General features: G+C 58.1%; 54 protein-coding genes, 3 tRNA genes, 2 rRNA genes and 4 pseudogenes (2 of these 63 cut by a window edge). 26 read left to right on the top strand and 37 right to left on the bottom strand.

Features of this window, described 5'->3' with window-relative positions; genetic code table 11:
* Together PSAKL28_RS04255 and PSAKL28_RS04250 are read left to right on the top strand one after the other, a co-directional pair.
* Positions 1-45 carry the end of a sensor domain-containing diguanylate cyclase gene (locus PSAKL28_RS04255; protein WP_038616238.1) on the top strand. Its footprint begins 1,449 nt before the window's first position, so the window shows 45 of its 1,494 coding nt (coding positions 1,450-1,494); its start codon lies beyond the left edge, outside the window; it ends in the stop codon at positions 43-45.
* An 82-nt stretch (positions 46-127) separates the two neighbouring features.
* The gene (locus PSAKL28_RS04250) at positions 128-355 is read left to right on the top strand and encodes a DUF3820 family protein (protein ID WP_038606994.1); all 228 of its coding nucleotides are present in this window, start codon (positions 128-130) and stop codon (positions 353-355) included.
* Between the two features lie 97 nt (positions 356-452).
* Here the strand turns inward: PSAKL28_RS04250 and PSAKL28_RS04245 are convergent, their stop codons facing one another.
* From PSAKL28_RS04245 to ptsP, 3 genes are read right to left on the bottom strand one after another with little or no spacing between them, the layout of a single operon-like run.
* Positions 453-2,189 (bottom strand): PTS fructose-like transporter subunit IIB, encoded by a 1,737-nt coding sequence (locus PSAKL28_RS04245; RefSeq protein WP_038606991.1) that lies wholly within the window; start codon positions 2,187-2,189, stop codon positions 453-455.
* A complete protein-coding gene (gene pfkB / locus PSAKL28_RS04240; protein WP_038606988.1) occupies positions 2,186-3,136 on the bottom strand; it encodes a 1-phosphofructokinase in 951 nt (316 codons plus the stop codon). The genes PSAKL28_RS04245 and pfkB overlap by 4 nt, the downstream gene beginning before the upstream one ends.
* Positions 3,137-5,995, bottom strand: coding sequence for a phosphoenolpyruvate--protein phosphotransferase (gene ptsP / locus PSAKL28_RS04235; protein WP_038606986.1), 2,859 nt, complete (start codon positions 5,993-5,995; stop codon positions 3,137-3,139).
* A gap of 283 nt (positions 5,996-6,278) precedes the next feature.
* Here ptsP and cra point away from each other — a divergent pair, with 283 nt between their 5' ends.
* Positions 6,279-7,274: a catabolite repressor/activator gene (gene cra / locus PSAKL28_RS04230; RefSeq protein WP_038606984.1), complete on the top strand. Its 996-nt coding sequence runs from the start codon at positions 6,279-6,281 to the stop codon at positions 7,272-7,274.
* 2 nt (positions 7,275-7,276) lie between these two features.
* Positions 7,277-8,065, top strand: a complete 789-nt coding sequence (locus PSAKL28_RS04225) for a TatD family hydrolase (RefSeq protein ID WP_038606982.1) — start codon at positions 7,277-7,279, stop codon at positions 8,063-8,065.
* A gap of 8 nt (positions 8,066-8,073) precedes the next feature.
* Here PSAKL28_RS04225 and PSAKL28_RS04220 read toward each other — a convergent pair whose 3' ends face one another.
* The 3 genes from PSAKL28_RS04220 to PSAKL28_RS04215 form a co-directional block, all read right to left on the bottom strand.
* Positions 8,074-8,430: a helix-turn-helix domain-containing protein gene (locus tag PSAKL28_RS04220; protein ID WP_038606980.1), complete on the bottom strand. Its 357-nt coding sequence runs from the start codon at positions 8,428-8,430 to the stop codon at positions 8,074-8,076.
* On the bottom strand, positions 8,427-8,591 hold the full coding sequence (locus tag PSAKL28_RS27585) for a hypothetical protein (RefSeq protein WP_157687000.1): 165 nt from the start codon (positions 8,589-8,591) through the stop codon (positions 8,427-8,429). Before PSAKL28_RS27585 ends, PSAKL28_RS04220 begins: the two co-directional genes overlap by 4 nt.
* A gap of 213 nt (positions 8,592-8,804) precedes the next feature.
* Positions 8,805-9,407: a transglycosylase SLT domain-containing protein gene (locus PSAKL28_RS04215; RefSeq protein ID WP_038606978.1), complete on the bottom strand. Its 603-nt coding sequence runs from the start codon at positions 9,405-9,407 to the stop codon at positions 8,805-8,807.
* Positions 9,408-9,874: 467 nt separating this feature from the next.
* Here PSAKL28_RS04215 and PSAKL28_RS04210 point away from each other — a divergent pair, with 467 nt between their 5' ends.
* The 3 genes from PSAKL28_RS04210 to PSAKL28_RS04200 all read left to right on the top strand — a co-directional run bounded on the left by PSAKL28_RS04210 (position 9,875) and on the right by PSAKL28_RS04200 (position 10,980).
* On the top strand, positions 9,875-10,102 hold the full coding sequence (locus tag PSAKL28_RS04210; RefSeq protein WP_038606975.1) for a hypothetical protein: 228 nt from the start codon (positions 9,875-9,877) through the stop codon (positions 10,100-10,102).
* A gap of 76 nt (positions 10,103-10,178) precedes the next feature.
* Complete coding sequence (locus PSAKL28_RS04205; protein ID WP_051939167.1) at positions 10,179-10,496, top strand: DUF3077 domain-containing protein; 318 nt, start codon at positions 10,179-10,181, stop codon at positions 10,494-10,496.
* A 265-nt stretch (positions 10,497-10,761) separates the two neighbouring features.
* A complete protein-coding gene (locus tag PSAKL28_RS04200; RefSeq protein WP_038606968.1) occupies positions 10,762-10,980 on the top strand; it encodes a hypothetical protein in 219 nt (72 codons plus the stop codon).
* 63 nt (positions 10,981-11,043) lie between these two features.
* Here the strand turns inward: PSAKL28_RS04200 and PSAKL28_RS04195 are convergent.
* Positions 11,044-11,365: pseudogene (locus PSAKL28_RS04195) on the bottom strand (IS3 family transposase); the annotation flags it as partial.
* A 150-nt stretch (positions 11,366-11,515) separates the two neighbouring features.
* Between PSAKL28_RS04195 and PSAKL28_RS04190 the strand changes: the two are divergent.
* Entirely contained in the window at positions 11,516-11,713 is a 198-nt protein-coding gene (locus tag PSAKL28_RS04190; protein ID WP_038606965.1) for a hypothetical protein, read from the top strand.
* 60 nt (positions 11,714-11,773) lie between these two features.
* Here PSAKL28_RS04190 and PSAKL28_RS28465 read toward each other — a convergent pair whose 3' ends face one another.
* The gene (locus PSAKL28_RS28465) at positions 11,774-12,538 is read right to left on the bottom strand and encodes a methyl-accepting chemotaxis protein (RefSeq protein WP_410457934.1); all 765 of its coding nucleotides are present in this window, start codon (positions 12,536-12,538) and stop codon (positions 11,774-11,776) included.
* A 93-nt stretch (positions 12,539-12,631) separates the two neighbouring features.
* A pseudogene (locus PSAKL28_RS28460) lies at positions 12,632-13,591 on the bottom strand (HAMP domain-containing protein); the annotation flags it as partial.
* A 909-nt stretch (positions 13,592-14,500) separates the two neighbouring features.
* On the opposite strand from PSAKL28_RS28460, the gene PSAKL28_RS04180 reads away from it, so the two are divergent.
* The 4 genes from PSAKL28_RS04180 to PSAKL28_RS04165 all read left to right on the top strand — a co-directional run bounded on the left by PSAKL28_RS04180 (position 14,501) and on the right by PSAKL28_RS04165 (position 18,923).
* Entirely contained in the window at positions 14,501-15,712 is a 1,212-nt protein-coding gene (locus tag PSAKL28_RS04180; protein ID WP_038606958.1) for an ABC-three component system protein, read from the top strand.
* Positions 15,709-16,281, top strand: coding sequence for an ABC-three component system middle component 4 (locus PSAKL28_RS26690; protein ID WP_038606955.1), 573 nt, complete (start codon positions 15,709-15,711; stop codon positions 16,279-16,281). Before PSAKL28_RS04180 ends, PSAKL28_RS26690 begins: the two co-directional genes overlap by 4 nt.
* 2 nt (positions 16,282-16,283) lie before the next feature.
* Positions 16,284-18,260 carry an AAA family ATPase gene (locus PSAKL28_RS04170; RefSeq protein ID WP_038606952.1) on the top strand — a complete coding sequence of 659 codons (1,977 nt, stop codon included), beginning with the start codon at positions 16,284-16,286 and terminating at the stop codon, positions 18,258-18,260.
* A 78-nt stretch (positions 18,261-18,338) separates the two neighbouring features.
* Complete coding sequence (locus PSAKL28_RS04165) at positions 18,339-18,923, top strand: hypothetical protein (protein WP_038606950.1); 585 nt, start codon at positions 18,339-18,341, stop codon at positions 18,921-18,923.
* A gap of 840 nt (positions 18,924-19,763) precedes the next feature.
* Here the strand turns inward: PSAKL28_RS04165 and PSAKL28_RS27290 are convergent.
* Positions 19,764-20,618, bottom strand: a complete 855-nt coding sequence (locus PSAKL28_RS27290) for a pentapeptide repeat-containing protein (protein ID WP_157686999.1) — start codon at positions 20,616-20,618, stop codon at positions 19,764-19,766.
* 217 nt (positions 20,619-20,835) lie between these two features.
* Between PSAKL28_RS27290 and PSAKL28_RS26685 the strand changes: the two are divergent.
* Positions 20,836-21,300, top strand: a pseudogene (locus PSAKL28_RS26685) (recombinase family protein); the annotation flags it as partial.
* Between the two features lie 194 nt (positions 21,301-21,494).
* Here PSAKL28_RS26685 and PSAKL28_RS28455 read toward each other — a convergent pair.
* From PSAKL28_RS28455 to PSAKL28_RS04135, 4 genes and pseudogenes are all read right to left on the bottom strand, one after another.
* Positions 21,495-21,848, bottom strand: a pseudogene (locus PSAKL28_RS28455) (DUF2971 domain-containing protein); the annotation flags it as partial.
* Positions 21,849-21,851: 3 nt separating this feature from the next.
* Entirely contained in the window at positions 21,852-22,118 is a 267-nt protein-coding gene (locus tag PSAKL28_RS04145; protein ID WP_038606940.1) for a hypothetical protein, read from the bottom strand.
* Positions 22,119-22,220: 102 nt separating this feature from the next.
* Positions 22,221-22,296, bottom strand: a tRNA-Thr gene (locus tag PSAKL28_RS04140).
* A gap of 63 nt (positions 22,297-22,359) precedes the next feature.
* Complete coding sequence (locus PSAKL28_RS04135) at positions 22,360-22,788, bottom strand: pilin (RefSeq protein WP_038606937.1); 429 nt, start codon at positions 22,786-22,788, stop codon at positions 22,360-22,362.
* 220 nt (positions 22,789-23,008) lie between these two features.
* Here PSAKL28_RS04135 and PSAKL28_RS04130 point away from each other — a divergent pair, with 220 nt between their 5' ends.
* From PSAKL28_RS04130 to yacG, 4 genes are read left to right on the top strand one after another with little or no spacing between them, the layout of a single operon-like run.
* Complete coding sequence (locus PSAKL28_RS04130; RefSeq protein ID WP_038606935.1) at positions 23,009-24,217, top strand: type II secretion system F family protein; 1,209 nt, start codon at positions 23,009-23,011, stop codon at positions 24,215-24,217.
* A gap of 2 nt (positions 24,218-24,219) precedes the next feature.
* On the top strand, positions 24,220-25,089 hold the full coding sequence (locus PSAKL28_RS04125; protein ID WP_038606933.1) for a prepilin peptidase: 870 nt from the start codon (positions 24,220-24,222) through the stop codon (positions 25,087-25,089).
* Complete coding sequence (gene coaE / locus PSAKL28_RS04120) at positions 25,089-25,712, top strand: dephospho-CoA kinase (RefSeq protein WP_038606931.1); 624 nt, start codon at positions 25,089-25,091, stop codon at positions 25,710-25,712. Before PSAKL28_RS04125 ends, coaE begins: the two co-directional genes overlap by 1 nt.
* A complete protein-coding gene (yacG, locus tag PSAKL28_RS04115; protein WP_038606928.1) occupies positions 25,709-25,915 on the top strand; it encodes a DNA gyrase inhibitor YacG in 207 nt (68 codons plus the stop codon). The genes coaE and yacG overlap by 4 nt, the downstream gene beginning before the upstream one ends.
* Positions 25,916-25,918: 3 nt before the next feature.
* Here the strand turns inward: yacG and PSAKL28_RS04110 are convergent, their stop codons facing one another.
* Positions 25,919-26,608, bottom strand: a complete 690-nt coding sequence (locus PSAKL28_RS04110; RefSeq protein ID WP_257011850.1) for an energy-coupling factor ABC transporter permease — start codon at positions 26,606-26,608, stop codon at positions 25,919-25,921.
* A 217-nt stretch (positions 26,609-26,825) separates the two neighbouring features.
* Here PSAKL28_RS04110 and PSAKL28_RS04105 point away from each other — a divergent pair, with 217 nt between their 5' ends.
* From PSAKL28_RS04105 to PSAKL28_RS04085, 5 genes are all read left to right on the top strand, one after another.
* On the top strand, positions 26,826-27,491 hold the full coding sequence (locus tag PSAKL28_RS04105) for a hypothetical protein (protein ID WP_038606923.1): 666 nt from the start codon (positions 26,826-26,828) through the stop codon (positions 27,489-27,491).
* Positions 27,492-27,533: 42 nt separating this feature from the next.
* On the top strand, positions 27,534-28,553 hold the full coding sequence (locus PSAKL28_RS04100) for an MBL fold metallo-hydrolase (protein ID WP_038606920.1): 1,020 nt from the start codon (positions 27,534-27,536) through the stop codon (positions 28,551-28,553).
* Positions 28,554-28,612: 59 nt separating this feature from the next.
* Positions 28,613-29,242: a DUF1780 domain-containing protein gene (locus PSAKL28_RS04095; protein ID WP_038606917.1), complete on the top strand. Its 630-nt coding sequence runs from the start codon at positions 28,613-28,615 to the stop codon at positions 29,240-29,242.
* A gap of 168 nt (positions 29,243-29,410) precedes the next feature.
* Positions 29,411-29,584 (top strand): DUF3094 family protein, encoded by a 174-nt coding sequence (locus PSAKL28_RS04090; RefSeq protein ID WP_038606914.1) that lies wholly within the window; start codon positions 29,411-29,413, stop codon positions 29,582-29,584.
* Positions 29,585-29,668: 84 nt separating this feature from the next.
* The gene (locus PSAKL28_RS04085) at positions 29,669-30,964 is read left to right on the top strand and encodes an NAD(P)/FAD-dependent oxidoreductase (protein ID WP_038606912.1); all 1,296 of its coding nucleotides are present in this window, start codon (positions 29,669-29,671) and stop codon (positions 30,962-30,964) included.
* A 142-nt stretch (positions 30,965-31,106) separates the two neighbouring features.
* On the opposite strand, the gene PSAKL28_RS04080 is transcribed toward PSAKL28_RS04085, so the two are convergent.
* The 6 genes from PSAKL28_RS04080 to rluD form a co-directional block, all read right to left on the bottom strand.
* Positions 31,107-31,628 carry a dihydrofolate reductase family protein gene (locus tag PSAKL28_RS04080; RefSeq protein WP_038606909.1) on the bottom strand — a complete coding sequence of 174 codons (522 nt, stop codon included), beginning with the start codon at positions 31,626-31,628 and terminating at the stop codon, positions 31,107-31,109.
* 104 nt (positions 31,629-31,732) lie between these two features.
* Positions 31,733-31,809: transfer RNA gene (locus PSAKL28_RS04075), tRNA-Pro, on the bottom strand.
* A 10-nt stretch (positions 31,810-31,819) separates the two neighbouring features.
* A tRNA-Asn gene (locus PSAKL28_RS04070) sits at positions 31,820-31,895 on the bottom strand.
* Positions 31,896-32,190: 295 nt separating this feature from the next.
* Entirely contained in the window at positions 32,191-34,755 is a 2,565-nt protein-coding gene (clpB, locus tag PSAKL28_RS04065) for an ATP-dependent chaperone ClpB (protein ID WP_038606906.1), read from the bottom strand.
* Positions 34,756-34,880: 125 nt separating this feature from the next.
* The gene (gene pgeF / locus PSAKL28_RS04060) at positions 34,881-35,621 is read right to left on the bottom strand and encodes a peptidoglycan editing factor PgeF (protein ID WP_038606903.1); all 741 of its coding nucleotides are present in this window, start codon (positions 35,619-35,621) and stop codon (positions 34,881-34,883) included.
* A complete protein-coding gene (gene rluD / locus PSAKL28_RS04055; protein WP_038606900.1) occupies positions 35,618-36,580 on the bottom strand; it encodes a 23S rRNA pseudouridine(1911/1915/1917) synthase RluD in 963 nt (320 codons plus the stop codon). Before rluD ends, pgeF begins: the two co-directional genes overlap by 4 nt.
* Before the next feature lie 150 nt (positions 36,581-36,730).
* On the opposite strand from rluD, the gene PSAKL28_RS04050 reads away from it, so the two are divergent.
* Positions 36,731-37,747, top strand: a complete 1,017-nt coding sequence (locus tag PSAKL28_RS04050; RefSeq protein ID WP_038606898.1) for an outer membrane protein assembly factor BamD — start codon at positions 36,731-36,733, stop codon at positions 37,745-37,747.
* Positions 37,748-37,840: 93 nt separating this feature from the next.
* On the top strand, positions 37,841-38,071 hold the full coding sequence (locus PSAKL28_RS04045; protein ID WP_038606895.1) for a PP0621 family protein: 231 nt from the start codon (positions 37,841-37,843) through the stop codon (positions 38,069-38,071).
* Positions 38,072-38,146: 75 nt separating this feature from the next.
* On the opposite strand, the gene thiO is transcribed toward PSAKL28_RS04045, so the two are convergent.
* The 5 genes from thiO to pilV are packed head-to-tail and all read right to left on the bottom strand — an operon-like array spanning position 38,147 to position 41,093.
* Positions 38,147-39,250 (bottom strand): glycine oxidase ThiO, encoded by a 1,104-nt coding sequence (gene thiO, locus PSAKL28_RS04040; protein WP_038606892.1) that lies wholly within the window; start codon positions 39,248-39,250, stop codon positions 38,147-38,149.
* Between the two features lie 37 nt (positions 39,251-39,287).
* Positions 39,288-39,695, bottom strand: a complete 408-nt coding sequence (locus tag PSAKL28_RS04035) for a type IV pilin protein (RefSeq protein WP_038606890.1) — start codon at positions 39,693-39,695, stop codon at positions 39,288-39,290.
* Positions 39,696-39,706: 11 nt separating this feature from the next.
* Positions 39,707-40,210, bottom strand: coding sequence for a hypothetical protein (locus PSAKL28_RS04030; RefSeq protein ID WP_038606888.1), 504 nt, complete (start codon positions 40,208-40,210; stop codon positions 39,707-39,709).
* Positions 40,207-40,878, bottom strand: a complete 672-nt coding sequence (locus PSAKL28_RS04025; protein ID WP_038606885.1) for a PilW family protein — start codon at positions 40,876-40,878, stop codon at positions 40,207-40,209. Before PSAKL28_RS04025 ends, PSAKL28_RS04030 begins: the two co-directional genes overlap by 4 nt.
* On the bottom strand, positions 40,875-41,093 hold the full coding sequence (gene pilV, locus PSAKL28_RS04020; RefSeq protein WP_051939163.1) for a type IV pilus modification protein PilV: 219 nt from the start codon (positions 41,091-41,093) through the stop codon (positions 40,875-40,877). Before pilV ends, PSAKL28_RS04025 begins: the two co-directional genes overlap by 4 nt.
* A 200-nt stretch (positions 41,094-41,293) precedes the next feature.
* Between pilV and PSAKL28_RS04015 the strand changes: the two genes are divergently transcribed.
* The gene (locus PSAKL28_RS04015; RefSeq protein ID WP_257011849.1) at positions 41,294-41,713 is read left to right on the top strand and encodes a GspH/FimT family protein; all 420 of its coding nucleotides are present in this window, start codon (positions 41,294-41,296) and stop codon (positions 41,711-41,713) included.
* Here the strand turns inward: PSAKL28_RS04015 and ispH are convergent.
* The 6 genes from ispH to murJ form a co-directional block, all read right to left on the bottom strand.
* Entirely contained in the window at positions 41,702-42,649 is a 948-nt protein-coding gene (gene ispH / locus PSAKL28_RS04010) for a 4-hydroxy-3-methylbut-2-enyl diphosphate reductase (protein WP_038606880.1), read from the bottom strand. The two genes, PSAKL28_RS04015 and ispH, sit on opposite strands and share 12 nt — an antisense overlap.
* Positions 42,650-42,663: 14 nt before the next feature.
* Positions 42,664-43,101, bottom strand: a complete 438-nt coding sequence (gene fkpB, locus PSAKL28_RS04005; protein WP_038606877.1) for an FKBP-type peptidyl-prolyl cis-trans isomerase — start codon at positions 43,099-43,101, stop codon at positions 42,664-42,666.
* Complete coding sequence (gene lspA, locus PSAKL28_RS04000; RefSeq protein WP_038606874.1) at positions 43,094-43,609, bottom strand: signal peptidase II; 516 nt, start codon at positions 43,607-43,609, stop codon at positions 43,094-43,096. Before lspA ends, fkpB begins: the two co-directional genes overlap by 8 nt.
* The gene (ileS, locus tag PSAKL28_RS03995) at positions 43,602-46,433 is read right to left on the bottom strand and encodes an isoleucine--tRNA ligase (RefSeq protein ID WP_038606872.1); all 2,832 of its coding nucleotides are present in this window, start codon (positions 46,431-46,433) and stop codon (positions 43,602-43,604) included. Before ileS ends, lspA begins: the two co-directional genes overlap by 8 nt.
* The gene (gene ribF, locus PSAKL28_RS03990) at positions 46,430-47,380 is read right to left on the bottom strand and encodes a bifunctional riboflavin kinase/FAD synthetase (protein WP_038606869.1); all 951 of its coding nucleotides are present in this window, start codon (positions 47,378-47,380) and stop codon (positions 46,430-46,432) included. Before ribF ends, ileS begins: the two co-directional genes overlap by 4 nt.
* Before the next feature lie 118 nt (positions 47,381-47,498).
* Complete coding sequence (gene murJ / locus PSAKL28_RS03985) at positions 47,499-49,037, bottom strand: murein biosynthesis integral membrane protein MurJ (RefSeq protein WP_038606866.1); 1,539 nt, start codon at positions 49,035-49,037, stop codon at positions 47,499-47,501.
* Between the two features lie 251 nt (positions 49,038-49,288).
* Here murJ and rpsT point away from each other — a divergent pair, with 251 nt between their 5' ends.
* Entirely contained in the window at positions 49,289-49,567 is a 279-nt protein-coding gene (gene rpsT / locus PSAKL28_RS03980; RefSeq protein ID WP_010220592.1) for a 30S ribosomal protein S20, read from the top strand.
* A 143-nt stretch (positions 49,568-49,710) separates the two neighbouring features.
* Here rpsT and PSAKL28_RS03975 read toward each other — a convergent pair whose 3' ends face one another.
* From PSAKL28_RS03975 to PSAKL28_RS03955, 5 genes are all read right to left on the bottom strand, one after another.
* Positions 49,711-52,011, bottom strand: coding sequence for a PqiB family protein (locus tag PSAKL28_RS03975; RefSeq protein WP_038606861.1), 2,301 nt, complete (start codon positions 52,009-52,011; stop codon positions 49,711-49,713).
* Positions 52,004-52,627, bottom strand: coding sequence for a paraquat-inducible protein A (locus PSAKL28_RS03970; protein WP_038606858.1), 624 nt, complete (start codon positions 52,625-52,627; stop codon positions 52,004-52,006). Before PSAKL28_RS03970 ends, PSAKL28_RS03975 begins: the two co-directional genes overlap by 8 nt.
* The gene (locus PSAKL28_RS03965; RefSeq protein ID WP_038606855.1) at positions 52,614-53,273 is read right to left on the bottom strand and encodes a paraquat-inducible protein A; all 660 of its coding nucleotides are present in this window, start codon (positions 53,271-53,273) and stop codon (positions 52,614-52,616) included. The genes PSAKL28_RS03970 and PSAKL28_RS03965 overlap by 14 nt, the downstream gene beginning before the upstream one ends.
* 148 nt (positions 53,274-53,421) lie before the next feature.
* Positions 53,422-53,537 (bottom strand): 5S ribosomal RNA (gene rrf, locus PSAKL28_RS03960).
* A 139-nt stretch (positions 53,538-53,676) separates the two neighbouring features.
* A 23S ribosomal RNA gene (locus PSAKL28_RS03955) occupies positions 53,677-56,209 on the bottom strand; it runs 357 nt beyond the window's last position.

Raw genomic sequence — 56,209 nt, 5'->3', positions numbered from 1 at the left:
AGCGCCAAGCGCAACGGGCGCAACCGGGTGGAAACCGCGATCTAGGGTGTGAACAACGCCCCGTGTTCGATTGGCCTTCATGCCGATTGCCTGTATGGTCAAAGTTTCCCGTTCAGAACCACATTGCATGAATCCCGAGACACTTGAACTGCTGGTCACCCGTGAAATGCCGTTCGGCAAATACCAGGGCCGGCTGATCGCCGACCTGCCGGGTCATTACCTGGCCTGGTTCGCCCGCCAGGGCTTTCCCAAAGGTGAGCTGGGTGGCTTGCTGGCCTTGATGCACGAGATCGACCACAACGGCCTGGGCGAGCTGCTGGTGCCCCTGCGCAAGAAGCATCCCAGGCACCGGTAGATCTCGGTGGGAGCGGGCTTGCCCCGCGACAGCGGACTGTCAGCCACATCGAATCGCGGGGCAAGCCCGCTCCCACCAGACAGCTATCCTCCCCTGATCAGGCTTTGACCGGCTGCACCGCCAGTTCCACCACTTCGCTGCGCTTGAGCACGGCATAGACCAGTGCCGTCAGCAGGCTGCCCGCAAGGATCGCCAGCAGGTACAGCAACGCGTGGTTGATGGCGTTGGGAATCAGCATGACGAACAGCCCGCCATGCGGCGCCATCAGCTTGCAGCCGAAGTACATCGACAGGGCGCCGGTCAACGCACCACCGGCGATACTCGCCGGAATCACCCGCAGCGGATCCTTGGCCGCAAACGGGATCGCCCCCTCCGAGATGAAGCACAAGCCCAGCACAAAGGCCGCCTTGCCGGCTTCGCGCTCGCTTTGGGCAAACTTGCGCCGGGCAATGAAACTGGCGATGCCCAGACCGATCGGCGGCACCATGCCGGCGGCCATGGTCGCGGCCATCGGGGCATAGCTCTGCGACGCCAGCAGGCCCACCGAGAAGGCATAGGCAGCCTTGTTGATCGGGCCACCGAGGTCCACGCACATCATCCCGCCAAGCAGCACACCGAGGAGGATCGCGTTGGTGGTGCCCATGCTGTCGAGAAAATGCGTCAGCCCTTCGAGCATTCCGGCCACCGGTTTGCCGACCACATAAATCATCACCAGGCCGGTGAACAGGCTGGCCAGCAACGGAATGATCAGGATCGGTTTGAGCGCCTCCAGGCTGCTGGGCAAACGCACCCAGCGGCTGATCGCCTTGGCGCTGTAACCGGCAAGAAAACCGGCGACGATGCCACCGATAAACCCGGCACCCAGGGTACTGGCCAGCAAGCCACCGATCATCCCCGGCGCCAGCCCGGGACGGTCGGCAATCGAGTAGGCGATGTAACCGGCGAGCAACGGCACCATCAGTTTGAACGCCGCTTCGCCACCGATCTGCATCAGCGCGGCCGGCAAGGTGCCGGGCTCCTTGAAGGCCTCAATCCCGAACACGAAGGACAAGGCGATCAGCAAACCACCCGCCACTACCATCGGCAGCATGAACGAGACTCCGGTGAGCAGGTGCTTGTACACCCCGGTTTTCTCGCTGCGGGTCGTACTGGTATTGGCGCTTTGCGCAGTTGATTCCTCGCGGCCTTCGGCCAGGGCTTTATTCAAGGTGGCCTGGGCCTGTTTCAACGCCACGCCGGTACCGCAACGATAGATGCGTTTACCGGCAAAGCGCTCGGTAGGCACCTCGATATCGGCGGCCAGCAGCACCACATCGGCCTCGGCAATCGCGGCAGGCGTCAGTGGATTGCGCGCACCGACCGAGCCCTGGGTCTCGACAGTGAGTTGATGGCCCAGTTGCTGCGCCGCCTGCTGCAACGCCTCGGCGGCCATAAAGGTATGTGCGACGCCGGTCGGACAGGCCGTGATGGCGACGATCCTGGCGCTGCGCTCGACAGGGGTCGATGGCGTTTCTGCGACCGGCTGATAAACCTCAGCCTGCTCCGCCGCCTGACAGAGAAAGTGCTGGGTATCGCTCAGGGCCTGGGCCGGCGTGCTCTGGAACAGGCGCTTACCGGCAAAACGCTGCAAGTCCAGCGGGCCGCTGCTGACCACCAGCACCCAGTCGGCGGCAGCGATCACCGCCGCCGACAATTGCCCCTGGGGTTGCCGGGGATCATGCACCTCAACACTGGTGCTCCAGCCCAGACGTTGCGCGGCAGCTTCCAGCAGACGCGCACTGAGCACACTGGAAACCTGGCCGTTGGGGCAGGCGGTGACGATGGCAATGTTCATCTGCAACCCTCTTGTTGTTCTTCGCCCAGGCGCACGTCGTGCTGCAGTTGCGCCAGCTGCGTCCGGTCGTTGATGCCAAAACCGATCTGGGTCACCGCCTGGGCGGCAATCGCCGTGGCCAGGCGCAAGGTCTGCTCCGCTGAATCGGCGCTGAGCAGGCCGTGGACCATACCTGCCAGCAACGAGTCACCGGCACCCACCGTGCTGGCCACCTTGACCACAGGTGGCACAGCCGTGAGCACGCAGCTTTGCTGGAACCAATTGACCCCATGCTCGCCCTGGGACACCACTACATGCTCGACACCTTGGGCGATCAGTTGGCGGGCGGCCAGTTGTTGTTCGGCAAAACTGTGCACGCTGCTACCGAGCACTTCGCCCAGCTCGTCGGTGTTGGGTTTGACCAGCCAGGGCGCACTTTGCAGCCCGGCGCGCAGGGCTTCGCCGCTGCTGTCCAGAGCGACCTTCAGGCCCATGGCCTTGAGCTGTTCCAGCAGTTGCCGCAACCATTGCGGGCTTAGGCCACGCGGCAGACTGCCCGCTACCACCACCGCGTCATGGCCGGGCGCGATATGCGTCAGTTTGGCTAGCAGTTGTTCACAGGCCTGTTCGCTCACCTCCGGGCCCGGCCCGTTGATGTCGGTCACGCGGCCATCGGCTTCCACCAGCTTGATATTGCAGCGGGTCTCGCCCGGTACGCGAACAAAGCAGTCGGCAAAGCCACGCCGGGCGATCAGATCCTCGAAAGGCTGCAGATTGTCGGCGCCGAGAAAGCCACCGACGGTGACGTTATGGCCAAGGTCCGCCAGCACTTGCGCAACATTCAGGCCCTTGCCCGCCGCATGGCTGTGCTGGGCCTGGCTGCGGTTGACCTGGCCGCTGCGCAGGGCATCGAGGCTGACGGTCAGGTCCAGCGCCGGGTTGAGGGTCAGGGTGAGTATCTTGGCCATTCAATCGTTCTCCACCAGCGCCCGTACGGCGCTGGCACTGCCCTGCAGCAGGGCTTGCTGAGCAAGTTGCCGGGCGTGTTCATAATTCAGTTCGCGGACCAGGGCCTTGACCTCGGCAATGCTGCGCGCAGCAACGCTCAGCTCATCGACGCCCAGCCCCAGCAGCACGGCGACCGCCTGCGGGTCAGCCGCCAGCTCGCCACACACACCCACCCACTTGCCATGGGCATGGGCGGCACGCACGGTCATGTCGATCAGTTGCAGCACCGCCGGGTGCAGGCCGTCGGCCTGGGCCGACAGGCTCGGATGGCCACGGTCGATGGCCAGGGTGTATTGGGTCAGGTCGTTGGTGCCGATGCTGAAGAAATCCACTTCACGGGCCAGCACCGGGGCAAGCAAGGCCGCCGAAGGCACCTCGATCATGATCCCCAACTGCAGGTCGCTGACGCTGATTTCTTCGCGCAGGCGTTCGACCATCGCCCGGGCCTGTTGCCATTCTTCAAGCTGGCCGACCATGGGGAACATGATCCGTAGCGGACGATCACCCGCCGCACGCAGCAAGGCGCGCAACTGAGTCTCCATCACCTGCGGACGCTGCAGGGTCAGGCGAATGCCGCGCACGCCGAGGAAGGGGTTTTCTTCCTTGGCGATCGGCCAGTAAGGCAGCGGCTTGTCACCGCCCACATCCAGAGTACGCACCACCAGTGGCCGACCGTCGAGACCGTCGAGGACACGACGGTACTCGGCCTCTTGCAGCGCTTCGTCGGGGGCCTGCTGGTGGGCCATGAAAATCAGTTCGGTACGTAGCAGGCCGACGCCTTCGGCGCCATGATCGACCACCGCCTCGATGCCCTTGCTGTCACCAATGTTGGCGAACACTTCGATGGCGTGCCCGTCACGGGTCAGCGCCGGTTCCAGGCGATGGGCACGGGCCAGTTGCAGGCGTTGCTCGCGGCGATCGCGTTCGGCCAGAGCGCGCTGCAGTTCATCGGCAGGCGGCGCGACGTGCAGGCGACCACGCTGACCATCGAGCAACAGCGCGGTACCTGAAGCGATCAGCAATATCGCATCGCCCGCGCCGACCACTGCCGGAATACCCAGGGCGCGGGCGACGATGGCACTGTGCGCCGTCGCGCCGCCACGGGCGGTGAGAATCCCGGCGACACGTGCCGGGTCCAGGCGCGCCACATCCGACGGGCCGACCTCCTCCATCACCAGCACATAGGGTTGCTCCGGCGCCGGGATGTCCGCCTCGCCACACAGCTGGGCCAGCACCCGCCGGCCGATGTCGCGCAAGTCGGCAGCACGCTCGGCGAGCAAGGCATCGTGCAACGCCTCCTGCTGGCGCGCCGCGTTGTCGATCACCGCCATCCACGCCGCCGGGGCACTTTCGCCCTGGCGCAGACGCTGATCGACTTCGTCACTCAGGTCGGGGTCGGCGAGCATTTCCTGATGGGTGATGAAAATTTCGCCAATGGCCTTGGCCTGGCTGCGCTGGATCAGCGCGCCGATTTCGGCATTGACCGCCGCCAGCGCCTGCTGCAGACGCTGGCGCTCGATAGGCAGCGACTCACCGCGCAGCGGATAATCGAACTCACGCAGCACCTGAATATGCGCCGGGCCACTGGCGATCCCCGGCGCGGCCGCCACACCGAGGATCACCGCACCCGGCGATGGCGCCTGAAGCTCAGGCTCCGGGAGCATTTCGGGCGCGGCTTCGGCCACCACGGCCAGTGCCTCGACGTCCTCGCCCAGCCCCGCTTCAATCGCCGCCAGCAGGGCCGGCAGCGCATCGGCGGCCACGTTAGGTTCAGCGATGATTTCCAGCACCTGACCGCGCCGGGCACCGAGGCTCAGCAGCTTGCTCAGGCTCTTGGCGGAAACGGCGGCCTGACCGCTGTCGACCACACGCACACGAATTTCACCGTCAAACGCCTTGGCCAGTTGCGCCAGCTCCTTGGCCGGCCGCGCATGCAAGCCATGGGCATTGGCCAGGCCGATGCGCGCGCTGGGCCAATCCGCCGGCACTTCACCGCCCAGCACTTCGAGCACCACGCGGCTATTGGTGGCGCGGCACAGTTCCTGGCCGCGACCTTCGATCAGCAGCGTGCACAAGCGCTCAAGCAACGCCTGATGGGCTTCGCCCAGGCTAGCGAGGCAGAACACACCCTGCAGGGGCTGGTCGCGATAACGCAGCGGTTGCTGTGGGGTGACAAAGGCCAGCCCGGGCTGACGCACGGCCTGCTGGCTGTGCAGCCACCACAGGCCTTCGCCCAGCGGCAGCGGCTCGACCTGCTGCAGCACCCCGGCAAAACCAGCGCTGACACAGTCGGCGCGGTGCAACAGACGCGCCGCGCGCCAGACCAACTCGTCGAAATCTTCAGCCGCCACGCCCAGGCCGATCATCTGCGCATCCAGCGCCAGCTCCTGCGGAGCGCCTTGCAGCAACTTGAGCAGCGCCTCGGCAGAACTGGCCCGACGCAACGCCTCGGCCAGGTCGGTTTCGCCCAAGGCGCGGGTCAGCAGTTGCAGCAAGCGCAGGTGTTCATCGGAGCGTGCGGCGATACCGATGGCCAGGTACACCTTATGGCCATCGCCCCAGTCCACACCCTCGGGGAACTGCAGCAGGCGCACGCCGGTGGTATATACCTGATCGCGGGTTTCCGGGGTGCCATGGGGAATCGCAATACCCTGGCCCAGAAAGGTCGAACCCTGTGCCTCGCGGGCCTGCAGGCCAACCAGGTAGCCGTCGGCAACCAGGCCATCGCTGACCAGGTGCTCGGCCATAAGCTGCAGCGCCGCCGACTTATCCACAGCCGACTGGCCCATGGATATCTGCTCTACAGTGAGCTCGAGCATGACCTTCTCCTTTGCAGCACCCGGCGGGTGCTGAGGTATTGTTGTGAATTTTTCAGCATAGGGCCAGTTGCTATCAGCCCTTGGCAGGCGGTGGTTCGGCAGAAAAATCGCCTGCTGAAACGTTTAACCTGGAATTGTGAGCACGTTACTCGATAATCTTCGATCAATGAAGCCCCATCTTGTCGGACAATTGCGACAATGGTCGTCTGCGCCCTGATCAAAGAATCGGCGACAATTCCCGGTCAGGCTGTGCAAGCAGCCCCGGTATAACAAGGAATTTGCGGTGAAACTCAGCGATATCGCCCAACTGGCCGGTGTGTCCGTAACGACTGCCAGCTATGTCATCAACGGCAAGGCCGAACAGCAACGCATCAGCAGCAGCACGGTGGAGCGTGTGCGTGCGGTGGTCGAAGCCCATGGCTTCACCCCCAACCCGCAGGCTGCCGGCTTGCGTAGCCGTCACACCAAGACCCTGGGGTTCATTCTCCCGGATCTGGAGAACCCCAGCTACGCACGTATTGCCAAGCAACTGGAACAAGGCGCCCGGGCCAAAGGTTACCAACTGCTGATTGCCAGCAGCGACGACCAGCCCGAAAGCGAGCGCCAGTTGCAGCAGCTATTCCGGGCCCGCCGCTGCGATGCGCTGTTTGTCGCCAGCTGCCTGCCGGCCGGTGACGACAGCTATCGCCAGCTGCAAGCCAAAGGCCTGCCGATCATCGCCATCGACCGTAGCCTGGACCCGGCGCATTTCTGCTCGGTGGTCAGCGACGACCGCAACGCCAGCCTGCAACTGACCCGCAGCCTGCTCGCCACCAAGCCGGCGCACATCGCCCTGATCGGTGCGCGGCCAGAGCTCAGCGTCAGCCAGGCGCGTGCCGGTGGTTTCGATGAAGCCCTGCAAGACTTCACCGGCAACGTCAGCCGCTACCAGGGCGAAGCCTTCAGCCGCGAATGCGGCCAGCGCTTGATGAACGAACTGATCGCCGAGCTGGGCGGTTTGCCGGATGCCCTGGTCACCACCTCCTACGTGCTGCTGCAAGGCGTGTTCGACGTCCTGCAGGCGCGCCCGGCCGATTCGCGCAGCCTGCAACTGGGCACCTTCGGTGATAACCAGCTGCTCGACTTTTTGCCGCTGCCGGTCAATGCCATGGCCCAGCAACACGGCGTGATGGCGGAAATCGCCCTGAAACTGGCCCTGGCTGCAGTTGAAGAAAAGCACTACGAACCTGGCGTACACGCCGTAGGTCGAACCTTCAAACAGCGAATCATCAAGGCCTGACCATGCGCCTGATCGACACCCACACCCATCTGGATTTTCCGGATTTCGACCCTGACCGTACGGCCCTGCTGGCCAACGCCAGGGCCGCGGGTGTCGAGCGCATGGTGGTACTCGGTGTATACCGGGACAACTGGCAGCGGTTGTGGGACCTGGTGCGCAGCGACCCGCACCTGTACGCCGCCTTCGGCCTGCACCCGGTCTACCTCGACCAGCACCGCCCGGAGCACTTGCGTGAACTGGGCGACTGGCTGACCCGCCTGCATGGCGATCGCCAGCTGTGCGCCGTCGGCGAATTCGGCCTCGACTACTACCTGCCGGAACTGGATCGCGAGCGCCAGCAACACTGGTTCGAAGCCCAACTGCAACTGGCCGTCGACTTCAATCTGCCCGCCCTGCTGCATGTGCGCCGCAGTCATGCCGCGGTAATTGCCACGCTCAAGCGTTACAAGCTTCCGCGCGGCGGCATCATTCACGCATTCGCGGGCAGCTTTGAAGAAGCCCGCGAATATCACAAGCTCGGGTTCAAACTGGGTTTGGGCGGTGCCGCCACCTGGCCGCAAGCCCTGCGCTTGCACAAGGTGCTGCCGCAGTTGCCGCTGGAAAGCCTGGTGCTGGAAACCGATGCGCCGGATATGGCGCCGGTGATGTATGCCGGGCAGCGCAACAGCCCTGAGCATTTGCCGCAGATTGCTACCGCGCTGGCAGCGGTGATCGGGATTGAGGTGGAGCGCTTGGCTGAGGTGAGTACGCGCAATGCGTGCGAGTTGTTTGGCTGGCCAAGTAAAGGCTGACGACAAACTTACAAGCCAGCCTTGGCCTTGCGGGCCGGTGGTCGCGCACCGCGTTTCTTGATGAGCGCACGATCCTCTGCGGGAATGATCGGCATATTGATGAGTGAGCCAAGGGTCATCCTCATACCGAAGATGCGCAGAATGCCGTTAAGCGTATTGATGGTCGGATTGCCCTTGTCAGTTTCCAGCTGGTAAAGCGCTTTCGTCGACATTTTGCACATGGCAGCAAAGGTTGCCTGATCAAGGCCGGTCACCTCGACACGCAAGCGGCGAATAGTTGTGCCGAGGGTCTCCTGGCCAGCCACATTTTTCAGCTTGATGTCTTCAATGAGCTTTTGGCGCTCTTCAATCGAGATCAACTTCATTGCAGGCCCCACTCCGCCAAACGGGCATCCAGATTATTCACGGGAATGGATTGTGCCTTGCGTACGCCTTCAGGCACCCGCTGCTCATTTTGAACGGTAAGTACCAACGCGTCGTGCCATTGGCCTTCCACGAAGGCCTGCAGAGTGAGTTGCTCAGCCATCACGCCCTCGTAAATCGGAACTTTAATGCTGCAAAATATAGCTCTGCCCACACTAATCGGCAATAAAGTTCTTGTTAAAAGCATTTAATGCAAAAAATCGGCACTATAGTGCCGATTTTATTAGCGGTAGCCGGGTTCACACCGGCGGTAATCATCGGAATTCGGCAGCTTGCCTCCTTGGCAGCGCATGCTTCATTTCAACAACCGAGCGCATCAGAACCAGCCGGTGTCTTCCTCCAGCTCTGTGCGGCACTGCTTGAGCTGCGCACCATAGACCTTCGACTGCTGCTCGACCTTGCGCGCCACCTGCATCAGCCACGGCTTGCTGCGATAGGTCCCACGACTGAAACCACCGCGCCCCTCGTGGTAAGCCAGGTACTGGTTGTAGGTGTCCCACTTGGAGATTCCCAGCTGGCGTTGAGTACCGTCGGTGTACCAACCGATGAACATCATCGCGTCATCAAAGTTGTCCCGCGAGCCGCCATTGCCGGTGCCGTCCTTGTACTCACCCCAGACCGGGTCCTGGGCCTGTGCATAACCATAGGCCGAGCTCACGCGCCCCCAGGGAATTACCCACAACAGGTAATCACGGGGTGGCAGCGCATCGTGAACGAAACTGCTTTCCTGCTTCATGATCGCCATCGCCACGTGTTGCGGCGTGCCGTACTTTTCCTGCATCTCCAGCGAATCTTCGTACCAGTCAGGGTATTCGCGGAAGATATTGCAGAGATTGTTCTGATCCCTGGGTGGCGCGGTGGCGCAGCCAGTCAAGATCACACACATCAGCATCAGTGCCCAAACCAGCCCTTGTTTCATCCATCGCCCCAGCAAAAAAATGAGGGCATTGGTTGCCCTTCGTATAAAACGCAGAACTCTATGATGGCCTGCGCCTTGGCAGGGTCACCTGCCCCGCCCGGTTGATTTGTAACGCGAGCCCGGCTGCAGTTTGCTCGAATTTCAAGCAAAGAGACTGCATCAAAGCAACGAATCTTCAGAATTTCCCGATTCCCTGTAGTCCATTTCCGAATCATACTTCTGCCGCTTTCAAGCCATTGCAGTGGTCCCGCGAGGGGCCTAGTCTCGACCGGTCGTTGCCAATTTCAACGACCGGTTTTGACAGGCCGATATCATCGCGGAACATGTGCAAACCTTTATGGCAATTGTACGTGGGGCACCTTCGTGTGCGCCGAGTTCCCCGGTGTTCGGTCTGTCAACCCGCGTACAGTTGCCACCCATTTGTTTGACAGCAGATGCGTGGCGGCTCCGATCACTGGGAGGCTACCATGCTAAAAATCGTTCCTGATCCACCGCTTCACATTAACCAATCCCTCGAAGACATCCTCGTCCAGATCTCTGAATACCTGGTCTGTGCCATGACCGTGGCGCAACAGACCGTCCTCCTCCATTCCAGCTCCCCAGGTCAGATCCTGACCTTGTCCACCATGCATGAAATCGACAACGCCCGAAGTTTGGTTGAAGTGGCGTTGAGCAGGGTTCAGTCACAACACTGAGTTATCCACAAGTAAGCGCCAGTGTTGCTGCGGCAAGGCTGGCTGCTTAGGGCGTATGCATGCCGGGAGAAAATGGATGAACGAGGATTCGATTAAAGGCAGCAGTACCGGTTTGAAAACAATAGGCGTCGGGGTATTCGGAGAAGGCGCGAGCGGCACGGCCGCTGACCGCCTGTTCCGGGTTGAGCCTGGGCACAATGCGGACTTTGTTCTGGAGCAGGCGGCGCTGTTGATGAACTGTGTGAGCAAACTTACCCAGCATGTGTTGTTTGAGCAGGATGAAGCGATGATTTGTGCAGCGCATTACCTGAGCGGGATGGCCAAGGCGATGGTTGAGGATTTGGCGCATGGGATGATGGTGGGGAGCTCGGGGCACATCAAGAGTACAAGTTGATGCCTGGTTCATTTACCCCAAATAAATTGAATAGCATCGTTGGCCTTATGCAATGGAGACTCAACACTGTGTGGGCACCTAACAAATAAAGCTGCCCGCTTTCGAATCTTGCATGCCGCATCACTTAACATCCTGTCAGAGGTATCTTGCATGAACACCGGGTCCGATGGCATCGGCCGTGTTCGCCACCCAGATCATGGCAATGTGATAGCATTCTTATGCCCCCGGAGGGGTAATTTTTGACTTCCCGCAAGGAATACGCCCTGTGAAAGACTTCGTCATCAGCGTCAACAACATCGTCCTCTACGTCTCCCTGGCCGTGATCTGGCTTTTCTCTTTCATCGCCATCTTCACCAGCGGCTTCTTGCCAGCCCTGGGGATTTTCGTGGTCGGCACCTTGGTTTGGTGCATCGTTTCCGGCTTCTGGTTCGTCCAGTCTGCTACCTACGAAGAGCTGCGCAAGCTCAACGCGAATAAAGGTTGAAACGCCTGGGCGGAGCCGGAAGTGCGCCGCCCTACTCTGAGCACTAGCCTTCGTATGTAGTGGTCAACTCATCCCGGACACTGCGTTAAGTTTTTCCTCGGCCACAGCGGGCGCCAGCCCGCCGTTAAATTGATGCGACCGTTGCCAGTTGTAGCGCTGCATCAACAACCGGCCGATATCCTGCTGTGCCAGCGAAGCGCTCATATAGCCTACGGTCGGTACCCATTCCGTTTTCAAGCTGCGAAACAACCGTTCCATCGGTGCGTTGACGGAAGCTTCGGCTACCGTATTGGCTTCCTTGGTCGCTGTGAAACAGAACGCTCTGAGGCCGGCCATGCTGCTCATAGGCCATATCCAAGGCGATGGTTGAGGATTTGGCGCACGGGATGATTCCGGGGTGTTCGAACGTCCCGCGACAGGCAAAAACTCAATGAAACGATGAGCGGTTGCGGTCGAAAATGAGTGAGGCGGCATAATGGCAACGATGCTGGTTCACCCCAGCCTCTTCCCTCAGCTGTAGCGAGCCTCCTTTGTAATGAACACCGAAAGACGTTACTCAATCATCCTGGAGCGTAGTGCTGAGGTGCTGCTTAACAACGCACTCATGACACAGGTCGAGGCGTTTTGGGACGCCAATGACTCCCGCTACTTCGGCTTACGCATCGAAGACGAGCACAGCGCGCATGCGCGAGTCATGGTTACCGATGAACTCCCCGAGGATGACGGCGAGTGAGTTCAAATCCCGCGCCTACAGGGCTTGTCGCTGTAGGCGCGGAATTTCGACAGGCGCGGATCAGATACGGAAGCTGCCCACCAGGTGTTTCAGGCGAGCGGCTTGCTGCTCCAGGTCGGTGCAGGCGCGCAGGGTGGACTGCAGGTTTTCCACCCCTTCCTGGTTGAGCATGTTGATCTCGTTGATGTCCATGTTGATCGAGTCAACCACGGCGGTCTGCTCCTCGGTAGCGGTGGCCACCGACTGGTTCATGCCGTCGATCTCGCCGATGCGCAGGGTCACGCTGCCCAGACGCTCACCGGCCTGATTGGCGATCTCGACGCTGTCCTGGCTGTGACGCTGGCTCTGGCCCATGGTGTCAACCGACTCGCGGGCGCCGACCTGCAGCTCCTCGATCATGTTCTGTACTTGCTGCGCCGACTCCTGAGTACGGTGCGCAAGGTTACGCACTTCATCGGCGACCACCGCGAAACCGCGCCCGGCCTCACCGGCGCGGGCCGCTTCGATCGCGGCGTTGAGCGCCAGCAGGTTGGTCTGCTGCGAGATGCTGGTGATCACTTCGAGGATCTGGCCGATGTTTACGGTCTTGCTGTTGAGCGTCTCGATGTGCGAGCTGGACGTGCTGATCAGATCCGACAGACGATTCATCGCGGCAATGCTGCGATCGACCACCTGCTGGCCTTCTTCGGCCAGGTGACGCGCCGAGCTTGCCTGTTGCGACGCCTGCGCGGCGTTATGGGCGATTTCCTGGGCGGCGGCGCCGAGCTGGTTGATGGCCGCCGCAACGCTGTTGGTGCGGTTGGACTGCTCGTCGGAATTGACCATCGACGAGTTGGAAGCGCTAACCACCCGCAATGCCACTTCGTTGACCTGCTCGGTGGCTGAAGACACCTCGCGGATCGAGGTATGAATACGCTCAACGAAACGGTTGAACGCAGTACCCAGAGCACCGAACTCGTCCTGACTGTGGATGGTCAGGCGCTTGGTCAGATCCCCTTCACCTTCGGCGATGTCTTCCATCGCCCGGATCATCGTGTTCAACGGTTGCAGCAGGACACGGATCAGCAGGCCGAGCAGCGTGATAATGATGGCCACCGCGATAAGCGTGGCAATGATTGCCGAGGTGCGGAAATCACTGAGCATCGCGTAGGCCTTGTCCTTGTCCACCGACAGACCGATGTACCAATTGGCCGAGGGCAGGCCCTTGATAGGCGCGAAGGTCAGCAGACGGGCCTGGCCATTGGCTTCGACCTCGGTCAGCTCAGCAGACAGCCTCGGTGTGTTCGCAGGGTACAGATCCGACAGCGACTTCATCACCAGCGCGTTGTCCGGGTGGACCAGAATCTTGCCTTGATCGTTGACAAGGAAGGCATACCCCATACCGCCGAAGTTCAGCGAGTTGATGATTTCCACCAGGCCATCCAGCGCCAGATCGCCCCCGACCACACCGATGCTGCCGGAGACCTTGCTGAGGATGCCGATGACCATCTTGTTGGTGGTCAGATCGATATAGGGCTCGGTGAGAATCGCGCCGCTGGCGCTCATCCCGTCCTTGTACCAGGGGCGGGTGCGCGGATCATAGCCGTCGGGCATCTTGGCGTCTGGACGAACACTGAAACCGCCATCGACCTTGCCCAGGTAGACGGTGAGAAAGCTCGAGATCAGAGCATTCTGGCCCATCAGCGTCTCAGCGTTGGCTGGGTCCTGGGCAATGTTCTGTGCCAGGTTTTCCACCAGACTGATCCGCCCCTCCAGCAGGTTGCGGATGTTGGTGGACGTCGAGGTACCCATTTCTGCCAGGTAGTTTTCCAGATTAATGCGTGTCGCATTACGCTGGAGGTAGTCGCTGTACAGGGTGAACAGGGTAAAGGCGAGCATCACGATCAATGACGCGACCAAAAGAATTTTGTGACTGAAACGCAGATTTTTGTTCATGGTGTGTTCAGTAGTCTTTTTACCGGGACATTTGATTGATATCGGTTGTAGGGGGGAAATCTTGAGGGTGGAGGGGGTGGTGATGACGTTTGGCGGGGGATGTGGCTGAACACAAAGCCCGCAGTGAGCGGGCTTTGTGGGGTGTTCTGTAGAGAGCCGTGGACTTTGGGAAATTGTTCAGAGACGGGCTGCTATCGGCCAAAAGCGGTCTTCCACCGGTGGGAGCGGGCTTGCCCCGCGACAGACTCACGGCAATATGGCAGACATTCCCCATCGCCAGAATCGCGGGGCAAACCCGCTCCCACCGAGCCTCTATGCGCCGACGGCTTGAGGTTGAATAGCGACGGGGAGAGACGTGCTCAGACCACGTTTACGAACAATTGAAACCGTGGTCTGACCCGAACTTCTCTTATTTGAAGGGCGTTTCACTCGGCTGTTGATGCAGCGAGCGAGTGATATAGGGAGTTGTTACCCCATCGTTGGCAACCGGCTGAGTTACGCAAGATGAGATGACTGTACGCTTGCGAGCCAAGCGCGATATAAATGCTAGCTCTAACGGCTATGAGCACTCAACTGGCCTCAGCGCGATGAGTACTCGCGTTGATAGATAGGATGTGCAGTAAATCCCGAGACTCGTAACCAGCCAGAGTGGCCACGGCGAGGGAATCTAGAAGTCGACTCGACGCTCTGATGGCTATTCGCCCCCCAAAAGCACTATGCTCACGACTTCGCTTGGCCGGTAAGGCGTTAGCGCACTCTTGCCAACACTACCTCCAGAACGCAATATTTTCTGTCGACTCGCATCGTTATTCGCGGCTACGACAGTCGTCCACTCGGAAAAAGGACATCCAGATGAGTATGATCACATGGGTAAAAAAAGAGAACAAACCCAACGCGGTGATTTTCGTACACGGTTTAAAAGGGGGCCAAGAGACCTGGTCTTTTGACGACAACATCTCATTTCCGAATCTTTTAGCAACCGACCCGCAGCTAAGTGACCGTTACGATATTGGGTGCTTCAATTATTTCACCACATTCACCACCACGTATGGTGTTACCAAAAGCTTATTTTCACGTCTATTTAGCTCAAGAAAGAGTATCAGAACAAATCTTCCAATCACTGAAATCGCTCAATTGTTACGTACAGAATTTGAAGTTAATCTCAGTGACTATGAGAAAGTCATGGTCATCGCACACAGCATGGGTGGTCTGATATCAAAGGCATGCATTCTTGGCCAGTTGGAGGAAACCCAGTCAACAGCAGTTAAGGGATTTATTTCTCTCGCAGTCCCACACACTGGGGCAAAAATTGCGAACATGGGGTCTTTCCTATCCTCTAACGTTCAACTTAATGATCTGAGTGTCTTGAGTGATGCGGTCTACCAATTCAGCCGAGACTGGATAAACACGTCTACCCCACCACCTACAAAATACATCTATGGTGCACATGATAAATTTGTTGACAAAAAAAGCGCACTTGCGATTGAAAGTCTGAAAAAAGACTCAAGAGCGGTGGATGAGGATCATACCAGTATCTGCAAACCCAAAAGCAAAGACGAAACAGTCTACAAGGCGGTAGTTAAGTATATCTTAGAGTTTGAAGCGGCATACAAAGCCCCCCTTGCAGTACAGGATTTCAAAGATAACAACCAATACGATGATCATTTTTTTGTACTCAAGATGGTCATAGCCGATGTTCACGAAGGTATTACAGGTAACGCAAAAGGTTACTTCTTTAATGCCGAAGAAGCCAGAAAACTGTTCACCAGCGACCATGACAAAAAGCTTCTCAGCGTCCTGTATGGCAAAGTAAGAGAAATTTATCGCCAAGAGCACGAACACCATATAGCTAACAAAACCACTCCAGATCAGTTCGTGCAACGAGTGCATGCTAAAATAATGAGCGAGGACGGCTTATACCTTAAAACGTTGCTAGCTGAATTAGATGGGGTTCACAAGAAAGGCATGATCCATCAGCTTGCCAACAAGGAGGATATTGACGTTGTATGGTCCGCCAGCACTTCCATTGAGGAAGTTCTAGCGAAAAAAGGATCACCACAATGAATCAAGCGCTACCTTACTTATTGATAGACGATGATTTCTCGTTAAATTATTCGTTGCTGGCGCTCATAATTTATAAGCTTGGCCTGTCCTCAAAGAAAAAAGCAGTACTGGACTTTGAAAAAATCCAAGTATTCATATACCTTACCAAAAATCCTTCAAAGATTAACGAAGTACTGAGATTGGCAGGAAAAAAATTCGCACCAATTAACTCTCAGTACACCTACACCATTGAGAGCTTATCAACAAACGTGGACATACTCTTCAATCGTTCAAAGCTTAAAGCTCTAATCAAAGAGTTAGCAGCACGTGGAATGTTGGCATGTGATTACCAAACAGATCCCGGTTCAATTAAGTACCTATTGAGCCCGACAGGTAGTCTTTTTGTAGAAAACCTAATTGACTCGACCTCCTACGATACCGCATGCCCTTCGCAACAGCCCCCTGTAAGTAAACATAACCAAAACTACTTCTCCTCAGCCTTAGAAGTAATAGATAGCATCTCGACCTTACAAACACAAGCAACCACCAAGCTTTACTCATATCTCAATGCAGTGTTCAAAGGGAATTGAAATTGAAATCTCACATCAGCATTAGTAGTTTAAACCTAGTTGGCTATCGAAAGGTTTACTCAATACCATTCTTTCCAGGCGTGAACATTATTTATGGAGATTCAGATACAGGCAAGTCAAGCATTTTAGAGTTTATAAACTATCTACTCGGCGCCAGCAGCATTGAACTTTCAGATGAAGTTAACGCATCCATCGAGTACGCCGCTCTGGAGCTAGAAATAAATGGTGTTCCTCTCACCATAAAGCGTGATATTTACGACCCCAAAGAACACATAGAAGTCTATCCGTGCGTATTTGAAAAGTGCGCAGATTTCTTTCCAAAAAAATATTCAGCCAACTTTACTGACACACATGCTCCAGATGGTTTTTTTTCCGACTTCTTACTGGATAGCTTAGGCTTCCCGAAAGTAAAAATTAAGGTTTCACCGTCCAAAGCAGACTCTGAAGTAAAGCGGCTAAGCTTTCGAAATTTATTCAAATATGTATATATCAACCAAGACGATGTCGGAAGCAAAAGCTTCTTAGATTTAAATAACTGGATAAAATCAACCAGCAACCGTGAAGTTATCAAATATATTTTCAATGTTTTGGACTCAAGCATCGCAGAATTAGAAGCCCAAATTTCTGAGCGCTCTCGCGAAAGCAAACAGCTTCTTAATAAATACACATCTGTTTCTGAGTTCTTAAGAGAAACAGGTTACGACAGCCAAACATCCATAGATGACTCGATAACAAAAATAGATAAAACAATACATGCACTTGAAATCGAATTTACAAAAATCAACAACTCTATGGTCGCCAGTTCTCAAAGCCACACGGAACTTAAAGCGATTTTCAACGAGCTTTCATTAAACGAAAAACACGCAACACAAGAAATCATTAAGACGAGAGCACAAATAGAAAAGTACTCACGCTTGAAAAATGATTATGAAAACGATATTTCAAAAATAAATAGTATAATTCATGCACAAACTAGGATTGGACAAACTACAGAGCATGCTAACCCCTGCCCTGTTTGCGACAATCCTATCGAGCCAACGCAAGCGACTGATAGCTTCCAAGCAGTCAGCAGAGACACCCTGTCAGATGAGCTGAGCTCCATTCAGAAAAAAAAGAAAAGTATACAGTCGCTGATTGATGAACTATCGTCAAAATCGCGTGAGTTAGCCAAAGACCAGGCAGCATACAATGCTGATCTGTCTCGCGCGAGAGAAATGTTAGACACCGAAAGCCAAGCAATGATTACGCCGTATCTCACGCAGCGCGATACTCTGGTTAAGGAAATCGCATCCAACAAAAAAGCTCGCGACTACCTAGTTAACAACATACGCGTTAGAAATCAGCAGCAAAAAATCCATGACACGTATGAAAATTTGAATTTAGCAATAAAGCAATTAAACGAGCGACTTGCTGAACTCAGAGAGACGGCCCCCAGTATTTCCGAGGTTTTGGAGACGCTCGGAGACTACCTTAGCAAATACCTCAAGAAAGTAAATATTAAGAGACAGGAAGGGATTAGCATCAGCCCTAAAAGTTTTGCGCCGGTTATCCGAAACCGTGATTACCTGAACATAACTTCGGGTGGGCTTAGAACGATATCCTCCGTCGGATTTATGATTTCTCTTCTAGAGTATGCGATTGACTGTGAAATAAACCACCCTAGACTACTGATGATTGACACAGTAGGTAAATACCTGGGCAAAACCACGAAAGAAAAATATCAAGATCAGACAAACGTGCAGGAAGATAACCGCGAAGGTATTTCCGACCCACTGAAATACCAAAATATTTACGAATACCTACTTGGCGTAGCTAATAAAGCCGAAGAGAAAGACGTCCCATGCCAGATAATTTTGGTAGACAACGACGTGCCTGATACATTTGTTAATCGGTACAAAGCTTACATCGTTGCTCACTACAGTTCTACTGGAGAAAATGGGTTGGACGTAGGGCTGATCGACGATATCGAACAAAAATAAACAATTAAGGCATGGACAAACCGGAGGTGATTTTGTGTACCACCTCCCTACATATCGAAAGGTGATAAAGTACAATTCATGAGTACCCTTACTGTCGCACGAAGAAAAATCTCGAAAACATGGCTAATCGCTGGCAGTCTGCTCGCCTTCCTTGCGAGCATCGCAACTGTTTACGCGTTAATTCTAGAAATAAATACCTCTCCATCTCACAACTCAGGCTTCTTCGGTCGATGGGAAAGCAGCTACTCCTACCCAATCACCGGGGGTACTTTTACCTTCAAAGGGATGACTGAGTATTTTCAGAGCGGAAAATATAATGTTGCCGGCACAATAATAGATTCTGGTACTGTAGAGACAAAGACTTATCAGTTTGAGTACAACGCAAATGGTGCTGGTAGCTGGACTGCGGATTCCGAGACTCTCTCGTTTACTTTGGACAACATAAAAACCTTCCCCAAATCTTACATTCTTGACGGACAAGAAATCCCAGTACTGCTCGTTACGAAGCTACTGGGAACTTCGATCCCCAACCTGAGCGATGTCTATGCATCTGGCTCTTCCGGCGAAGCACGTATTATATCCATCGAGAAAAATGAAATCACGCTCGAAACAAAAGACCCTAAAGGAAAGCTATTCACCATTCATTCCTACCGACAGCAGTGAAGACCACATATTAATAAAGCCCCAGAAATTTTAATGAGTTGTGTTCAAAAATTTCCTAAACCAATACCCAACTGCCTTCATATACTCACAAATTTTTACTGCTCAAAGTGCTGACTCGGTTGTACTTTAGTCTCTCACCGGTGAGTTATCGAAACGATTGCGGAAGGTGTTAAGGCTATATTCCGTCTATTCGTGACTAGCCGCGGTATCTTCTGCTCAATTCTGAGGTCAACCGCTCTAATGTTATTCCCGGAACGGTCACCCTTCGTAAGCTCCTACAGCCGGACTCTTCGAGTCGTCGATGACAACTCTGACCGCTTATTATCAGTGTCGACAGCCCGCCATAGGCTAATATCTTCCCTCTATGAGCGTCTGCATTTGGCCGATTTCTGCCGGTGATGACCGCTGCAATGGATCGTTAGCAGTCGCTTACAGCCTTGATTGGCGCCGAGAAAGCCGCGCGGCTACCACCCGCCTTGGCTGAGGAAAAACTTAACGCAGAGTCAGGGATTAGTTGCCCAGTACAAACCGAACTGGTGATTGAGGGAGTCTGACGCACTTTAATCTATCAATCACCTGCTCGGCATGCAGGCCATGTCGAGTAGGCCATTAACCAGGCTGATTATTGCGGCTGAATAAATCAGAGATGAGGATGGATGCCTCGATAATCATCCTCAAGTTTTTCACCGCCTTTCATGGGTACCCTACATATAGCGAGAGCAGCTACCCGTAAATCTCTGATCGACTCTTGACAATTACCAAGAAAATTGTTAACTTGCCGCCCACGATAGGCCGGATGCGGGTCAGCCACTCAAAAAGTGGTGAGAGGGTTCGATTCCCTCATGGCCGGCCCTTACTTTTTTGGTATTTCATGTCATTCCGAAGGCCGATGAGTATTTTAAGCTCTGCGTCGGATATGGCAACATAGTCAAGACATGATGCCTTGGCTAGAGCATTCAAATCTAAATTTTTTGCCCCCATCAGACTACACTGCTTCAAGTTCGCCCCGTCAAACTTAACCCCCCTCATATCAGCGCCCTTAAAATTAGCACTTTGAAGGTCGCAGTCAGTAAAATCGCAGCGCTCAAGAATAGTTCTCTCAAAGGACGCCCCTCTGCACACTGCACCTTTAAACTTCGACTTAAGCAAATTAGATCCGACAAATCTAGAGTTTTTTATTTCGCAGCCTTCAAAATTTGACGATCGCATCATGACTCCGTCAAAGAGAACATTCTTTAACACTCCCTGCTCAACCTTCAAGCCTATGAGCTTACCGTTTCTCGCCTCGAAGTTATTTAACAACATTCCAAATACAGACAGATTAGCGACATTAAAATTGGTAACACGAGCATCATTAAGTCTTTTCAAAATGCCAATTTTTTTAAGATTTATTTCTGGAGCATCTAAAAGAGCATAATCACTCAAGTCTTCTAGCTGGCGCTTTATTTCCGAGCGGCCAGTTCTCCTAGAATCCAGCCACAGAATCAGCCCACCAACGACAGCCAACTCCAATACCATCCCGTGCAACTCAACAAGGTAGTTCTCCCAAAAGCCTCTTGAGTATAATCCTAGAGTGGTATCAGGAAGCACATTTGAGCTTATTGCATCCCAACATGCTGTAATTCCGAAAATCACGATCAGTCCAATCGTAATAATAGTGATTGATGTTTTAATCTGGCTATCAAAAATACTCAAGATTACTCCTAGTAAAAATTCGTACTTATTATCGCGCAGGCGATCCGCGCATCCAAAACTTAACCAACCCAACTTTGTTCGAGGCAGAATCCAGAACTTATGAAGTTTAAGATATGTCATCTGATTACTGCAATAGATATATCTGCACCGACGGTGGCACACGAACTTAATACGCTGTTGTGCATCCGTCGCCCCCATGGAGATCCGAGTTTAAGTAGTCATCGCTGGTGAATACCTGGAGAACGCCAGTGGTGCCGCCACTGACCGGCCGGAGCGGCTTCGCCTGCTGAACGATGGCCGCAAGGACGACGTCCTGCTGGTGGAGTCCATTGACCGGCTTTCCTGCCTACCTGCTGAGGACTGAGCTAAGCTCAAGGCCGCAATCGACGCAAAAGGCCTGCGCATCGTCGCCCTCGATCTGCCCACCAGCCATCAAGGAATGCGAGATACGAATGGAGACGAATTCACCGGGCGGATGCTGGTCGCAATCAATTCGATGCTGGTTGAGATGATGGCGGCAATCGCCCGGAAGGATTACAAGCAGCGCCGCGATCGCCAGACCCATGGCATCCAGAAGGCCAAGGCGGCGGGAAAATACCAAAGCCGGCCAGTGGATGAGGAGCTGAACAAGCGGGTAAAAGAGCTGCTGGCCGCCGACCTTGGCATCCGGTCAGGACTATAGCTGTATTGCCTGACCAAGAACTCCGCAGCTTTCGTAGCGCGGTGCTGATTTGGGTTTGGCCCTACAATCACTCGCGTCAACGCATCGGGTTTTTCCTTCAACAGGTCAAGGCACACGTAGGGAATGATGTAGGAAGGCCCGGGCCGGAAGCGTAACTTTTCGACAGGATGGTTGGTGACGACCCGCCATCCGGTCTCCTCATGAACCCCCTCATGCTTGAACAGCGGAGCGTTCTCCAAAAGCGACTCTCCAATGACGTCGAGCGCCAGATCAGCTTTGATCTTCAGTTCGCCATTTAGTCGCTGATTGAACTCCACCATGCATTCGGCTTTCGACTTGGTATCGAGTGCATGAAACTGCTCGACAGTCAGGGGAATGGTTGGGAACAGGGCCATACAAGATGTGATGATCTCGGTAACCTTCAGCTGCTGTTCATCATGGCCGTACAGGCAGGGCTCGAGCTGGAGTTCGTGCTCTTCGCAGTAATTCGCCATTGCTGATCGGTCAATCCCGATGCAGTACCCACTCCCCCCTGGGGAGTAACCCAGCCACTAACTGAGCAGATCCGGCTTCTCGCTGAAAGAAGACACATAAAGGTCATCTCCCCGGATGCTCTTAAGATGGCGATGCAGGGCAGAGCCGAAAGACTCCCAGTAGTCGCTGTCAAAAAAATAGTTGGCTAACGATGCCGCAAATGAGAATGCGTGTACGAACTCAGTAGGATCATTGAGGAAGTGGGTATTGGTTGCCCAAACAGACTGGCTTTCAAGAATCCCGAGCAGTCCATGCTGACTGGTGTAATGGTAGAGAATGCTCAATCGCACCAATCCTACCGCCACGAAAGCGGCATTTTTGCGGTCACGCTGCTGTCAGGAGCAAATTCCCGGGAAGGCATAAAGCGCTGGGAACCTTGGAATTACTGGTGCCGGAGACAGGAATCGAACCTGCGACCTTCGCGTTACGAGTGCGCTGCTCTACCGACTGAGCTACACCGGCGTGGCACCAACGCTACCACTGCCGGATCGCTTACGCAAATCACTGTTTAATAACAGCTAATGCTCACTTCGCCGGGGCACTTTCAGCGGGCTTGCAACCAGCTGGGGCAAGGTCTTCTTCAAGGGTACTGGCACACGCCCAGCCGCTGGCCGAACGGGTCAGGCTGAGGGTTTTGCCCAGAGCGGTGGCCGGAGCATCGACCAGGGTGCAGACGATACTGCCCGCGCCGGTGGCAGCTGTACCGGTAGCGGTGATGGTGCAGTTGCTGGTGGTAGCCTGGCCACCCAGAGCAGTGACGTCGGTGACATCTTTACCCTCGTTCATGCGCAGATCAAACGGTGTTTTCAGAACGGAAATTTCAACCAGGGCAGCAGTCGCCTTGGTCCGCACCTGGTGGTTGGTGTACATGGGCAAGGCGATGGTCGCCAGGATGCCGATGATCGCTACGACGATCATCAGTTCGATCAAGGTAATGCCGCGTTGTCCTTTCATGGACGTTCTCCCTCGCAAAATCGGTTCTGGTCAGCAGCGCTCAGCAACGGGCCACCAACAGGCGCGCCAGTAGGCCCGAATGGACACCTTTTGTCACCCTGCGCCGGTCATTCGCTGATGCCGGCTCGACTACTCTAGTGAGCAGCGGGCACTCCTGCCCGCTGCACGGGCCCTGAAGCTGTTTCCGGGTTTGTGCGGGCCACGCCACAAGGATGTCGCGATGACCGAAAAAACCTATAGCTACAGCTGGCAAGGCACTACGGCACAAGGGGCGCTGGTCAGTGGCCAGAGCAGTGGGCGCAGCCCTGCCCTGCTGCGTGCCGAGTTGCGTAAGCGCGGTATTCGCCCGCTCAGTGTCGAACGGGTACAGGCCCGGTTGTGGCATAGGCAAGGCTCGCTGGGTAGCCGCGAGTTAAGCCAGTTCAGCCGCCAGCTGGCCAGTTTGATCTGTTCCGGTGTCGCGCTGTTGCAAGCGCTTGAGGTGATTGCCCAAAGCAGCAGCAACCCGGTGCTGATCCGCCTGCTGGGTACGCTGAAAACCGATATCGGCGCAGGCTGCAATCTGGCGGATGCGTTGCGTCGGCATCCGCGGTATTTCGATGCGCTGTACTGCAATCTGATTGCTGCCGGGGAACAGTCCGGCAGCCTGGAAAGCGTGCTTGAGCAGGTCGCCAGTCTGCAGGAGCATCGCCAGGCGCTGCGCTCGCGGTTGAAAAAGGCCATGACCTATCCACTGATCGTGCTGCTGACCGGGCTCGGTGTTTCCAGCCTGTTGCTGCTTGAGGTGGTGCCGCAGTTTCAGACAATGTTCAACGGCTTCGGCGCGCAGCTACCTGCTTTTACCCAATGGGTGATTGGCTTGTCCGATTGGTTGGGGCAGTACTTTGGCTGGTTGCTGCTGTTCACGATCGGCAGTGTCTGGGGCCTGTGTCGGGCTTACCGGCGCCAGCCCGCGTTTCGTTTGTGGTGTCTGGGCCTGGCGCTGAAGCTGCCGGTGGTTGGCGACTTGTTGAGCAACGCCGCCCTCGCCCGTTTCGCCCGCACGCTGTCCACTTCGTTCGCTGCAGGTGTGCCGCTGGTGGAAGCGCTGGGTCCGGTGGCCGGTGCGTGCGGTAATCCGCTGTATGAACAAGCGGTGCTGCGCCTGCGCAAGGACCTCGCCAGCGGCCAGGCGTTGAGCCAGGCGATGGCCAGCAGCGCTTTGTTTCCGCGCTTGATGCAACAGATGTGCGCCATCGGCGAGACAGGCGGTACGCTGGACGATATGCTCGCCAGAGTCGCCAGCCATTACGAAAGCGCCATCGAGCGCTTGCTCGATAATCTGGCCAGCTTGCTCGAACCTCTGATCGTGCTGATTCTCGGGCTGCTGGTGGGCAGCCTGGTGATCGCCATGTACCTGCCAATCTTTCAGCTCGGTAGTGTGATCTGAACATGGACCTGATGGATACGCTGGCCAGCCAGCCGCTGCTTTACCTGAGCTTTGCCCTGCTCCTGGGGCTGGTCGTCGGCAGTTTTCTCAATGTGTTGGTGCACCGCCTGCCGATCATGCTGCAACGCCAGTGGCAGGCTGAAGCGCGGGAGGTCCTGGAGCTGCCTAGCGAGCCTGAGCCCGAGCGTTACGATCTGTTCCTGCCCGCGTCACAGTGTCCGCACTGCGGGCACCGCATTCGCGCCTGGGAAAACATTCCGGTTCTGAGCTACCTGCTGCTGCGCGGACGCTGCAGCAGTTGCCGCAGCGCCATCAGTGCCCGTTATCCGCTGGTGGAGTTGGGCTGCGCGGCATTGACGGTGTTTGTCGCCTGGTATCTGGGGGCAACTACCGCTGCACTGGCCCTGATGCTGTTCAGTTGGGGACTGCTGGCCATGAGCCTGATCGACATCGAGCACCGGCTGCTGCCCGATGCGTTGGTGCTGCCACTGTTGTGGCTGGGGCTGATCGTCAACGCTTTCGAGTTGTTCGTGCCCTTGTCAGATGCTCTGTGGGGCGCCGTCGCAGGTTATTTGAGCCTGTGGTCGGTGTTCTGGCTGTTCAAGATCATCACCGGTAAAGAAGGCATGGGTTACGGCGATTTCAAGCTACTGGCGCTGATCGGTGCCTGGGGTGGCTGGCAGATCCTGCCGCTGACCCTGCTGCTGTCGTCGGTGCTTGGCGCGGTGATCGGGCTGATCATGCTGCGTGCCAAAGGCCAACAGACCAGCACGCCGATCCCCTTTGGTCCCTATCTGGCCATTGCGGGCTGGATCGCACTGCTCTGGGGTGGTCAAATAACCACTTCTTACCTGAACCTTTCTGGAATGTGATGACCACCGCTGCTTTCACTCCCTGGATTCTCGGCCTCACCGGCGGTATCGGCAGTGGCAAAAGCGCTGCGGCCCAGCGCTTTGTCGAGCTGGGCGTGCACCTGGTGGACGCCGATCAGGCCGCGCGCTGGGTGGTCGAACCCGGGCGCCCGGCACTGGCCCGTATCGTCGAGCGCTTCGGTGCCGGTGTGCTGCAGGAAGATGGCCAACTGAACCGTGCGGCGCTGCGCGAGCTGATCTTCAGCGACCCCGAGCAACGGCGCTGGCTGGAAGCCTTGCTGCATCCGTTGATCGGCCAGGAGATTTTCAGTTACCTGGCCAAGGCCGAGTCGCCTTATGCGGTGTTCGTGTCGCCGCTGATGGTCGAGTCGGGCCAGTATCAGCGCACTCAACGCTTGCTGGTGATCGATGCCCCGCAGGAGCTGCAAATCCAGCGTACCCTGCAGCGCGACCAGACCAGCCCGGAACAGGTGCAGGCCATTCTCAAGGCCCAGGCCAGCCGCGAAGAGCGCCTGCGCCATGCCCACGATGTGCTGGTCAATGATCGCGACCTGACCTGGCTGCATTCGGAGGTCGACCGCCTGCATCACTTTTATCTGACTTTGCGAGGAGGCCAAGCATGAGCCAACCCATGACCGTAGAATGCCCGACCTGTGGCGCCCCTGTTGAATGGAACGCCGCCAGCACGTTCCGGCCATTCTGTTCCGACCGCTGCAAGCTGATCGACCTGGGGGCGTGGGCTGCTGAAGAGCACAAGATCCCGGTCGCACCGGATGCCGAAGACGAGTTGTTTTCCGGCGAGCTCGATCCACGCGCCCACCATTGAACCTCAGCGCCCGGCGTCGTCGTCCTTCCACGGCGCCTGCAGGTAGCGGGTGCGGTTGAAGGTCTCCAGCCACTCCGGGCAAAACACCACCAGGGCGCTGACGATCATGCCGTTGATAAAGGCTTCGGGAAAGATGATCAGCCACAGGTAGCCGATAAAGTCTTCGATCCATTCCGGCATCACGAAGCGCCCGTCCAGCCACAGCAGACCCAGCCCGAGCAACAGGCACAACAGTGCCGCCAGGGCTGCGGCAAAAAATCCCGAACAGAAGATATAAACGAACAGGTTTTTCGGCTGCGCGCGCTCCACCAGGATCGCGCAAACCTCGGTGACCAGCACCGGCAGGCCGATGAACAACAGGCCGTTGACGCCCATGGCGGCCAGGTCCTGACGCCCCAGCAAGATCAACCCGACCTGGGCCAGCAAGCCGCCGACAATCGCCAGCGGCCAATCCAGCAGCAACGTGACTGCGGTCATGCCGATGAAGTGGTACGACACCCCGTTGTCGAAGTCGCGGCGCACCAACCACAGCGCGAACAAGGCGAACACCGTACCGAACAGCAGGTGCTGACGACGACTGTCGGTAAACAACTCGACCCAACGCGTACGCGCCACCGCCCACACCAACAGCACGACATAGCCGACCCAGCCCAGGGTCAGGCTGTGGTCAGACAGCACTTGAGCATCAATCACGGTATCGCAGCCCTTGAGCAAAGACGTTGCAGGCAGTCTACACCGCAAGCTGCGCCTCAGACCGCTTGTGTGGGTAATGTGATACCTCCGGTGGGAGCGGGCTTGCCCCGCGATAGCATTCCCACTGTCACATCGCATCGCGGGGCAAGCCCGCTCCTACCGGACTCGGCTATGCTCAAACGAAAGCGACCCTGGCGCTCCTGAAACGGAGTGAGTCATGCCCAAGCCACTCATTACCGCCCCCTTGGTGATTGCCCTGGCAACGCTGCTGGGCCAGCCGCTGCCCGCCTCGGCGGCGAACTATGAAACCTTGTGTCAGGTAAAGGAGGGCAGCGCCAGCGATACGGCGACCTTCTGGTTCGACACGCGCTCACTCTGCGCCTACTCCGGTATGCAGGTTCAGCAAGGCCGCACTTATCAGGTGAAGATGCAGGTGCCTGATCAGTGGCGCTGGAGTGACAAATATATTCCAGCCAACCCAGGCGGCTACGAATGTCCGCCGAAATTTCCCGCTTCGTGGGTAACAGCCCTCTCAACGTCTATGCGTCGGCACCCGGATCTGCCCTGGTTTCAGACCATGGTGCGTATCGGCACCGCTGGCGACGACTTTTACGCGCTGCCCATCAAGCCGGAAAAACTATTACCGCCAAAACACTGCAGTCCTGGACCGACGATCGAGGAGTGGCCTAAAGCGTGGCGCTGCCCTCCTGATGCAGTTGCCGTGGAAGGCGGCCGCATCTTCAACAGCAGTTTTACCGCACGCAGCGACGGCCCTTTGTTCTTCTACGTGAACGACGTGGGGGGCGGGTCGGTGTTGGGGGATCTCCTCTACCGCAATAACCAGGGCTGCGCGCGCGTCACAATCACCGAATCACAACAGTAACGCCGATGCCTTGGCGCTGAACGCGACCATGGAGGATGTGCAATGCGCTGGATGCTGATGGTGTTGGTGCTGATGACGGTCGGCTGCGCCCAGGACCTGAGCGAACTCGGCCCGATCAAACTATCGGACGAGCACAAGCTGACACAACCAAAGCTGGAGTTTTTCGGGGTGGCTGGGTTTCTGCTGCGCTGGCGTGATGAAGCGGTCGTGTTCGACCCCTTTTTCAGCCGCCCTTCTCCGCTCCAACTGCTCTGGCTCACACCCGATATCAAAAGAATCAACGACGGCATGCCCAGAACGCCGGAAGCGACCATGCTGTTGGTCGGTCACGCTCACTACGATCACCTGCTCGATGTGGCCTGGGTTTTGAACCATAAAACCCCGAACGCGACCTTCTATGGCTCGCGTACTGCCGGGCATATCTTGCGTGCTGAAGTCAGTGCAGAGCGCGAATTCGAAGATGCCGAGAAGAAAATGGCCTGGCTACCAGGCCCCAACGGCCCACGCCCGATTGCCCGGGAAGATGGCTGGTTCAAGTCGAAAAAAGGCGCTTTCCGGGCCATGCCGATTCAGAGCAGCCACGCGCCAAACGTTACACACATTGACCTGATGGGTGGCAGTTACCAACAAGACCTGAAAACTTTGCCCAAAAGCTTCCGGAACTGGAAGGAAGGCCAGACCCTGGCCTGGCTGGTGGACCTGCTGGATGAAAACGGCAAAACCGTCTACCGCATCCACTTTCAGGACAGTTCAAGTGAAGAACCTTATGGATTTCCTCCCGATCCTGGCGATAACAGAGGTATCGATGTCGTGATCCTGCCGGTGGCGTCGTGGATTCAAGTCAAAAGATATCCACAGGCCCTGATCGAAGCGACTCAACCCAAGCTGGTTGTACTGTGCCATTGGGAGGACTTTTTCGGTGGCAATCCGGACAACCTCAAAGTGCTACGCGGCGAAAAAGACGAACACGCCCTGTACCGGATCGTGCGCACCACATTGCCGCAAGCATCACAGATCGTGATGCCCAAGCCGTTCAGCGAAATCGCCCTGCCGCCGCTGTAACCCACGCTTGGTTAACGCGTTTATTTCTGAAGACACAATTGAACGCTAAGCTTGTCCCCATGGACGACTCAGACTACTTGCGCCTGCTAACCATTCAGGCCGAACAAGCCAATGCGTTTCTTTCCAATGCCCGTAAATGGGAACGTGAGCGTTGGGTCTGCCAGCGCCTGCTGCAAGGCTTGAATATTCCTTACCGCAGCGAGGACTTCACCCCCGCCGGTCAAGAGCCGCCTGACGTGCTGTTTCGCGATGCCGCTTTCGAGGTGTTTTTCGTCCTCGATGAAGGCCGTCGGCTCAACGACGAGTGGCGCGAAGAACTACAACGGCGGCGCAGCGCCTTTTCCCTGAGCCAGCTGGTGCGGCGTGAAGCGCGGCCGCGGCGGATCAGTGCCCAGGAGCTGTTGCAGCGCCTGGCCCCGACCTTGCGCAAAAAATCGCACAACTACCAGGAACGCGGGCTCGACCTGAGCGAACTGGACATCATCGCCTTCGCCAGCCTCAAGCGCGAAGTGCTCGACCTCAACAGCCATTTCCCGCCGCCCACCGAATACCTGCGCCAGGGCTGGCGTTCGCTGTCGCTGGTCGGGCCGACCTTCGCCCGGGTGCTGTTCGCCCACCCGGATGCGCCAGACTTTCTGCGCGGCAACCTCGGCCGCAGCATTGTTTTCGATGTCGGCATCAGCCTCTGAGCTGGCCCCCTGCCAACGCGTAATGGCATAAATTGCGCGGCGGTGATACAAAGCGCAATCATTCGTCATAATGACCGCCGCGTGACTGCGCCATGGGCCTTGCTCAAACAACTACAGTGAACCCTGTAGCTTCCTTTCAGTCACAAGCGTCTACCTGACGAGGCCCTCATGACCAGCCGCCTGAATCCCGAAGACCAACGTCGTGTCGATCAATACCTGCAAGCACCCCAACATCAAGTCGAGCGCAAGCCTTTCCGGCCGTGGCTGCTCCTTGTCATGGTGGTGCTGGTGACTGTTGGCTTGGGCCTGTTGAGCCGCCTCCTGAGTAACCTGGTGCTATGAGCTGCCTTGCGCTCGCCCAAACCGCCCGCCCTGAGCGGCCGATGACTCACGACCAGAATTCCGTAAACCTTATGAGATATCCCCATGACTCACCGTATTGTGATTGTCGGCGGCGGCGCCGGCGGCCTGGAACTGGCGACCCGCCTGGGTAAAACCCTAGGCAAGAAGGGCAGCGCCAGCATCACCCTGGTCGACGCCAACCTGACGCACATCTGGAAGCCATTGCTGCACGAAGTAGCCGCAGGCTCGCTGAACTCCTCGGAAGACGAACTGAACTACGTGGCCCAGGCCAAGTGGAATCACTTCCAGTTCCAGCTCGGCCGCATGAGTGGCCTGGACCGCGAGAGCAAACAGATCCAGCTGGCCGCGACCCTCGACGAAGAGGGCCGCGAGCTGCTGCCTGCACGCACCCTGGGCTACGACACCCTGGTAATCGCCGTAGGCAGCAACACCAACGACTTCGGTACCCTTGGCGCGGCGCAGAACTGCCTGTTCCTGGATACCCGCAAGCAGGCCGAGCGTTTCCATCAGCAGTTGCTCAACCATTACCTGCGCGCCCATGCCGGCGATCAGGCCAACGAAACCATCAGCGTGGCGATTGTCGGTGCCGGTGCCACGGGTGTGGAGCTGGCTGCCGAACTGCATCACGCGGCACACGAACTGGCGGCCTACGGCCTGGACCGCATCCAGCCCAAGGACATGCACATCACCCTGATCGAAGCGGGCCCGCGGGTACTGCCTGCTTTGCCGGAGCGTATCAGCGTGCCGGTACACCAGACCCTGGAAAAGCTCGGGGTCACGGTGATGACCAATGCCTCGGTCAGTGAAGTGACGGCCACCGAGCTGAAAACCAGCAATGGCGATGTGATCCCGGCCAGCCTTAAAGTCTGGGCAGCGGGTATCCGTGCGCCGGGGTTCCTCAAGGACATCGACGGCCTGGAGACCAACCGGATCAACCAGTTGGTGGTTCGCCCTACCCTGCAGACCACGCTGGACGACGACATTTTCGCCTTCGGCGATTGCGCCGCCTGCCCTCAGCCGGGCAGCGACCGCAACGTACCGCCGCGGGCCCAGGCCGCCCACCAGCAGGCCTCGATGCTGGCCAAATCGTTGAAGGCGCGCCTGGAAGGCAAACCGTTGCCGACTTACGCCTACCGCGATTACGGCTCGCTGGTATCGCTGTCGCGCTTCTCGGCGGTGGGTAACCTGATGGGTAACCTGACCGGCAGCGTCATGCTCGAAGGCTGGCTGGCGCGGATGTTCTACGTGTCGTTGTACCGCATGCACCAGATGGCGCTGTATGGCACGTTCCGTACGCTGATGCTAATGCTGGGTAGCCGCATTGGCCGTGGCACCGAGCCGCGCCTGAAGCTGCACTGATCCGATTCGGTGGGAGCGGGCTTGCCCCGCGATTGCGGTGTGTCAGTCAAATCGCATCGCGGGACAAGCCCGCTCCCACCGTGTAGCCGCTATCGAGGAATGAGGCTACACAGCTAGCCAATCAAGACAGTTGCTCCCACTGTTACCTGAGCACTCGATAGGTACTCTGCACAAAACCATTCTCGAAGGTGGTGCTGCGCACATGTTGCAGCTTCACATCCCCCGCCAATGCCCCGAACAGGGGAATCCCGCTGCCCAGTAACACCGGTATCCGGGTGATGGTCAGCTCATCCACGCGCCCTTCACGCAAGAAGCTCTGCACCACCTGACCACCATCGAGGTACAGGCTCCTGGCGCCTGTGTCGCGCAAATGCGCAAGCAGGTCGGCAATCGGCCCGGGATGCACCTCGACACCCTCCGCCTGGCCCAGGGTGCTGCTCAGCACCACAACGCGCTTGTGCGGATACGGCCATTCGCCAAAGGTCAGTACTTTCTCGTAGGTGTTACGCCCCATGACCAGGGTATCGACCGTCGCCATGTAAGCGGCATAGCCGTGGTCGTCGCTGGAGGTGGTGGCAACCATCAACCAGTCCAGCTCACCGCTCTCGCGGGCGATGAAGCCATCGAGGCTGGTGGCGATGTATACGGAGGCTTTGAGGGTCATGGGGCAGCTCCCTTGCAGAATATTGGCGGATAGTAGCAGGCAATATTCAGGGCTGCAGAAACGAAAAAAGGGCACCCTTTGCAAGGTGCCCTTTTCTCTGAATATGGTCGGGGTAAGGGGATTCGAACTCCTGACATCCTGCTCCCAAAGCAGGCGCGCTACCGGACTGCGCTATACCCCGGTTTGAAATTTGGCTCCGCGACCAGGACTCGAACCTGGGACCCAATGATTAACAGTCATTTGCTCTACCGACTGAGCTATCGCGGAACTATCAATTTCAAGTACTGCAATTTCGAAAACTGTATCACTACCGCTTCGAACTCTTCGACCTTGTGCATCGCTGCGTTCATGTCTCTGAGGCGCGCTATTCTACAACCTTCAAAACCCTTGTCAACCCCTAATTTGCATTCAACTTACTGATTTGCAACTTTTTTTCAGATTCCCGATTTTGCTGGAAACCTGCGGGGTGACATACAGCGGGGCGCACTTTACAAGCACTCGAGAAAAAATGCAAAGAAAAAAGGCCTCGAAATTCGAGGCCTTAGCGTAACCGCCCGAAAAATCAGGCGAAGACGATTTCTTCGCCCTCCACCTTGGCGGTAATCCCGGTGCCAGGCAGGAACTTGCCGGACAGGATCAACTGCGCCAACGGGTTCTCGATCCAGCGCTGAATGGCCCGTTTCAATGGCCGTGCGCCGTAGACCGGGTCGTAACCGACGGAGATCAGTTTATCCAGTGCTTCGTCGCTCAGCTCCAGGCTCAGGTCGCGCTCAGCCAGACGGCTGCGCAGGCGGCCCAACTGGATCTGGGTGATGCCAGCGATCTGATCACGGCCCAGCGGCTCGAACACCACCACTTCGTCGATACGGTTGATGAACTCGGGACGGAAGTGCGAACCCACCGCGTCCATCACCGCTGCCCGTTGCGCCTCGCGATCACCTACCAGCTCCTGGATCTGCGCCGAGCCCAGGTTGGAGGTCATCACGATCACGGTGTTGCGGAAATCCACCGTGCGTCCGTGGCTGTCCGTCAGGCGACCGTCTTCAAGTACCTGCAGCAATACGTTGAACACATCCGGGTGCGCCTTCTCGACTTCGTCGAGCAGCACCACGGCATAAGGCTTACGCCGTACCGCTTCGGTCAGGTAGCCGCCCTCTTCGTAACCGACGTAGCCAGGTGGAGCACCGATCAACCGCGCCACGGAGTGTTTCTCCATGAACTCGGACATGTCGATACGCACCATCGCCTCTTCGGTATCGAACAGGAACTCGGCCAGGGCCTTGCACAGCTCGGTTTTACCGACACCGGTCGGGCCGAGGAACAGGAACGAACCACTTGGCCGGTTCGGGTCGGACAAGCCGGCGCGCGAACGACGAACGGCGTTGGAAACCGCAACCACGGCTTCTTCCTGACCGATCACGCGCTGATGCAGCAGGCTTTCCATCTTCAGCAGTTTTTCCCGCTCGCCTTCAAGCATCTTGGCCACCGGAATACCGGTCCACTTGGAGACGACTTCAGCGATTTCCTCTTCGGTCACCTTGTTACGCAGCAGCTGGTTCTCGGCCTTACCGTGCTGGTCGACCATCTGCAGGCTGCGCTCCAGGTCCGGGATTACCCCGTACTGCAGCTCGGCCATGCGGCTGAGGTCGCCTTTACGCCGTGCGGTTTCCAGCTCCTGGCGCGACTGCTCGATTTTCTGCTGGATCTGCGCAGAGCCCTGCACTTCGGCTTTTTCCGAGGTCCAGACTTCTTCCAGATCAGCGTACTCACGCTCCAGCCGGGCAATCTCTTCAGTTAGTTTTTCCAGACGCTTGATTGCCGCTTCGTCTTCTTCTTTCTTCAGCGCCTGGGATTCAACCTTCAGTTGAATCAGACGGCGCTCCAGGCGATCGAGCACTTCCGGCTTGGAGTCGATCTCCATGCGAATGCGGCTGGCCGCTTCGTCAACCAGGTCGATAGCCTTGTCCGGCAGCTGCCGGTCAGTGATGTAGCGATGGCTGAGCTTGGCCGCGGCAATGATCGCGCCGTCGGTGATCGCCACCTTGTGGTGCACCTCGTAACGCTCTTTGAGGCCACGCAGGATGGCGATGGTGTCTTCCTCGCTCGGCTCCTCCACCAGTACCTTCTGGAAGCGCCGCTCGAGGGCCGCGTCTTTCTCGATGTACTGACGGTACTCGTTCAGGGTCGTGGCACCCACGCAGTGTAGCTCACCACGGGCCAGGGCCGGCTTGAGCATGTTACCGGCGTCCATGGAGCCTTCACCTTTACCGGCGCCGACCATGGTGTGCAGTTCGTCGATGAACAGAATGATCTGCCCTTCCTGCTTGGACAGTTCATTGAGCAGGCCTTTGAGGCGCTCCTCGAACTCACCACGGAACTTGGCACCGGCAATCAGCGCGCCCATGTCCAGCGAGAGCAGACGCTTGCCTTTGAGGCCGTCCGGCACTTCGCCGTTGATGATGCGCTGGGCCAGGCCTTCGGCGATGGCGGTTTTACCGACGCCAGGTTCGCCGATCAGCACCGGGTTGTTTTTGGTCCGACGTTGCAGCACCTGGATGGTGCGGCGGATTTCGTCGTCACGGCCGATCACCGGGTCAAGCTTGCCGTCTTCGGCACGCTTGGTCAGGTCGACGGTGTACTTGTCCAGGGCCTGACGCGACTCCTCGGCGTTGGGGTCGTTGACCGCCTCACCGCCACGCAGGTTGCTGATGGCGTTTTCCAGGGCTTTCTTGGTCACGCCCTGGCTCAGCAGCAATTTGCCAAGCTTGCTGTTCTCATCCATGGCGGCGAGCAACACCAGTTCGCTGGAAATGAACTGGTCGCCCTTCTGCTGCGCCAGGCGGTCAGCCTGGTTGAGCAGACGCGCCAGATCCTGCGACATGTTCACGTCACCGGTCGGGTTCTGGATTTTCGGCAGTTGGTCGAGCTCTTTGCTCAACGCCTTGCGCAGGCTGTTGACGTCAAAGCCCACCTGCATCAGCAGCGGCTTGATCGAACCACCTTGCTGGTCGATCAACGCTTGCAACAGGTGCGCAGGCTCGATGGCGGGATGGTCCATACCAACGGCCAGGGATTGGGAATCGGATAACGCCAGCTGTAACTTGCTGGTCAAACGGTCTATTCGCATAAGTTACCTTCCTTTTATGGGCAGGCCGGAGCGATGGACACACCTGATGAAGATAAACCTGCCTGAGATACCCCATTAGATGAGGGTGATTCTGGAGGATTCAAGCTTAGCGGGGTTGATTCAGGTCAGCGCGGGGCCAGCCAGATCAATGAGGCGAAGCGTCCACCTTGCGGAGTACACCGATAAGAATAGAAGCGTGGATCGCTCACGGTGCACAAACCACCGCCATACACCGCATTTACACCACGGGCGGCCAGACGCAGACGCGCCAGGGTATAGATGTCGGCCATCAGTTTATCCGGGCGTACACCGGGCACGAAGGCCTGGGCAGTTTCCGGATGAACGGTCGTGAAGGCATCGCGCACTTCCAGACCGACTTCGAAGGCTTGCGGGCCAATGGCCGGGCCCAGCCACACCAACACCTCTTCAGGTGGCAGGTTCAGGCGGTCCAGGGTGGCCTCGATGACCCCGTTGGCCAGACCGCGCCAGCCAGCATGGGCAGCCGCGACACGGGTGCCGGCACGGTCGCAGAACAGCAACGGCAGGCAATCGGCGGTCATCACCGTGCAGGCAATGCCTGGGGTGGCGGTCCAGCTGGCGTCGGCTTCGGCGATTACGCCAGGGTCGGCATCTGCCACCACGACGCCATGCACCTGCTTGAGCCAGGCGGGCTGGATGCCGAACTCGGCGGTCAGGCGACGACGGTTCTCGGTTACTGCATCCGGCGCATCGCCGACATGGTCACCGAGATTGAAGCTTTCATAAGGCGGCAGGCTGACCCCGCCAGAGCGGGTGGTGACGCACGCGCGAACCGCGGCCGGCGCAGGCCAGTCCGGGATCAGCAGGGCGTGCGTCAGCTCACTCATCCGACGAACGCCTCGCGGTCCTGCTTGAGCAGCGACAGCAGCCAGACGAAATCGTCCGGCAGCGACGATTCCCAGCCCATACGCTCGCCGGTCACCGGGTGATCCAGTTCCAGGAAACGCGCATGCAGGGCCTGACGCGGGAAAGTCTTGAGGGCTTCGACCATGGTCTGGCTGGCCGCTGGCGGAATGCGGAAGCGACCGCCGTAGACCGGATCGCCGACCAACGGGAAGTTCACGTGAGCCATGTGCACACGAATCTGGTGGGTACGCCCGGTTTCCAGCTTGACCCGCACATGGGTATGCGAACGGAAGCGCTCCAGCACGCGGTAGTGACTGACAGCCGGCTTGCCGCCTTCGGTCACGGCCATGCGCTGGCGTTGCCCGCCATGGCGGCCAATCGGGGCATTGATCTTGCCACCGGCGGTGACCACACCGATCACGATACATTCATAGATGCGGCTGACACTGCGGCTTTGCAACTGGGCAACCAGTTGGGTCTGCGCCTGGATGGTCTTGGCCACCACCATCAGACCGGTGGTGTCCTTGTCCAGGCGGTGGACGATGCCGGCGCGCGGGACATTGATGATGTCCGGCACGTGGTGCAGCAGTGCGTTGAGCAGGGTGCCATCAGCGTGGCCCGCAGCCGGGTGGACCACCAGCCCGGCAGGCTTGTTGATCACCAGTATGTGGTCGTCTTCATAGACGATATCCAGCTCGATGTCCTGGGCCACCCACTCGCCCTGGGCTTCCTGCTCGGCCTCAAGGGCCAGCAGCGAGCCGCCGTGGACGATATCGCGCGGACGCAGGACGGCGCCATCGACCGTCAGGCGCCCCTCCTTGATCCAGGTGGAAAGGCGCGAGCGCGAGTGCTCAGCGAACAATTGGGCGGCGACTTGGTCGAGGCGTTGCCCGCCCAATTCGGACGGCACCTCTGCGCTAAGTTGAATGATCTCGGACATGCTCGAATCAGCGGGCGGCACAGCCTTTGGTTTCGACTGCACGCTTGTGGTTAAATACGACGTCTTTTGCCCCGCAAGTTACATCGGGGTGCTCATCATAACAGGACGGCCACGCCCAAGACAGCGGCCGTCATAGGGACGCAAGCCGCCATGCAAGTGAAACACCTGCTGCTGATCGCCATCCTCGGACTGACCGCTGCTTGTTCTTCGAAGGAAGTCGTCGACGAAAACCTGAGCGAAGCCGAGCTGTACCAGCAGGCGCAGGCCGATCTGGACAACCACAGCTACACCAGCGCCACCAGCAAGCTCAAGGCCCTGGAATCGCGTTATCCGTTCGGCCGATATGCCGATCAGGCCCAGCTTGAGCTGATCTACGCGAACTACAAGAACGCCGAGCCAGAAGCCGCCAAGTCGGCCGCCGAGCGTTTCATTCGCTTGCATCCTCAGCACCCGAACGTCGACTACGCCTATTACCTCAAGGGCCTGACCTCTTTCGATCAGGACCGTGGCCTGCTGGCGCGCTTCCTGCCACTGGACATGACCAAGCGTGACCCGGGTGCTGCCCGCGATTCGTACAACGAGTTCGCCCAGCTGACCAGCCGCTTCCCCAACAGCCGTTACTCGCCAGATGCCAAACAGCGCATGATCTACCTGCGCAACCTGCTGGCGTCCTACGAAATCCACGTCGCCGACTACTACCTGACCCGTCAGGCCTATGTCGCCGCCGCCAACCGTGGCCGCTACGTGGTCGAGAACTTCCAGGAAACCCCATCGGTCGGCGACGGCCTGGCGGTGATGACCGAAGCCTACATGCGTCTGCACCTGGACGAACTGGCCGCCACCAGCCTGGAAACTCTCAAGCTCAACTACCCGGATCACCCGAGCCTGGTCGATGGCCAGTTCCAGCCCAAGCAGGATGAAGCCGACAACCGCTCCTGGCTGTCCAAGGCTACCCTGGGCCTGATCGAGACCGAAGCGCCGCTGCCGCCGGGTGAAACCCGCGCCAACCAGGACGTGATCAAACAGTACGAAGACGCCAAGGAAGCGATTCCGGCCGAACTGCTGCCAGAGAACAGCGACGCCGTCGAAGAAGAGCAACACGAAGCGGAAGGCAACAACGACGACCGCTCCTGGTTCAGCTACATGACCTTTGGCGTGTTCGACTGATCGATCATGCAACAGATAAAGGGAGGCCGAGGCCTCCCTTTTTTCATGCCCGAGCCCTAGACTAAAGGCTCTTCACTGATAAAGCTGGACACCATGGTTCGCCTACTTTTCTGGATCGCCCTGATCGCCGCCGCTTTCTGGCTGTGGCGCAAGTTCAAGGCCAGCAATGCTGTTAAACCCGACAACAGCCTCGAAGACCCGCTGAAAATGGTGCGCTGCGCCCATTGCGGCGTGCACCTGCCCAGTGACCGCGCCCTGCATCGGGGAGCACAGTGGTATTGCAGCCAGGCGCATCTGGAGCAAGGGCCCGGCGATCAGCGCTGAATCAGCCGTTTTATCGCGGGGCAAGCCCGCTCCCACCGAGCCTCTGTGGGAGCGGGCTTGCCCCACGATGTGTCTTTACTCTCCGGTCAATCGCCCTGCTGGCGCATAAGGCCGTGGATCGATGATCGGTTCACGGCCCAGTAGCAGGTCGGCAAACAACTGGCAGGACGCCGGCGCCAGCACCAGGCCGTTGCGGTAATGCCCGCAGTTCAGCCACAAACCCTGCCAGCCCGGCACTTCACCAATGTAAGGTATGCCCTCGGGCGATCCCGGACGCAAACCCGCCCAATGGCCAACCGGCGTAGCGTCGGCCAACGCCGGGAGCAACTCGATGGCTGAAGCCTTGAGGCTTTCCAGGGCTTCGGCGGTCGGGGTCTTGTCGTACCCGGCATGCTCCAGGGTACTGCCCACCAGAATATGGCCGTCCCGCCGCGGGATGGCGTAGCGCCCCTTGGCCAGCACCATGCTCGGCAGGAAGTCTTCGGCGCATTTGAACAGAATCATCTGCCCTTTGACCGGCTCGACCGGCAACTCCAGGCCCAGGAGACGCAACAGATCGCCACTCCAGGCACCGGCAGTCAGCACCACGCGCTCGCCAGCAATCAGCCCGTCAGCCGTCTCGACCCCGGTGATACGCCCGTCCTGCTGGCTGAAGCCGGTGATTTCGCAGTGCTCGCGAATACTCACGTTAGGCATCGCCTGCAGCGCCGCCTTGAGCGATTTGACCAGGCGCGGGTTACGCACGTTGGCCACGCCCGCCATGTAGATAGCGCGCTGGAAACCGGCGCCGAGTACTGGCACCGCATCATAGGCGGCAGAGATATCCACCGCACTCAATGGCCGCCCTTCCCGCTCGGCCCAGGCCAGAGCCTCGGCTTCGTCGTCCAGGTCCAGCCAGTACAGGCCGGTGGTATGCACCTCGGGATCCACCCCGGTACTGGTGAACAAACGCTCACCCAGCTGTGGATAGAAATCCTGCGACCAGTGCGCCAGCGCTGTCACTGCAGGGCTGTAGCGCCAGGGATAGAGCGGCGAAACAATGCCGCCACCGGCCCAGGACGATTCCTGTCCCAGCTCACCGCGATCACACAGCACCACCTGCTCGACCTCGGCCGCCAGGTTGAACGCTGTCAGCAGGCCGATCACTCCGCCGCCGACTATCACTACTTGCTTGGTCATCTATCGATCCAACGTCTGAAGTAAATCGCGAAAGGCTTCAGCCACCCCAGCAACCACTGCCGGCATCCCCGATGCTTTCGGGATTACCGCGCACACCCGTCTGGTCAAGCACATAGTCACCGCACGGATCAGCCATCATCAGGCCACCGGGAAGGCGTCGTGCCAACAGGGTGAAAGACTCCTTGTCGCGTACCGCTTGCAAGCGATAGTGAGCGGTGCCGCTCGCCAATGGCGTCACTTGTGTTTCGCTATCGCTGTATTGTCCCGCACGAGAGTAATGGCGCTCCAGCTGCTGCGCGCTGGTGAACAGCAAGCCGACAATTTCCGTGCGAGCCGCTTTTCTGACCTGATCACTGTAACTGGGGTAGGCAATGCTCGCCAGAATGCCGACCACAGCGATGACAATCAACAGTTCGATCAGGCTCAATCCTTTCTGCGGCCTCATGCACCTGCTCCTTAATAGACCTGTCGCCAGAGGATCCGCCGCCAGGGTTGCGATGTTGGCTCGACAGGCTGCGCAATCACGCTCTCCAGCACACTGCGGGCAGTGCCATTGCGCGCCACGGCAGTGATTCGATACAGCCTTACCTTAAGCTCTGGCGGCATTTGCCTGGCCTTGGTGCTCTCCCCCAGGGACTGAATGAGATAGAAACCGCGATCGCCTGCCTGCCAAGCCAGACCGGAGCTTGCGCCAACACCTGCATACACGCCGCCCGAAGTAATCAAGCCAACTTCCGGGGGCGGCAGGCAATACTCACAGCGTGGGCCTGCCAGCTCCAACGCCCTGGACTCTGCCTGTTGCAGCAGTTGTTGCGCCTGTTCGAATGCCTGCAACGTGCTCGACAGGTTGCGCGCCATGCGCTCTTGCTGGATCGCACTGCCCAGCGCCGATAACCCAAGCAACCCCAGCAGCAACACCAACGTCAGACTAAGCAGCAGAACCAGTCCACGTTGCCTCATGACCCAACCGATCGATTGCCCAGGGCAATGCTTGTTCGATAAGTCTGTGGCCTCACGCGTTGCTGTGGGTCGGTCAGGGTCAGGGCGAGGTGCACAACGGAAATACCAGAGGAACCGTCCCTGATCAGTTCAAGCTGCAACTCACCGACCCCGTCTACCAGTGCCCCATCACTTGCCCCGCTACGCAGGCGCAACTCATTGGCTACCAGTCGGTAATCCTGACGCCGGATGGGCACGGCAAACTGCCCCGCTTCAGGCGCCCGAATACCCGCATACACATTTGCCTGCGTTCGACAGTCGGTGACCAGGGTCCAGTCCGGCCGGCCACTGGCTTGCACAACCTCGGCACTGATCAGGCTCAAACGCTGCAGGCGCCCATCCGCGCCGCGAGTGATTTGCACAGGCTGCGCGAATGCATCTGCAGCCAAGGGGTCGTGGAAGACCATAGCGTCGTGACGCAGACAACCGAACATTCCTGCCATGCGAATACTCTGGGCCAGACGCTGCAGGGCGTGACGCGCATCCTCCTGCATCCGCGCCGCCGCCTCTTGCGCCTGCCAGGACTGGCTTGCGGTAATAAACAGGCGATTGGCACCGAGTAACACCAGCAATCCCAGGCTCAGGGCCAGCATCGCTTCCAGCAGGCTGAAACCCGCTTGCCTGGTCACTGCCCGGAGTCCTGATTACGTAACGTCTCGCCAGCACGGGCCTGCTCGAGCACGCCATGGGCCAGATAGGCCGCCTGGGTGCTACGCAATGCGCTTTCGGTGGCCTGCAAGGCCCGCACCTGCAAACCGGCGGCGGCAAACAAACCCAGCCCCAACACAGCCATCGCCACCAGCACTTCAATCAACGTCATGCCTTGTTGCTGCCAGCCATCCATGGCCAACCTCCGCGACTTTTCCACAGCCCTTTGCCAACCCGGCCGACTGGACGCCAGCGACACGAGCTTCGAACCTATAGCGAAGCACTTCCAGGGAGGAATGCACGGTGAAGCAACAGGGTGTAACACTGATTCAAATCTTGTTCGCATCAGCCCTACTCGGGCTGCTTACGCAGATGAGCGTTCCGGCTTACAACACCATGAGTAGCGGACTACAGCGGCAGGTTGCGGCCAAAGACCTGGCCCAGGCGCTACGCACCGCGCGCAGTGAGGCGCTGCTGCGCAATAGCAACGTGCGCCTGCAAGCTCTGGAGGCAGACTGGAGTAAGGGCTGGCAGATGATTGTCGAGCACGACAGCCCGCAACTGCTGCATGAATGGCGCAGCAATGGACGAACGATCATTGTTGGAAACCAGCCGGTGGCCCGGCAGGTAGGTTTCAATGGCCTGGGTGTGCCTCTGCGGGAGGGAGGCGCCTTTCAGGCCGGGACGCTGCATGTTTGCCAACGTCCCGAAGCGCTGAGTCACTATCAGGTGGTGCTGTCGCACACCGGCAGAGTCAGCCTGCGTGATGCGTTGATCAAGCAGCCGCTGTGCGCGGCTGCCGGGTCAGATCAATGAACGAACCCGCAGCTCCTTGGGCATCGAGAAGGTGATGTTCTCTTCGCGGCCATCCAGCTCTTCGGCGCCGGTGGCGCCCCACGCCCTGAGTTGCTCGATCACACCGCGCACCAGCACTTCCGGCGCCGAGGCACCAGCAGTGATACCGATGCGCTCGACACCGTCAAACCAGCTTTTCTGCAGGTCTTCGGCACCGTCGATCAGGTAAGCCGGCGTCGACATACGCTCGGCCAGCTCACGTAGGCGGTTGGAGTTGGAGCTGTTCGGACTGCCCACTACCAGGACCACATCACATTCGTCGGCCAGCTGTTTCACCGCATCCTGGCGGTTCTGGGTAGCGTAGCAGATGTCGTCCTTGCGCGGTCCGCCGATGTTCGGGAAGCGCGCACGCAGGGCATCAATCACACGGCTGGTGTCATCCATCGACAGGGTCGTCTGGGTCACAAAGGCCAGTTTGTCCGGGTTATTGACCTGCAGCTGGGCTACGTCTTCCTCGTCTTCGACCAGGTAGATTGCGCCGCCGTTACTGGCGTCGTACTGGCCCATGGTGCCTTCGACTTCCGGATGACCTTCGTGGCCGATCAGGATGCATTCGCGGCCGTCGCGGCTGTAGCGCGCCACCTCAATATGCACCTTGGTGACCAGCGGGCAGGTTGCATCGAACACTTTCAGACCGCGCCCGGCTGCTTCCTGGCGCACAGCCTGGGAAACACCGTGAGCGCTGAAGATGACGATGACGTCATTCGGCACCTGGTCCAGTTCTTCGACAAAGATGGCGCCGCGGGCGCGCAGGTCTTCGACCACGAACTTGTTGTGCACCACTTCGTGACGCACATAGATCGGCGGACCGAAGACTTCCAGGGCGCGGTTGACGATCTCGATCGCCCGATCCACGCCCGCGCAGAAGCCGCGAGGGTTGGCGAGTTTGATTTGCATGCTCGGCTCCGGGCTCAAAGCGCTGTGACTTCGAGGATTTGCACCTCGAAGCTCAGGGTTTTGCCGGCCAGTGGATGGTTGAAATCGATGGTCACCTGGGCGTCATCGAAAGCCTTGACCACACCCGGCAGCTCGGCATTGGCAGCGTCGTTGAAGATCACCAGCAGACCTTCGGAAAGCTCCATGTCGTTGAACTGCGAGCGTGGCATGATCTGAACGTTCTGCGGATTGGGCTGACCAAAGGCGTTTTCCGGCTCGACGGTAACGGTGCGCTTGTCACCAGCCTTGAAGCCGAAAATGGCCGCTTCAAAGCCCGGCAGCAGGTTGCCGTCGCCGACTTTGAACACCGCCGGCGCCTTGTCGAAGGTGCTGTCGACGGTATCGCCGTTTTCCAGGTGCAGCGCGAAGTGCAGTTTCACTTCGGTGTTCTGGCCAATGCGGGTATCAGTCATGGACAGGTTCTCCGGACTTCTTGCTCTTGAACATATCCAGCGCCAGCATCACCGCACCCACGGTAATGGCGCTGTCGGCCAGGTTGAAGGCCGGGAAATACCAGCGGTTCTGCCAGTGGACGAGGATGAAGTCGACCACGTGGCCCAGCACGATACGGTCGTACAGGTTACCCAGCGCGCCGCCAAGCACCAGCGCCAGTGCTACTGCCAGCCAGGTCTCGTTGCGCCCCAGGCGCTTGAGCCAGACCACCAGCACGCCGCTGACCACCAGGGCGATCAGGGCAAACAGCCAGCGTTGCCAGCCGGAGCTATCAGCCAGGAAGCTGAAAGCGGCACCCGTGTTGTAGGCCAGGGTCCAGCTGAAGTAGTCCGGAATGACCACGATCTGCTGGTACAGGCTCAGCGCGCCCTCAAAGTAGAACTTGCTGGCCTGGTCGAGGACCAGGACCAGCAGACTCAGCCAGAGCCAGCCAAGGCGCCCGAAGCGCCCTGCAGCGGGGTTAGGCATAGTGGCGCACCTCACCGTTGCCGCTGATGTTGTCGGCGCAACGGGCGCAGATTTCCGGATGCTCCGGGTTCGCCCCGACGTCAGCGCGGAAGTGCCAGCAACGGCCGCACTTGGCGTGACCGGACTTGACCACTTTGAGTTTAAGGCCAGGCACTTCAGTCTCGACCGCATCGGCTGGCGCCTGGACGAACGGTGCCACGCTGGCGGCCGAGGTGATCAGCACGAAACGCAGCTCGTCGCCCAGCTTGTTCAGGTCGGCGCTCAGGGCGTCGTCGGCGAACAGGGTGACTTCAGCTTGCAGGTTGCCACCGATGGCCTTGGCCGAACGCTGGTTCTCCAGTTCCTTGTTGACCGCAGTCTTGGCCGCCATCACGCGGTCCCAGTAAGCGCGACCCAGCTCGAAGCCTTCCGGCAACTCGGTCAGCCCCTGGTACCAAGTGTTGAGCATCACCGATTCGTTGCGCTCGCCCGGCAGGTACTGCCACAGCTCGTCGGCGGTGAAGGCCAGGATCGGCGCGATCCAGCGCACCAGCGCTTCGCTGATGTGGTACAGCGCGGTCTGGCAGGAACGGCGGGCAACACTGTTGGCGCCAGTGGTGTACTGACGGTCCTTGATGATGTCCAGGTAGAAGCCACCCAGCTCCTGCACGCAGAAGTTGTGGATCTTCGAGTAGACGTTCCAGAAGCGGTATTCACCGTAGTGCTCTTCCAGCTCGCGCTGCAGCAGCAGGGTACGGTCGACCGCCCAACGGTCCAGCGCCAGCATGTCTTCGGCCGGCAGCAGGTCGCGGGCCGGGTCGAAGCCGGACAGGTTGGAGAGCAGGAAGCGCGCGGTGTTGCGGATACGCCGGTAGGCGTCGGCGCTGCGCTGCAGGATCTGCTCGGAAACCGCCATTTCGCCGGAGTAGTCAGTGGCCGAAACCCACAGACGCAGGATGTCGGCACCCAGGGTGTCGTTGACCTTCTGCGGCTCGATGGTGTTACCCAGCGACTTGGACATCTTGCGACCGTTTTCGTCGACGGTGAAACCGTGCGTCAGCAGCTCGCGGTACGGCGCGTGGTTGTCGATGGCGCAGCCGGTCAGCAGCGAGGAATGGAACCAGCCGCGGTGCTGGTCGGAACCTTCCAGGTACAGATCGGCACGCGGGCCGGTTTCGTGGCCGATGCTGTGCGAGCCACGCAGTACATGCCAGTGGGTGGTGCCGGAGTCGAACCAGACGTCGAGGGTGTCAGCGATCTTGTCGTACTGACCGGCCTCTTCACCGAGCAGTTCGGCCGCGTCCATCTTGAACCAGGCTTCGATACCTTCCTTCTCGACGCGCTTGGCCACTTCTTCCATCAGCTCGACGGTGCGTGGGTGCAACTCGCCGGTCTGTTTGTTGAGGAAGAATGGAATCGGCACACCCCAGTTACGCTGACGCGAGATGCACCAGTCCGGGCGGTTGGCGATCATCGAATGCAGACGTGCCTGACCCCAGGCTGGAACGAACTTGGTTTCTTCGATGGCCTTGACCGCGCGCTTGCGCAGGGTGTCGCCATTGTCAGGCTGCTTGTCCATGCCGACGAACCACTGCGCGGTGGCGCGGTAGATCAGCGGAGTTTTGTGGCGCCAGCAGTGCATGTAGCTGTGGCTGATGGTTTCGGTGTGCATCAGCGCACCGACTTCCGACAGCTTCTCAACGATGGCCGGGTTGGCCTTCCAGATGAACTGGCCGCCGAAGAATTCCAGCGACGGCACATACACACCGTTGCTTTGCACTGGGGTGAGGATGTCGTCGTTGACCATGCCGTAGCGCTTGCAGGTAACGAAGTCGTCTTCACCGTAGGCTGGCGAGGAGTGAACCACACCGGTACCGGCGCCGAGTTCGACGTAGTCGGCCAGATAAACCGGCGACAGGCGGTCGTAGAACGGGTGACGGAAGTTGATCAGCTCCAGCGCCGAACCTGCTGCGGTGGCGACTACCGAACCTTCCAGCGCGTAACGCTTCAGGCACGACTCGACCAGCTCCTCAGCCAGCACCAGCAGTTTGTCGCCGACGTCGACCAGGGCGTACTTGAACTCCGGGTGGACGTTCAGCGCCTGGTTGGCCGGGATGGTCCACGGGGTGGTGGTCCAGATCACGATCGAAGCCGGCTTGGCCAGCGAGGCCAGGCCGAAAGCGGCGGCCAGCTTGGCGTCATCGACGATCGGGAAGGCCACGTCGATGGTCTGGGATTTCTTGTCGGCGTATTCGACTTCGGCTTCGGCCAGGGCCGAACCGCAATCGAAACACCAGTTCACAGGCTTCAGGCCCTTGAACACGAAGCCGTGCTTGACCATCTCGGCCAGGGCGCGGATTTCACCGGCCTCGTTGGCAAAGTTCATGGTCTTGTAAGGGTTGCTCCAGTCGCCCAGCACACCCAGGCGGATGAACTCGGTCTTCTGCCCTTCGATCTGCTCGGCGGCGTAGGCACGGCACAGCTCGCGGGTCTTGTCTGCGGTCAGGTGCTTGCCATGGGTCACTTCGACCTTGTGCTCGATCGGCAGGCCGTGGCAGTCCCAACCCGGGACGTACGGGGCGTCGAAGCCGGACAGGGTCTTGGAGCGGACAATCATGTCCTTGAGAATCTTGTTCAGCGCATGACCGATGTGAATCTTGCCGTTGGCGTAGGGCGGGCCGTCGTGCAGCACGAACTTCGGACGATCCTTGCCAATTTCGCGCAGCTTCTGGTACAGGCCAATGCTGTCCCAGCGCTGCAGAATCTGCGGTTCGCGCTGTGGCAGGCCGGCCTTCATCGGGAAGGCGGTGTCCGGAAGGTTTAGCGTGGCTTTATAGTCGGTCATTTCAGGCTCTTCGTTAGCGGTTGAGCGTGCCAATGGGCACGTGCGGCGGCGATATCCGCATCGATCGCCGACTTCAGCGCCTCCAGGGAGGCGAAACGCTGCTCTTCACGCAGCTTGTGGTGGAACTCCACCGTCAGGCGCCGGCCATAGAGATCGCCGGCGTAATCAAGGAGATGCACTTCCAGGTGGGCACTGCCATCACCGGAAACGGTTGGCCGTACGCCAATGTTGGCGACGCCGGGCCAAGGCTTGCCATCGAGTTCGACGCTGACCAGGTAAACCCCGCTCAGCGGTACGCGACGACGCTTGAGTTGTATGTTGGCAGTCGGTGTGCCCAGTTGGCGCGCCAGTTTCTGCCCGTGCAGAACGCGGCCGCTGATGCGGTACGGGCGTCCGAGCAAGCGTTCGGCGAGGGCAAAGTCGGCCATGGCCAGGGCCTGGCGTACTTGCGTGCTGCTGACCCGCAGGCCATCCAGTTCAACTGTCTGTGCCGCTTCAACGGTGAAGCCCTGGCTCAAACCGGCCTGCTGGAGAAACTCGAAGTCGCCGACCCGGTCGCAACCAAAGCGGAAATCATCGCCGACTTCCAGGTGCTTGACCCCCAGACCGTCGACCAGGATGGTATCGACGAACTCAGCGGCGCTGAGCTTGCTCAGGCGCTGGTTGAACGCCAGACACAGCACCCGGTCCACGCCTTCAGCGGCCAGCAGCGCGACCTTGTCACGCAGGCGGGCCAAGCGGGCCGGCGCAGTGTCCGGGGCAAAGTATTCTCGCGGCTGCGGCTCGAAAATCACCACGCAGCTGGGTACGCCCAGCTCTACCGCTCGCTCACGCAGGCGCGCCAGGATTGCCTGGTGGCCACGGTGAACACCGTCGAAGTTGCCAATAGTGGCGACACAGCCCCGGTGCTGGGGGCGCAGGTTGTGAAGGCCTCGAACCAGCTGCATAACGCGCTTCTTGCTCATAAAGTGGTCGATTATAACCACACCCGGGCGCGGACGACAGGCAGCAGCGTCACCCCGAGGCGTGGAATAGATAAAACCGACGTCTGGCCGTGGTCGCCGCTCAATGCAGTGCCTTGCGGGCAAAGTCACGCGGACGGAAACCAAACACGAACAGACTGCCGAAATAAGTCACTACACCCGCCAGAATCAACACGCCCAGACGCAGGAAACGTTCGAGCATTCCGCCTTCTTCCCAAGCCGGCATGTAATGCATGCCCACCAGCAGCACCGCCGACATCAACAGCACCGCCAGGACCAGCTTGGCGAGGAACTTGCCCCAGCCCGGCTGCGGCTGGAACAGCTGCTGCTGACGCAGCTTCCAGTACAACAGACCGGCATTCAGGCAGGCGCCAAGGCTGATCGCCAGGGCCAACCCTGCGTGTTGCAGGTGGGTAATGAATATCAGGTTGAACAGCTGGGTACAGACCAGGGTGAATACTGCGATTTTAACCGGAGTACGGATGTTCTGCTGGGCATAGAAGCCAGGGGCCAGCACCTTGACCAGAATGATTGCCAGCAGGCCGACCGAATAGGCAATCAGGGCACGCTGGGTCATGGCGGCGTCGTGTGCGCTGAATTTGCCGTATTGGAACAGCGCCACGGTCAACGGCTCGGCGAGGATAGCCATGGCCAGGGTGCATGGCAGCACCAGCAGGAAACACAGACGCAAGCCCCAGTCGAGGATCCGCGAATACTCATGACGGTCACGGTTGGCGTAGGTCTTGGCCAGGGTCGGCAACAAAATGGTTCCGAGCGCCACGCCGAGCACACCGGAGGGCAGCTCCATCAGGCGGTCGGCGTAGTACATCCAGGACACCGAGCCGGCCACCAGGAACGAGGCGAAGATGGTGTTGATGATCAGCGAAATCTGACTTACCGACACGCCGAGGATCGCTGGCAGCATCTGCTTGAGTACCCGCCACACGCCCGAGTCACGCAGATTCAGGCGTGGCAACACCAGCATGCCGATCTTCTTCAGATGTGGCAGCTGGTACAACAGTTGCGCCAGACCGCCGGCCAATACGCCCCAGGCCAGGGCCATGATCGGCGGATCGAAGTACGGGGTCAGAAACACGGTAAAGCCGATCATCGCCACGTTGAGCAGGGTCGGCACGAAGGCCGGCACCGAAAAACGGTTCCAGGTATTGAGAATGGCCCCGGCCAGCGAGGATAGCGAGATCAGCAATATATAAGGGAACGTCACCCGCAACAGGCTGGTGGTCAGCTCAAACTTTTCACCACTGCTGACAAAACCCGGTGCGGTGACCCACACCACCCAGGGGGCGGCCAGTATGCCGAGCGCGGTGACCAAGGCCAGCACCAGGGTCAGCAACCCGCTGACGTAGGCAATGAAGGTGCGTGTCGCTTCGTCGCCCTGCTGGGTCTTGTACTCAGCCAGGATCGGCACGAAAGCCTGGGAAAATGCGCCCTCGGCGAAGATCCGGCGCAGCAGGTTGGGCAATTTGAAGGCGATGAAAAAGGCGTCGGTAGCCACGCCGGCACCGAATACCCGCGCCAGGATGGTGTCGCGCACAAAGCCCAACACCCGTGAAATCATGGTGATGGAGCTGACGGCGGCCAGGGATTTCAGAAGGTTCATTGAAAGTTTTTTACGCCTAAAGATAAAGGGCTGTGCCGGAACGCGCCCAGTTGTGCGATACTCCGCGCCGCAACGCAAGCAGAGCAAAAGCTCCCGAGTTTACAGGTCGTACCGCAGAAGGGAATCACTCCCTTGTAAGGAACAACCACTCAGCGGATCCATGCAAGTGCCCTTGACAACCGATCAACTCATCGGCATGATTCGCGGCCTATTTTGTTTGCTATTTACCAAGTCTTTCGAGGAGCTCGACGGTGGCCAACTCACCTTCCGCCAAAAAACGTGCAAAACAGGCTGAGAAGCGTCGCAGCCACAACGCCAGCCTGCGTTCCATGGTTCGTACCTACATCAAGAATGTAGTTAAAGCCATCGACGCAAAAGACGCCGAAAAAGCGCAAGCTGCTTACACTCTGGCTGTTCCTGTTATCGACCGTATGGCCGATAAAGGCATCATCCACAAGAACAAGGCTGCTCGCCATAAAGGCCGTCTGAATGGCCACATCAAGGCGCTGAAAGAAGCTGCAGCTGCCTAAGCGACACGCTTGTTAAAAAACCGACCTCAGGGTCGGTTTTTTATTGCCTGCGATTTGCCGGTTGTCTTTAGAAGCATCGCGGGGCAAGCCCGCTCCCACTGGCAAATTCCTGTAGGAGCGGGCTTGCCCCGCGATGAATCCTGTTACTTACCGATCTGAATCTTCGGTGCCCACTGCAGCCATTCGTCCTCAGCCTTGTCGAACAAGGCAAAGGTCTGCTGCGGTCGAGCCGGGTTACCCATCTTCTCGCCATCTGGCGTTGCGAAGGCAATACCGCCCTCGATCAGGGTTTCCAGCGACTCTGTGCGCACCGTAGCGCCTTTGAACAGGCCAAAGTCAAAGCCAAAGCCACTGCTGTTCCAGAATCGGCTACCACCACGCACCAGGGCGGCATAGCGTGGCTCGATAAGGATATGAATCAGCACGCGGTCTGCCGTCTGCCCCAACTCGAAACCGGTCACTTTACCCACCGGAATTTCGCGATACGTTACCGGCACACCTGGCTTGATCGAGCCACGCCGCGGCGCACTGAGCACCAACGCCAGGCCCGCTTCACGCGCGGAGAAATCCGGCGCCTGGGGCAGCGCATTGAAGGTCCGCTGCGGCCCCAGGTTCTTCGAGGCAGGCTGCACCTCCAGGTACTGCCCCGTCACCAAGGTTTCCAGGTTTTCGGTCTTGACGATGCCCAGGGCCGGCTTGACCACCCAGAACTGCGTACCTTCGCGAGCAATACGTTCAGGCACTTCAGTAATACGCGCCTTGAGCAGCACCGCTTGCAGATCGTCGGTCAGATCGACCTGCTCGACCTTGCCAACATCCAGGCCTTTGAAGCGAACCGGGGTGCCGACCTTGAGACCATCAGCCCGCTCGACTCGAATGGTCACCGTGGTGCCACTGCGATTGGCCGCCTCCTGATCCGCATTCAGGCGGAAACTTGGAATCCGGCGCTTGAGCGGCACATTCGGTATCGGCGTATCGAAAGCGATACCGCCCGCCATCAGGCTCTGCAGCGACTCGCTCTTGATCTGCACGCCCGACAAGCCACCGGTGAGGGTGATGCCACTGGCATTCCAGAATCGCGTCGAGCCGTTGACCAGGTTGGCGTACTCCTTCTCGATGTGCACACCGATCAGCAGGCGCTTGCTCTTCTTGGAGAACTGGTAGCTTTGTACGGTACCGACCTTGACCTGACGGTAGAGCACCGGGCTGCCAACCTCCAGCGAACCTAGGTTGTCACTGAACAGTACCAGGTGCAGCCCCGGCGCTTTCAGGTCCAGAGGAGGCGCTTTCTCCCGGGCTTCGAACTCGCGCTGCGGAGAGGCACCTTTATCACCCGGGCGGATAGCAATGTAGTTACCCTTGACCAGCGCCTCCAGACCGGTGATCCCGGCCAGGGAGATGGACGGCTTGACCACCCAGAACTGGGTGCCGTCGACCAGGTAGTCTTCGGCCAATGGGTCCAGGGTCAGTTCGGCGACGGCGCTGGTAAGGTCAGCATCAACTTTAAGGGTTTTCAGCGAGCCGACCTGAATGCCTTTGTACATCACCGGCGTACGCCCGGCCTGCAGCCCTTCGAAGTCGCTCAGTTTGACCTTGACCTTGATACCCGCCTGGGCAGCATCGAAGTCTTCGAACAAGCGGAACGGCAAGTTCGGATCGGTGGGCGGGCTGTCTTTGCGGTGTTCCGGTGTAGCAAAGGCAATACCGCCGGCTACGATGCTGGCCAGCGACTCACTGCGCACTTTCACCCCGGACAGGTCGGCATCGATACTGATACCACTGGCGTTCCAGAAGCGCGTGTGCTTGCGCACCAGGTTGGTGTAGGCCGGCTCGATGAAGACTTTGATCTCCACCGTGCCCTGGTCTTCGGCCAGGCGGTAGCTTTTCACTTTACCGACCTGGATCTGCTTGTAGAACACCGGGCTGTCGCGATTAAGCGAACCCAATCGATCTGCCTTGAGCGTCAGGTGCAAACCAGGCTCGCTATCAGACAATGGCGGGGCCTCGTCCAACGCTTTGAAACGTTTGCTTGGCTCTCCCGTACCTGGGCTCACGGCAATGTAATTACCCGATACCAGAGTCTCCAGACCGGTGATGCCAGCCAGCGTGACACTCGGCTTGACCAGCCAGAAGCGTGTGCCGCTATTGAGGTGCGGCTCAGCTTCCTTGTTCATTTCAATGGTGGCAATAACACCGGTGTTGTTGCCTTTGGCATCCAGCACCAGCTCTTTAACCTTGCCCACCGACATGCCCTTGAAGACCACCTCGGTTTTGTTGGCAACAATGCCCTCACCGCTCTCAAAGCGAACCTGAATGTTCACCCCTGATTCGCGGTATGCCTGCCAGCCAAGCCAGCCGCCAATGACCAAGGCGATCAGAGGCAATATCCATATGGCCGACCAGTTCGAAGCTGGGCGGGTTCTAGCCGTAGGCAAATCACTCATGGTCGTCATCCGACTCCGTGTTATCCCAAATCAGTCGGGGATCGAAAGTTACTGCAGCAAGCATCGTCAGAATCACCACACTGGCGAAGGCGACGGCGCCCAGGTTGGCTTCGATACTGGCGATCCTGCCGAAGTTCACCACCGCCACCAGAATGGCGATCACGAAGATGTCGAGCATCGACCAGCGTCCGATAAATTCAATAAAGCGGTACATCAGAATCCGCTGCCGCGCGGACAATGGCTGCCTGCGTTGCACCGAGTAGAGCAGCAGCCCGATACCCACCAATTTGAAGGTGGGCACCAGAATACTGGCAATGAACACCACAGCAGCAATCGGCAACATGCCGAATTTAATCAGGGTGATGACACCGGACATGATGGTATCCGGCGCCCCCTGCCCCAGCGTACTGACGGTCATGATCGGCAGCACGTTGGCCGGGATGTAAAGAATTGCCGAGGTGAGCAGCAAGGCCCAGGTTCGCACCAGGCTGTTCGGCCGCCGCGCATGCACAATCGCGCCGCAACGACTGCAGGTTTGCGAGTCACACTCGGGCTCTTGGCGATTCAGTTCATGGCACTCGCCACAAATCAGAATTCCAGCATCAATCGCACGCATGCAGGTCTTCCCCCGATAAAGCACTCCAGATCTGGTGGGGTGACATCACCACCTCCAACCACACCTGCACCAATAGCAAACTGATAAAACAGGCCAGCCCCAGACCGAGACTCAACTCTGCCAGTTCGACCAACTTGACCATCGCGACCAGCACGCCCATGAAATACACCTCGAGCATGCCCCAGTCGCGTAGATGGTGATAAATCCGGTAAAGCAACAGACCGTAGCTGCGGCCGATGTTCAGGCGAATACTCAGGAGTACCGCCAGCTGGCACAGCAACTTGAGCAAGGGAATGGCCATGCTGCAGAGGAACACTACGACTGCAACCTCAGCCATGCCAGTGTTGTACAAGCCCACCACGCCACTCCAGACCGTGTCGTTGGAGCTCTGGCCCAACAGATGGAGTTGCATGATGGGCAGAAAGTTGGCGGGTATGTAGAGCAGCAAGGCGGCGAGCACCAGTGCCAGACTACGCTGGACGACATTATGGCGGTGCGCATAAAGCTCGTAGCCGCAGCGTGGGCAATGCGCCTTTTCATCCAGCTTGAGCACAGGCTTGCGCATCAGCAGGTCACATTCGTGACACGCCACCAGTTGCTCCAGGGGTAAGTCGGCAAGCTGATGGGAATCGACAGGCTCGGACATAGTGAACTTCTGAGTTTACATAAGAGCGCTATTCTAGCTGATTGGTTATTTCTCTGTGTTTCATGGTTGAAACATAGCAAGGGCGCTACAACCGCCAAAAAAGACAAAACCCCTACCTGCATATGCAGATAGGGGTTTCGGAATTTAATCTTGACGATGACCTACTCTCACATGGGGAAACCCCACACTACCATCGGCGATGCATCGTTTCACTGCTGAGTTCGGGATGGGATCAGGTGGTTCCAATGCTCTATGGTCGTCAAGAAATTCTGTTGCCAGAAGGTCTTGTTCAGACACTCCAGCGAATTGGGTATGTGACGATTGTGAGTCGCAAACTTTCGGTTCGTTTCGTCTTCACAACACCGCAATCTGGTCATTTCGACGCAAATTGCTTGGGTGTTATATGGTCAAGCCTCACGGGCAATTAGTATTGGTTAGCTCAACGCCTCACAGCGCTTACACACCCAACCTATCAACGTCGTAGTCTTCGACGGCCCTTCAGGGAGCTCAAGGCTCCAGTGAGATCTCATCTTGAGGCAAGTTTCCCGCTTAGATGCTTTCAGCGGTTATCTCTCCCGAACATAGCTACCCGGCAATGCCACTGGCGTGACAACCGGAACACCAGAGGTTCGTCCACTCCGGTCCTCTCGTACTAGGAGCAGCCCCTCTCAAATCTCAAACGTCCACGGCAGATAGGGACCGAACTGTCTCACGACGTTCTAAACCCAGCTCGCGTACCACTTTAAATGGCGAACAGCCATACCCTTGGGACCGGCTTCAGCCCCAGGATGTGATGAGCCGACATCGAGGTGCCAAACACCGCCGTCGATATGAACTCTTGGGCGGTATCAGCCTGTTATCCCCGGAGTACCTTTTATCCGTTGAGCGATGGCCCTTCCATACAGAACCACCGGATCACTAAGACCTACTTTCGTACCTGCTCGACGTGTCTGTCTCGCAGTCAAGCGCGCTTTTGCCTTTATACTCTACGACCGATTTCCGACCGGTCTGAGCGCACCTTCGTACTCCTCCGTTACTCTTTAGGAGGAGACCGCCCCAGTCAAACTACCCACCATACACTGTCCTCGATCCGGATAACGGACCTGAGTTAGAACCTCAAAGTTGCCAGGGTGGTATTTCAAGGATGGCTCCACGCGAACTGGCGTCCACGCTTCAAAGCCTCCCACCTATCCTACACAAGCAAATTCAAAGTCCAGTGCAAAGCTATAGTAAAGGTTCACGGGGTCTTTCCGTCTAGCCGCGGATACACTGCATCTTCACAGCGATTTCAATTTCACTGAGTCTCGGGTGGAGACAGCGCCGCCATCGTTACGCCATTCGTGCAGGTCGGAACTTACCCGACAAGGAATTTCGCTACCTTAGGACCGTTATAGTTACGGCCGCCGTTTACCGGGGCTTCGATCAAGAGCTTCGCGTTAGCTAACCCCATCAATTAACCTTCCGGCACCGGGCAGGCGTCACACCCTATACGTCCACTTTCGTGTTTGCAGAGTGCTGTGTTTTTAATAAACAGTCGCAGCGGCCTGGTATCTTCGACCGGCATGAGCTTACGGAGCAAGTCCTTCACCCTCACCGGCGCACCTTCTCCCGAAGTTACGGTGCCATTTTGCCTAGTTCCTTCACCCGAGTTCTCTCAAGCGCCTTGGTATTCTCTACCCAACCACCTGTGTCGGTTTGGGGTACGGTTCCTAGTTATCTGAAGCTTAGAAGCTTTTCTTGGAAGCATGGCATCAACCACTTCGTCGCCTAAAGGCAACTCGTCATCAGCTCTCGGCCTTAAGATCCCGGATTTACCTAAGATCTCAGCCTACCACCTTAAACTTGGACAACCAACGCCAAGCTGGCCTAGCCTTCTCCGTCCCTCCATCGCAATAACTAGAAGTACAGGAATATTAACCTGTTTTCCATCGACTACGCTTTTCAGCCTCGCCTTAGGGACCGACTAACCCTGCGTCGATTAACGTTGCGCAGGAAACCTTGGTCTTTCGGCGTGGGAGTTTTTCACTCCCATTGTCGTTACTCATGTCAGCATTCGCACTTCTGATACCTCCAGCAAGCTTCTCAACTCACCTTCACAGGCTTACAGAACGCTCCTCTACCGCGTCACCTAAGTGACACCCGTAGCTTCGGTGCATGGTTTGAGCCCCGTTACATCTTCCGCGCAGGCCGACTCGACTAGTGAGCTATTACGCTTTCTTTAAAGGGTGGCTGCTTCTAAGCCAACCTCCTAGCTGTCTAAGCCTTCCCACATCGTTTCCCACTTAACCATGACTTTGGGACCTTAGCTGACGGTCTGGGTTGTTTCCCTTTTCACGACGGACGTTAGCACCCGCCGTGTGTCTCCCATGCTCGGCACTTGTAGGTATTCGGAGTTTGCATCGGTTTGGTAAGTCGGGATGACCCCCTAGCCGAAACAGTGCTCTACCCCCTACAGTGATACATGAGGCGCTACCTAAATAGCTTTCGAGGAGAACCAGCTATCTCCGAGCTTGATTAGCCTTTCACTCCGATCCACAGGTCATCCGCTAACTTTTCAACGGTAGTCGGTTCGGTCCTCCAGTCAGTGTTACCTAACCTTCAACCTGCCCATGGATAGATCGCCCGGTTTCGGGTCTATACCCAGCGACTAAACGCGCTATTAACACTCGCTTTCGCTACGCCTCCCCTATTCGGTTAAGCTCGCCACTGAATATAAGTCGCTGACCCATTATACAAAAGGTACGCAGTCACCTAACAAGTAGGCTCCCACTGCTTGTACGCATACGGTTTCAGGATCTATTTCACTCCCCTCTCCGGGGTTCTTTTCGCCTTTCCCTCACGGTACTGGTTCACTATCGGTCAGTCAGTAGTATTTAGCCTTGGAGGATGGTCCCCCCATATTCAGACAAAGTTTCTCGTGCTCCGTCCTACTCGAT

Source organism: Pseudomonas alkylphenolica (genome assembly GCF_000746525.1).
Classification (GTDB): domain Bacteria; phylum Pseudomonadota; class Gammaproteobacteria; order Pseudomonadales; family Pseudomonadaceae; genus Aquipseudomonas; species Aquipseudomonas alkylphenolica.
The sequence above is the reverse complement of the archived record's forward strand: the minus strand, read 5'-3'. Positions and strand labels throughout refer to the sequence as shown.

Bases quoted from the DNA above. Each gene is read 5' to 3' on its own strand.
- PSAKL28_RS03965 (WP_038606855.1), bottom strand. From the start codon at position 53,273: ATGTCCGAGCCTGTCGATTCCCATCAGCTTGCCGACTTACCCCTGGAG.
- rluD (WP_038606900.1), bottom strand. From the start codon at position 36,580: ATGTCCGAGATCATTCAACTTAGCGCAGAGGTGCCGTCCGAATTGGGC.
- ispH (WP_038606880.1), bottom strand. From the start codon at position 42,649: ATGCAAATCAAACTCGCCAACCCTCGCGGCTTCTGCGCGGGCGTGGAT.
- pfkB (WP_038606988.1), bottom strand. From the start codon at position 3,136: ATGGCCAAGATACTCACCCTGACCCTCAACCCGGCGCTGGACCTGACC.
- coaE (WP_038606931.1), top strand. From the start codon at position 25,089: ATGACCACCGCTGCTTTCACTCCCTGGATTCTCGGCCTCACCGGCGGT.
- PSAKL28_RS04205 (WP_051939167.1), top strand. From the start codon at position 10,179: ATGAACGAGGATTCGATTAAAGGCAGCAGTACCGGTTTGAAAACAATA.
- PSAKL28_RS04130 (WP_038606935.1), top strand. From the start codon at position 23,009: ATGACCGAAAAAACCTATAGCTACAGCTGGCAAGGCACTACGGCACAA.
- yacG (WP_038606928.1), top strand. From the start codon at position 25,709: ATGAGCCAACCCATGACCGTAGAATGCCCGACCTGTGGCGCCCCTGTT.
- PSAKL28_RS04095 (WP_038606917.1), top strand. From the start codon at position 28,613: ATGGACGACTCAGACTACTTGCGCCTGCTAACCATTCAGGCCGAACAA.
- PSAKL28_RS04045 (WP_038606895.1), top strand. From the start codon at position 37,841: ATGGTTCGCCTACTTTTCTGGATCGCCCTGATCGCCGCCGCTTTCTGG.
- PSAKL28_RS03970 (WP_038606858.1), bottom strand. From the start codon at position 52,627: ATGCGTGCGATTGATGCTGGAATTCTGATTTGTGGCGAGTGCCATGAA.
- fkpB (WP_038606877.1), bottom strand. From the start codon at position 43,101: ATGACTGATACCCGCATTGGCCAGAACACCGAAGTGAAACTGCACTTC.
- PSAKL28_RS04220 (WP_038606980.1), bottom strand. From the start codon at position 8,430: ATGAAGTTGATCTCGATTGAAGAGCGCCAAAAGCTCATTGAAGACATC.
- PSAKL28_RS04180 (WP_038606958.1), top strand. From the start codon at position 14,501: ATGAGTATGATCACATGGGTAAAAAAAGAGAACAAACCCAACGCGGTG.
- PSAKL28_RS04135 (WP_038606937.1), bottom strand. From the start codon at position 22,788: ATGAAAGGACAACGCGGCATTACCTTGATCGAACTGATGATCGTCGTA.
- pgeF (WP_038606903.1), bottom strand. From the start codon at position 35,621: ATGAGTGAGCTGACGCACGCCCTGCTGATCCCGGACTGGCCTGCGCCG.
- PSAKL28_RS04035 (WP_038606890.1), bottom strand. From the start codon at position 39,695: ATGAGGCCGCAGAAAGGATTGAGCCTGATCGAACTGTTGATTGTCATC.
- murJ (WP_038606866.1), bottom strand. From the start codon at position 49,037: ATGAACCTTCTGAAATCCCTGGCCGCCGTCAGCTCCATCACCATGATT.
- PSAKL28_RS04085 (WP_038606912.1), top strand. From the start codon at position 29,669: ATGACTCACCGTATTGTGATTGTCGGCGGCGGCGCCGGCGGCCTGGAA.
- PSAKL28_RS04190 (WP_038606965.1), top strand. From the start codon at position 11,516: ATGAACACCGAAAGACGTTACTCAATCATCCTGGAGCGTAGTGCTGAG.
- PSAKL28_RS04090 (WP_038606914.1), top strand. From the start codon at position 29,411: ATGACCAGCCGCCTGAATCCCGAAGACCAACGTCGTGTCGATCAATAC.
- PSAKL28_RS28465 (WP_410457934.1), bottom strand. From the start codon at position 12,538: ATGGTCAATTCCGACGAGCAGTCCAACCGCACCAACAGCGTTGCGGCG.
- PSAKL28_RS26690 (WP_038606955.1), top strand. From the start codon at position 15,709: ATGAATCAAGCGCTACCTTACTTATTGATAGACGATGATTTCTCGTTA.
- PSAKL28_RS04105 (WP_038606923.1), top strand. From the start codon at position 26,826: ATGCCCAAGCCACTCATTACCGCCCCCTTGGTGATTGCCCTGGCAACG.
- thiO (WP_038606892.1), bottom strand. From the start codon at position 39,250: ATGACCAAGCAAGTAGTGATAGTCGGCGGCGGAGTGATCGGCCTGCTG.
- clpB (WP_038606906.1), bottom strand. From the start codon at position 34,755: ATGCGAATAGACCGTTTGACCAGCAAGTTACAGCTGGCGTTATCCGAT.
- ptsP (WP_038606986.1), bottom strand. From the start codon at position 5,995: ATGCTCGAGCTCACTGTAGAGCAGATATCCATGGGCCAGTCGGCTGTG.
- PSAKL28_RS03975 (WP_038606861.1), bottom strand. From the start codon at position 52,011: ATGAGTGATTTGCCTACGGCTAGAACCCGCCCAGCTTCGAACTGGTCG.
- PSAKL28_RS04080 (WP_038606909.1), bottom strand. From the start codon at position 31,628: ATGACCCTCAAAGCCTCCGTATACATCGCCACCAGCCTCGATGGCTTC.
- ribF (WP_038606869.1), bottom strand. From the start codon at position 47,380: ATGCAGCTGGTTCGAGGCCTTCACAACCTGCGCCCCCAGCACCGGGGC.
- PSAKL28_RS04100 (WP_038606920.1), top strand. From the start codon at position 27,534: ATGCGCTGGATGCTGATGGTGTTGGTGCTGATGACGGTCGGCTGCGCC.
- PSAKL28_RS04015 (WP_257011849.1), top strand. From the start codon at position 41,294: ATGAGTAGCGGACTACAGCGGCAGGTTGCGGCCAAAGACCTGGCCCAG.
- lspA (WP_038606874.1), bottom strand. From the start codon at position 43,609: ATGCCTAACCCCGCTGCAGGGCGCTTCGGGCGCCTTGGCTGGCTCTGG.
- ileS (WP_038606872.1), bottom strand. From the start codon at position 46,433: ATGACCGACTATAAAGCCACGCTAAACCTTCCGGACACCGCCTTCCCG.
- PSAKL28_RS04050 (WP_038606898.1), top strand. From the start codon at position 36,731: ATGCAAGTGAAACACCTGCTGCTGATCGCCATCCTCGGACTGACCGCT.
- PSAKL28_RS04250 (WP_038606994.1), top strand. From the start codon at position 128: ATGAATCCCGAGACACTTGAACTGCTGGTCACCCGTGAAATGCCGTTC.
- PSAKL28_RS04245 (WP_038606991.1), bottom strand. From the start codon at position 2,189: ATGAACATTGCCATCGTCACCGCCTGCCCCAACGGCCAGGTTTCCAGT.
- PSAKL28_RS27585 (WP_157687000.1), bottom strand. From the start codon at position 8,591: ATGGCTGAGCAACTCACTCTGCAGGCCTTCGTGGAAGGCCAATGGCAC.
- PSAKL28_RS04225 (WP_038606982.1), top strand. From the start codon at position 7,277: ATGCGCCTGATCGACACCCACACCCATCTGGATTTTCCGGATTTCGAC.
- pilV (WP_051939163.1), bottom strand. From the start codon at position 41,093: ATGGATGGCTGGCAGCAACAAGGCATGACGTTGATTGAAGTGCTGGTG.
- PSAKL28_RS04165 (WP_038606950.1), top strand. From the start codon at position 18,339: ATGAGTACCCTTACTGTCGCACGAAGAAAAATCTCGAAAACATGGCTA.
- PSAKL28_RS04030 (WP_038606888.1), bottom strand. From the start codon at position 40,210: ATGAGGCAACGTGGACTGGTTCTGCTGCTTAGTCTGACGTTGGTGTTG.
- PSAKL28_RS04125 (WP_038606933.1), top strand. From the start codon at position 24,220: ATGGACCTGATGGATACGCTGGCCAGCCAGCCGCTGCTTTACCTGAGC.
- PSAKL28_RS04210 (WP_038606975.1), top strand. From the start codon at position 9,875: ATGCTAAAAATCGTTCCTGATCCACCGCTTCACATTAACCAATCCCTC.
- PSAKL28_RS04215 (WP_038606978.1), bottom strand. From the start codon at position 9,407: ATGAAACAAGGGCTGGTTTGGGCACTGATGCTGATGTGTGTGATCTTG.